Source organism: Venenivibrio stagnispumantis (assembly GCF_900182795.1).
Taxonomy (GTDB): domain Bacteria; phylum Aquificota; class Aquificia; order Aquificales; family Hydrogenothermaceae; genus Venenivibrio; species Venenivibrio stagnispumantis.
This window is the reverse complement of the sequence record NZ_FXTX01000001.1, coordinates 1-57,671: the sequence shown is the minus strand read 5'-3', so window position 1 is coordinate 57,671 and position 57,671 is coordinate 1. Positions and strand designations below refer to the sequence as shown.

Sequence of the window (57,671 nt, the reverse complement as noted above, 5' to 3'; positions counted from 1 at the left end):
CTATATAAAATTACCGGCTCACTTTTTGGAACATTGTACATTTAGATTAACCTCTTTCTCTTCTGAGTTTATGATGAGTTCATCATTTATATTTTTTATATTTATATATTTATCTGATTTAATAACGCAATTTTTTGCATTTGAAAATATAACTTCAACCGGTAAATATCCTTTTAATTTTAAATAAAATCCATCTTTATTTTTTTCAAATTTTTCTATCATTGCATTGCTTTCTTTTAAATAAATATTATTCTCCGGTTTATCTTTTAAAACCAAATAATATTTATCACCATTTGATAAATGTATATATCTTTCATTATTGTAATCATTAAAACCTATTATTCCTACGCTTTCAGTAATTGAAGGATAACCTTTTGATTTTGGTATTTTTATTGTTCTTAATTTTCCATCAGTTTTGATTAACCAATTACCTTCTAAATCCTGTGCCAATACGGTATTGTAAAAATCTAAAGCTCTTTCTATCCATTGGGAAGCAAACATAGGAGTGATTTTTTGTGATAAAACATAATCATATACTTCTTTCAATGCTTTTAATGATGATAACTTTGAACCGGAATAAAAATGATAATAAACATTAATAGGTTTAATTCTTCTTGGTTTATCTGTTAATTTAAATGTTTGAATTACATTTACAAATCCGTGAAAATTGCTTGTCCACAGATTTGTATAAACATTTTCATTTTGATTTGGTGCATATATCTGATAATAATCTCCTTTTTTGACACCTATTGGATAGTTTTGAGCTAAATAAGGTTTTAGATTTGTCATTGTAGAACCGCCACCGTTCATATTCAAAAGACCTATTTGATAAGTAAGCTTTAAAGCATTTTCTGACGGATTACAATCACCTGTCCATAGGAACACTTTAACTTTTTTATCTTCCGGAGCCAATTTATTATTTATATATTCTGTAGAACCAATTATCTCTCTTTCTAAGGAAAATTTATAACCCGGTATATTCAGGTTATAACCTTCTTTTTCTCCTTCTACCTCCAAATTTTGCCATTTAAATGGATGGGAAAAAGAATGGTTTGCAATCTCTATATTTGGCATAGCAAATATCTCTTTTGCTATTTTTTCAAGTTTTTCAGATTCTTGAGGTCTAATTCCGTAAGGTGCTATCTCTCCTTCTATGATAGATACGGTAATAGGTATATCATATTTTTCAAAGATTTCTTCTTTTATTATTTGACTTGCATATTTAGATGGATTAAATACTGCTTTTTCTATAAAACCATCTCCATCTATATGTGAAAAAAATATTCTTCTTCCATTTTCTGTCGTTATATCAGGCGCCGGAATATCTTCCAATCTTAAAGCTTCTTTTATAAAAATAAATGGGTCTATAATAAATAGTTCATTCGGAGAAGAAATTAAAAAATTTTCTGAAAGTGCATATCCACCCCATTTTGTTATGGCAACAGGAATATGGATTTGATTAATACTATTTTCAAGCTCTATAACCGGTTTTCCTTCTTTTATAGAAAATAAAGTATCCGTATAGCTTGTATCTATCGGTGCTTCAAAACCTGTATATTTTTCTGCTTTTTTTATTTTAAAATCTTTTTTATCCTGATTTTGTGATATTTCTATTCCAAGTTGTTTCATATTATCTTCTGTTATATCAAATCCAAAATAATTTAAAAATAAAACTTTATTACCTTCATCTATTCTTTTTTTTATCCATTGAAAAAAATTTTCATTTTTGAAAGAACTACTTTCAGGAATTACAATTATTCCTGCATATCTATCTAAGGTCTTTTCCGGAAGGTTCTCTTTATCAGGATTTACTCCTTCTATCATATATCCCATAAATTCAAGTGCAATAGGTATAAGTCTGTAAGCAACTGTTTTGGAAAAATCCTTAGATGCTTCATCATTATAAATTACTAAAATTTTTCTTGGTTTATATATACAATTTCCTATACCTATGGTTTCAAGATTTATATCTGCCACATACGGAATAAATCCGAGGGATTTTATTTTTTTAGCATATTCTATGGCTTTTTGTTTATTATCGGTATAATCTATAACTATAATCTTTGCATTTATTACTTGTTTTACATAATTTAATTTATCAAGTAGCCATTTTGTATCAGAAAAAGAAGCATCTTTATATTTTTGATTTTTAAAATCGTAAGAACTAAATAATCCTTCTGCAACAACAAAATCAATAATACCATTAAAAGAGTTATCTATAAATTCAAATCCTCTATTGGTAAATATTTTTATATCAGGATATTTATATTTAACTTGTTTTACAAAATTTCCAATAGAAGTTGCATAAATATTCCATTTATCTTGTTTTACAACTTGCTGATAACTATCTAAGGTATCAAAAAATATAGCTCTATATCCTTTTTGATATAAATTATCAACTAATTTCATCAGAAAAGCTATATAATCTTGATTAGATACATCTGCTATATAACTTTTCCAAACTTTATTTTCACCTATAATCCATTCTTTTTTTATATTCTTGTAATAATTTCTATAAGGCTCTATTTCTCCTACTGATAAATAAGCAACATATTTTTTTTCTGCTTTATTTACAACATCCGGATCAACTACTATATAATCAAAAAGTTTTACTGCTTCTGGAGGAGGTTTATCCTTATAATAGAATAAAACACCACAATTTAAATTTTCATTTGCAAAACTTACACCATAAATAAAAAGAAATATAAATAATAATTTACTGTAAAGAAAACGTTTCATACTCAATATCATCTATATTCCTCCTTAATATAATAAGAGATACAATAAAAGAGATAAGTAAAGATAAAGCAAATCCATAACCGTAAAACATATATCCGGCTTTAATAGAAAGATAAGAAAAAATTCCATTTAAACAAAAGAATAATAAAGTTAAAAACAAACTTTCTCTTTTTCTATCAATATAAAAAAGTATAGCAAGAATAGCCATAAATGCTAATTGCAATTGAACACCTACTAAATCAATGTAAAATAATGGTAAATATAATAAAGGAATATTAAGTACCTTGAATATATCTTTTGAGAAGATATAAATTAAAATATTAAATATTCCTTGGGTAATGATAGTTTCTTTTATTGCTATACGAATAGTTTCAATCATATCATTTTTATATGTTATAATTTGCTCAAAAGTTCCATCTGTCCTAATGGCATTAAATAAATTATCATATTTTTCCGCAAAATCTGCCTCTAATCTATAAAAGAATATAGCCATTCCAGGAACTATTGACAGATACGCTAAGAAAATCGGTAAATCATAAACAATAGAAGCATTAAGTTTGCCTATTACATTATAATTTGTTTCCGGATGTATCCAAAATATAAATTTATCAATCCAAATACCGAGATTATAAAAAAGTCCAGCACCGGCAATAGAAAAATATATTCTATGTTTTTTATTTAATAAAAAATCAAGTTCAAATAATTTATCAGATTCATAATGTTTAACAATAAGATAAACTATAGAGAAAAATATAAAGCTATTACCTAAGAAAAAAGAAAACAAATATCCATCTAATCCAAATTTTCTAATTAAATAACTCAAAATTATAACAATTAGATATCCTATTGCAAAGAAAGAAACTATTTTTTTATATTCTTTCAGCCCAAGTAATAAAGAGTTAGAAAGCCAGATACCACATAATACAAGAAAAGAAGAAATAAAAAGAATTTTAAACAAATTACTCTGCTGGGGGAAAATCCATAATGATAAAGGAATAAAAACTAAAAGACCTACTAAAAAAGTTATAAACAAAACACCAAAATAATTAGGCAAAACCCTTTTATAATCTTTTTCAAAAAGTCTATCTGCAATATATCTTGTAAAAGATAGCTGAAAAAACCCTGTAAAAATCAAACTAAAAGCAATGAGATAAGTTATAACTACCTGAAATTGAACTATATCTGTATATTTTTTTGTAATATATATATTAACAATTCCAATAAAAACAATACTTAATATAGAAATAATCCAACTACCGGAAGATAAAACAGCAGAGTATCCGTAAACTTTGAGAATAGAAAGTAAACTGTTTTCCTTTAAGATTTTTCTAAGTTCAAAGCCTATTCCTGCCATCTTAATGCCTCATCATATACTCTTCTATAATTTTGGAAAAATAGTTCTTGAGAATAATATTTTTTTACCCTTTCCAATGCAGCTTTCTGACAGGCTTTCCATAAATTTTCATCAGTTAATAATTTTATATATTTATCTGCAAGTTCTGTAGGGTTTGCTATGGATGTTACAAATCCTGCCTGTCCTATTTCCTTATCTTCTTCATCTAAGGAGCCATATATTAAATCTTTACATGAACCTACATCAGTAGCTACAACCGGTGTCCCTGTTGCAAATGCTTCCAATATTACCAGTGGCATACCTTCACTGATAGATGTCAAAGTTAATATTTTTGTTTTAGGCAGTATTTCATCTATTTTTTGAAATCCAAGAAATTTTACATTATCTTCCAAAGATAACATCTTAACCATATCTCTGCATTCTTGCGCATACTCCTTATCTTCGTCTTCAGGTCCTACTATCCATCCTTGAACATCAGGAATTTTATCTACAACTATTCTAATAGCTCTTATAAAAGTTTTAATATCTTTTATAGGCACAACTCTGCCTATAAGTGAAATTGTTTTTAAATTTTTATATTTCTCTTTTTCAGGAACGAGTTTTATATATCTTTCTATATCAACACCATTTGGTATAACTTCTGTTTTTTCGGCTTTTGCTCCATAACTGATCTGTATCTGTCTTGCCCCTTCAAATAAAGATAAGATTTTATCTGCTCCTTCATAACAAAAATAGTTTATACCTTCAAAAAACTTTACCCACATATTTTTGATATAATTTTCTTCAATAGAACCTTTTAATAAATACGGTTTATGTTCTTTTACCCACTCAGCAGTAAGTAAATCTATTTTCCTTTCCCTTGTATAAATTCCATGTTCTGTAAGTATAAAAGGTTTTTTAAAACTAAATTTTAGCAAAGACCCCAAAAATCCAGCATAACCTGTTGAAGGACTATGGTATATTTTTGCAATATTTAAATTTTCTGCAATTTTCGTAATTTTCCAAATAGGATAATGTATATTCCTGACTGTCCAGAAATAATCAATAAATGGCAAATCGGGACAATGTTTCATATATTCATTTACAATTCTTTCAAAAGAAAGTTTGCTATATAAAAATTGAGGAAAATCAACCTCTTTATTGTAAAAATCTAAATTTTTCAAATATTTCGGTAATTCTTTCTTTTCTTTAAAAAAATTATGAAGTTCTTCTACTTTCTTAAAAGATTTTTTATTCCCTTTAAGCTTTCTTATCACAGGTTTATCAAAATTATCAAATAGATAATGGACTTCTAAATGTAATAAATTATCAGGAAGCTTATAGCCTATCTCACCATAATCTTCCTTTCTACTTCCCAAAAAAACCACACCAAATGTAAAATCTTTTAAACCGGATATTAGTTGATGTATCCAAGAAGATACTCCACCTTTTATATAAGGATATGTTCCTTCTGCCAATATCAAAATATCTACATTATCAGCTTTTCTTATATAGCTCATTATTTATTCCCATACTTCTAATATCGGATATAATTTAAAATCATATTTAGCAATATCCTTAATCTCTTGTAGAATTTCTTTTAATCTTTTGTATTCTTTTTTATAGAAATAAATTTCAGCTATATAAGGATAAACTTTTTCTTTGGGATATTTATATTTAATTGCTTCCAAAAATTTATTTAAAGCCTGTTCTAAAATTATTTTTTTTAAAAACTCTTTTTCTTTGTAAATTTCGAGTAAAACTCTTCCTTCTAAAAAGAATATTTCTGCATCTTCAAGACCAAATTTTTTGCTCTCTTCTATGTAATATTTTACCTTTTCAAGTAAAAATTTTTCTATCTCTTTGTCAGCTATTTCAAGATAAACTAATTCCCAATATAATTTGGCCAAATCTTTATAAATATAAGCTTTTTCTAAATTATCTAACTTTTTTTCTAATATATCTAATTTCTCTTTAATTTCTCTATTAATCTTTGTTTCAATTTTATTTATAATACCAAAACTCATCAATCTAATTTCGTCATCTTTTTCAGAAAGTAATGTTTTTATTACTTGAATAGCTTCTTTTGATTTAAATTCAGATAAAAGAGATACTAATTTTAGTTTTGTAGCTTTTTGAGTTTTTCCTGTTAAAACTTCTATAATTGCAGACTCTCCGAATTGTCTTTTTACAGAAGGAAACTCAAAAATTTCTGAATAAGAAAATTTATCTAAAAATTTTTCTTCTGGTTTTTCCTGGTGTCTAAGTAACCACAAAACGATGAAAATAAAGAATATATATCCAACTAACAATGTAGCAATTTGAATTAATGTTACAAAAAATATAAAAAATATCTTATTGTTTCTAATCTTAAATTTTATAGGGATTAGGGGATAAAGAACCAAACTGAGTATAAAACTTGCTAAACTATGGAAAGTATAAAAAACTATTATCCCATATAAATTATTCATTAATAAAAAAGCTATTGCAGACATTTCTAATAATAAGGAAATAGATAATTTTTTATAATTCATAATTAATATTTCCATATTTTATTTATATTTTTCTCTTCTAATTTAATAATTTTGCTATAAAATAATTCTATATTCAATTCTTGATATAATTTTTCTTTCATCCTTTCTTGAAAAGCTTTTGCACCTGATAAAGGCACAAAAGGTAATAAAACAATGGCAATATCTCCTTGTTTGCAAACCATATCTACGGTCCTTATATTATTCTCTATAAATTCAAAAAATTCTTCTTTATCTATATTAAACTTTTCATAATATTTAAACATTACTAAATGGGTTTCTATACCAAAATCTTTTTGTAATTTGGTTAATCTATCAACTTCATACATAAACTCCGGCTCACATAAACTAATATCTCTATATTTTTCTACGGATTTTTTATATGTTAAGAAATCTGCAAATAAAGAAATTATTATAGATATAACCATTATATTTTCCTTATTAAAATTTAAAAAAGGCATTTCTTTTATTATGAATAATCCTGTTATTTCGTTTTCCATATTTATAGCCGGTATAACGGCAAGATATTCTTCACCAAGCTCTTCCTTATTTATATTTTCTGCAATATATACGGCTCTTTTTTCTTCTATGGCAGTTTTTATCATCTCATCATCTTGATTTATACTAAATTTTTCTCCAATATAAGCTAATATTTGATTATCTTTTAAAAATAATGCTTGTTTAACATCAAATAACTTAACAATTATTTTCATGACTTCTTCTGCAGCTTCTTTTTCATTTTGTAAAGTAAGATTTTTTATATCATATAAAATAGCCCTTAAACTAACCGGTTTTAAAATATAACTTTTTTCAAGTTGGTCGTGGGACAATTTTAAAGAATAAAAAGCATTTCTAAGTTGGTTAATTTTAGATTCTATATATTTATTTTCTTCTTTTAGTCTTTTAAAACTTTTTTTATAAAAGAAATTAAATTCACCGGCAATTAATACAACCACCAAATTTTCTAAAAAATAATATATTGGAAATGGATGATAGTAATAATACATAAAAACAGCAAATAAAAATATAATTAATAACCCTATTGCTAAACCATAAAAAAGAGTTAAAGTTAATAAAAATATAAGAAGGAAGTTTATTTCTTGCTTTATTAAAAAAGGGTCTGTCTTATTGTAAAAATATCCTATACCAAAATATATTATACTAAATAAAATTACCTCAAAAAGGATACCTATTGTAAATAAATCTGTTTCAACTCTAAAAAATCTTTTTAACATCAAAAATTCCTAAATAATTCATTTATCAATTTTTGTCCAATAGTAGTAATAGACTCATGTCCCCAGCCAGTTTTAGAACCAACAGCAGACCACACTACTTTATCTGATTTTAAATCAATAAGATTAAGAGAAATATTTACAGCCGGCTCTCCATCTATTCCTGTTTTATATCTAAACTCATTAACTTCTCCGATTAAAATATAATCACCATTACTTTTTGCTAACTCTTTATATCTGTCTATATCAATATTTTCATCATCCTTTGTTTCTATATAAACAACATCATAACCTTTTGTTTGTAAAATATTTCTAATAATACTTGATACTCTTTTACCGGCATAGATAGTTTCCGTATTATTTTTTAATGGCAAAATAACAATTTTTTTATCTTTTTCTAATTTTGTATTTTGAATATTTGTAACTGTAGAGCAAGACAATAAGAAGAATGCTGATATAATTAAGATTGCAAATTTTCTCATTTTATTAACCCCTTTTTAAATTGTTTATTAAAATCAATTATTTTCTATTCTCTCCATTTGATAGAACAACCCATAGATGGATATGGAACAGGAGAGATTGGTTTTCCTTCTGCCAAATTTGTTATTGCTTCTTTTAATTCTTCTTTTGTAACTTTTGATTCATCTTGCCAGTTGTCATCTATTCTTCCATGATATACAAGTTTATGGTCTTTATCAAAAAGATATATATCCGGTGTGCATTGTGCTTTAAATGCCTTTGCTACCTCTTGGGTTTCATCTACAAGATATGGAAAATCTATTCCCCATTCTTTAATTTTTTCTATCATTTTTTCCGGTGCATCTTCCGGATAATCAGGATGGATATTCGGATTTATAACTACGGTATTTATTCCCAGCTCTCTTGCATACCTTGCAATTTTTATAACCCTTGGCCAAACTGCTAAAGCATAAGGACAATGATTACAACTAAAAATCACAAGCAAACCTTTTTCACCATAAAGCTCATCACTAAAATATTCTTTGCCAAAAGGGTCTTTTAATCTAAATTTTGGCATTTCTGTTCCAAGTGGTATATCAATTGAATACATCAAAGCCATTTTTTTATACCTCCTATCTGAGATTGTAAAATTTCATATCTTCAATCAATTTATCTATCTGTATTTGTCCCGAAGCAAAAGCCTCACCTAAAAATGAGTATGTTATTAAACTTCCAAAAACAAAACCTGCCAATCTACTTATTTTTCCATAATCTCCCATTGCTATTGCAACTATATTTTTATCTTTATTTTGGTTTGTGATACACAATATTTTAGCCACATCTTCAAAGCTATTTGCTTTAAATGCAAATTTTATAATATCTGCACCTAAGTTATAAGCTTGATTTATTATTTGCTGTATATTATCAGGAGTTTTTTCAAAATCATGATAAGATATAAGGGCATATTTACCATTTTCTTTCGCAAGCTTTATAACTTTTTCCCTTATATCAAAAGATGTTAATTCTATATCAATTATATCGGTATATTTTACAATCTCTTTAAAAATTTCATATCTATTTTGGATAAATTTACCGCCTTCTTTTTCAGACCTTATTGTAGATATTGATTTTAAATCTTTAGCTTTTATATATTTTAATATATTGATTATCTCTTCTATATTAATTTTGTTAAACTGGTCTATCCGAAGTTCTATAATATCTGCACCTTTCTCTTTTGCTATATCTATATTTTTATAAATATTTTCATCATTTAAAGGTATTGCAATTAAAGGTTTTTGTTCAAACATAGTTTTACCTCGGTTATAAATTTTCTAATTAATATTTTAACTTAAGATTTTTAAAAAGTTATCTATCAACTCTTTTATAGATAAAGAAAATGCCGATGACGGATTTCTTTTGATTGCCGGTTCACATTTACCTTCCGATTCTGTTACTACAATATCAGAAGGTACAAAAGCTATTATCCGATTACTTGATTTATGTTTTATGGCTAAACTAAATTCTTCTGCTATTTCAGTTGCTTCTACTTTATTAACTATTACATAAAAATTTTCAAGATTATTTTCTTTTAAAAATTCTAAAAATAGATAAAAAGAAGCATAAGAAGCAGGATCCGGATTAACTACTATAAAGAAATAATCAGAATTCTTTAATAAAGCTTCATTTTGTTTAGAGATTCTTGGAGGAGTATCAAATAAAACAAAATCAAACGATAATTCTTTTATCTGATTAATAACTTCTTTAAAGCTTTCAGAATCGAAAAGTTCTTCATATTTTTCAGTATATCTTAAACTTTTTAATCCGGTTGGTATTATAAAAAAATTATTATTATCCAAATAAGGTTTGATAATAACATCTTTTAAAGCAACATCTCCAAATAATACTTCAGAAAAACCTTTGCTGAAATCTGTACATAAAAAAGATGATATACTGTTTTGAGGATCTGAATCTATAAGTAAAACTTTATATTTTGTTGATAATCCATATGCAATATTTAAAGCTACTGTAGATTTTCCTACACCTCCTTTTAAAGAAGCTACTGTTATAATCATTTTATTATTTCCTTCTCATATTTTTGTAAATCCTGTCTATTTAATCTATTTTTCTGGTCAAAATAATAATTAATTCCCATCATATAAAAAAGTTCAGAGTAAGATGCTGTTTTTCTCAAATCTAAACCTCCATATGCAGATATCCTGCTGGTTAATAGCTTTTCAATTGCAAAAAATCCATCAAATGCAAAGGTATTTTCTGTATATTTGGAAGTTTTTATACTCAATAATCCGGCCATTATTTTTGCCATTAAGCCGAAAGAGCTATCCTTAGAAAAATAGTATCCTTCATACATAGGAGCTAACATAAGATAACTTTTAGGAGAAAAATATCCTCCTTCTCCATAATAAAAAGAATCTTCATCTTTCTTATAAGACATAAATTGTGTATATAAGCCAACATAATCTTTTGTTAAAATATTTTCTCCTATATATATTTTTGGTAAAAGTATGACATCTATCTTATCATTCTTATTTGTATTTTCACCTTCCAATTTACCATATCTTAAACTAGAAAATATCAAACTATCATTTTTATCAAGCATTCTTTCATAATTTACTCCTAATCTTGTTTCTGTAACTCTACCCCAAGAATTGTTAGAATGTGGATCCTGTGCTCCTACATAAGATAAAAGTGTATTTTTTTCACTATATCTTCCAGCTTCAACAGTTATTTTATTATCATCTAATACTTTTCCTATTTCAAAATTACCAAGGAATGTTGATTTTACTGCTGTATTTCCTATAGGAGAATATGAAAGCTCTGCCCGTAAGATATAATCTCTATTATATTTAATTCCTAAGAATGGTTCTAAACCGGAGGCAGAAGTATCCGTATCTCTTATAACAGGGTTATCTACGGTTCCAAATTTTGTATAGTCTGGTTTTCCACCTGAACTTATGAATGGATAATATGCACCGTAATATAAAGCTAAATCCGGTTTTAAAAAGTATTCACCTTTTACAAATGGAGAAAAAATTAGTAATTTTCCGGTTCCTATATCACCACTTTTATATCTAAATTTTCCACCAATAGATACATTTGATATATAATTTTGCTTGCTTTCTTCTATCATTTTTTTAACTTGCTCTATTTTTTTATTTATATCAGAATTTTCTTGTTTATCAATATATGCAACATCTTTTTCCGGAATATCTGAAGAATTATAATTTATTCTTTCATTTTTTTTTAAATCAAAATCTGTATCTATCTGTTGGATAAATGGGTTTGGTATTATTGTTTTAGGTTTTTCTATTGTTTTAGGCTGGGTTTGTATAACTTTTGTTTCTTCAGATTTAGGACTAAATTCTGTAACTCTTCCCTGATTTTTTAAAATTTTAGCATTTTCTAAAGTCTTCTCTGCTTTTTTATAATCTCCTATTGAAGCATAAATATTTGCTACATCTACTAAAATTTCCGGATTTGTGCTGTTTTCTAATTTTTGAAGAAGTTGTTTTAACTGCTCTTTCTTTCCAGTATTCAGATAAACATATGCAAGTCCTATGGCAATTTTTTCATCTCCGGATAAAGTATAAGATGTTTTAAAGTTATCTTCTGCACATTGATAATCTTTTAATTGATAAAAGCTCCATCCTACCATAGCTATTAAGTCAGAATCTTCCGGAAATAACAAAATTCCTTCTCTTGCTACTCTTAGAGCCATTTCATAATCTTTATTTTCATATAAATAAGTTGCATACTTTATATATAAAGCTTTATAAAATTTTTTTAACTCCCTTTGTTGTTCTAAAGATAATTTATTTATATCAATGTCTTCTAATATGGTTTTAATTTGTGCAAAAAGATTTAAATCTAATAAAGCATATAAAAATTTAATCTTTATATCAAAATTATCTTTAGCCAAGGAATAAGCTTTTGAGTAATAATTGAATGCTTCTTTTTTGTTTCCTTTCTTTTGATATATATCTCCAATTCCAATTAGAGCTAATGTATTATCCGGCTGGGTTTTTAATATATTTTCATATATTCTTTTAGCCTCATCTAAATTGCCTTGTTTTTTTAGTTCCTCAGCTTTATTTAGATAATAAATAGCGTAAATTTTTTCTTTATCTTCTACTTTTATTCCTTTTCTTTCTAATTTCTCAATAATTTCTATAGCTTTATCATAATTTCCTTCTTTTATATAAACCAATTTTAGACCTTGTAAAGCATAAATGTTATCCGGTTCTAATATTAGAATATTTTCATAAAAATCCTTGGCTTTTAGATAATTTCCTTGCTCTGTATATAAATTTCCAAAAGCAAGCAATACATTTATATTAGAAGGATATTTATTATATAATTCTTTTAATTTGGCTTCAGCTTCATCAAATTTTCTTTCCTTTATCAATTTATTTATATTTTCAATTTCTACATAAAGATAAATATCAGATAAATTTTTTAATCTTTCTTTTGGTAATGTTGAGATAACTTGGTTCAATTCTTCTTTTTTATTTAACCTATTTAATGTTATTATATAACCTTTTAAAATATCATCATTATCCGGATACCTATCATAAAGATTTTTAAATATTAAATAAGCTTTTTCATAATCTTTTGCATTTATGTATGCATATCCTATTCCGATGTCTGCTTTAATATCATATTTATATTCTTTTGCATTTTTAAATAAAGATATAGCTACTAAAGGTCGTGTTTCTATATTTGAATATCCTTGATTTATATAATATGCAAAACATGCATCATCCCTTAAATTTTTAGCATCTTTTCTTTTATTTAATTGATAAGCTTTTTCTAAATAGCTACAAGCACTTTTAAATTCGTTCTTTTTTAAATTAATTATTCCGAGTACAAAATAAGCATCAAAAGATTTAGGATTTTTTCTTAATAAATTTTGGGCTATATCTTCTGCTTTATCTAAATTTCCACTATTTAAATTTTCATATAAAAGTTCTACAGAATTTTTTTCCGGACTTTCTATTGATTTTTCTTTTTTTGATGTATTTGTTTGAATATTATCTATATTTTCTTTTGTTTCTTCTTTTTTGATAGGATATATTTTACTTTCCATAAATTCTAATATATCATCTTTCTGTTTTGGTTGAGTAATTTCTTTCTTATCAGAAGATGTAGATATTTGGTAATCTTGATTTTTAGGATAAACAATCCTTGATTTATCTATATTACATTCTCTTATAAAAGCATCTTTAAAACTGCTTTTCAACTCTTTCAATAAACTTGATGCTTCATTTCTATTTTTAAATGCTCCTATTAAAAGCTTAAAATATCCATCTATTTTTTCTATTCTTGCAAAAGGATAATTTTTTATATTTTCATATTTTGATAATAAATCTTTGCTAAGATTTGTTGAAGCACCAAGTTGTATACAAAATAAATTTTTTCCGGCTAAATCCTCTTCTACCTTTTTATCAGCTTTATAAACAGTTTTATCTTTTTGTTCTTTTTTTTCTGCTTTTGTTTTATCAATTCTTTCCTTTGCAAATGCTTTATCCTCTCTTTCTTTTTTTAATATTGGTTCAGATTTTTCTTCTTTTGTAATTTCTTTATAAAACTGTTCCTTTTTTGGTTCTTCTTTATTTTGTGCTGATTTTTCTACTGGTTTTTCTTCTTTTTTGGTTTGTTCTGATTTTTCAATAAATGAAGGTTTATCTTCCACTATATAAGAAATAATATTATATCTTCTAAGATAATCTCTTGCTCTTAAAAATTCATATATATCATCTTTTCCATCACATATAATAGCATCTTTTAATATAATGCAGTTATTAAAACCTATTCCTTGGAGTATTTTTAATTTTTCATTTATTTCTTTTTCAGATTTAACCGGTATCTTTAAATAAAAAGCAAAACTAAAATTAAACAGAAGCAATATCAACATTAAAAATTTAACAGCCATCATTTACCTCTTTTAAGCCCTTTTTCAATAAGATCAAGAGCTTCACAAAAATAATTGTTTTTATCTATCTCTTTATTCTTTTCGTAAATTTCTAAAAGTTTTTTATCATTATAAATAAAATAAAACCATCTGTATACACAATAAGGTGAATTTTCTTTTGTTTGAGGAGTTCCATCAAGGAAAAATTTAATTGGTATATAACCTTCTTTTTTATAAAATTCAATAACTTTCTGGAAAGTACCTGAGCTTCTTATTATATCCACATTTTCGTCAAGATATGCATATAATATTATTCTATAAGTATCAATATCTACATAATTTGTTACTTTGCAAATATTTTTACTAAATAAGGAGTAATCAACCGAGAAAGGAATATCTCTTATTGAGTAAATCCGGTTTAATGTATAGTTATATAACTTTTCCCATATCTCATCAGCTGTATAATTATAAAATTCATTAAAGATAAAAGGTATATAATAACTTGGTATTAATGTAATTGTTCCTTCATTTTCATGAATAAAACCATATTTTGCCGGTATTAATAAAATATTTTCATTATTATCCCACAAAATTGGCAAAATAAGCTGTTTTATTGCCGGCAAAATTTGATTAAATAAATTAATATATTTTTCATCTTTCCAAGTTTTATAAGCCATTAATAAAGAATATGCTATAAATAAATCTCCATCCAAGGCATTATTTTTATCTATAACTTTACCACCATTCCAATGCCAATTAAAAAGTTTATCTTCTCTTTGTAAATTATTTATACTCCAATTTAACATCTTGTCAAAAGTATATTTATCATTATTTAAAACTGCTATTAGCATTCCATATCCCTGAGCTTCTGAAGTAACCCTATAATTATTGTAAGGGTCAACTATATATTCATTATTTTTCATAAATTTAGCTTTAAAACTCTCCCAATCTGCCGATAATACAGGTTTAACTAAAAAGATAGCAATTATGCTAAATATTAGATACCTAAACTTCACCTTCTAATCTCCTTTTTTCCCTTATATCCAATATCTTCTTAAGGATTATTGCTATTAGTATAATAATTGCTACTGCTATTATGAAAAATACAACAGGAGAAGTGTATCCTATTCTATAAATTATATATTTAATAAAAGGTAAATTCCCTACAAAATATTTATCTCCTAAGGAACCACTATATATATCAAATTTTTCCCAATCTACAACAGATATATCCCCTTTTATTTTAGCTGAATATTTAGGCTCATATAATAATTGAATAGAGTTAAATAATGCATTATTGTCCCTTGAAATTATTAAAAATACTGTTTTATTTTCTGAAAAAGGAGATTTACCCATCGTAAATATAACTTCATTCTGCAGGCTATTTTTTTCTGATAAAACTGCCCTTAAATTTTCTAATTCTTCTAATTCCTCTTTACTCAAAAGTTTCCCTTCTATCTTTTCTCTTATCAACTCAAAAATTCTATATTTTAAGGTAATATTGTTTGAAGATACTTTTATCGGTGTATTTTCAAAAAATACAGGGTCAAAATTGTTTCCTATTAGAATTAAATTTTTATTTTTATTAACCCTTTGTATATCTGATGTTACAGATATATTATAAGGAGATACTGCAGTTTTCTCTCCTATATAAGCCATCAATGTAAACATTGCAGATAATGTTTCATCTTCAACATTTGATAAATATATCTGCGTATCTGATAAATCCGGATATATGCTAAATGGGAAAGCTTGCATTGTAAAATATTCCATATAAGGCATTTCTACCCAATGTGGTAAATCCGGTAGTTCTATATATGTTTCTCTTGAAAATACAGTTCCTTTTAATGCTTCTATATTTGGAGCTACACAAAATCCTTGATTTCTTGGCATTAATGCATACTGCACTGTTATTTTATTTTTTCCTGGTTTTAGCATATATACCGGAATGGATAGCTTTAAATCTTCCATTATAGTTCCATAATCTTTTTTTACTTTTATCTGTCTTAAAAATTTATCATTAACAAAAATATTTATTACCGAGTCATCTCTAACTCCAGGGCCATAATTGTAAAACAAATGGAATGTAAATTTTTCTTTTCCTGAAATAAATAAATCTACCGGAATTTCAAAATTTATATCTAAAGTTGGTGGGAAAAATCCATAAAATACTGTATCCTGATATCCTAAGCTTTTTAAATGAATTTTTTTATCTAAAGGAATTAAGTTAGGAGATTGATAAGGTTTGATATTGAAATTTTTAAACTCTTTTATGCTTATATTTTCTCCTATAAATGCTTCTGCATTTAAAGATATGAAAGTATTTATAACATTCTCAAGTTCATCTATAGATGGAGCATTTATAACTACAACTGCTTTTGAACTATCATACGGATTAGGAACTAAAAATATATTCGGGATAATATCATTGTTTATATTAAGTATCTGCTTAACATAATCTGTAGTTCCTATTATAAATGTATCTCTATCTTCCGGTATTTTAGATGTATAATTTATATTGATTTTTCTATATTTAATATACCTTCCTATATATCCTGCAACCTTAGCTCCAAAAGTTATCATTTTATCTGATTTATTTTGTGTCATTATTGCAAATTTTAAAGGATTATACTGTTTAATATCTAAAACATAATCTCTCAAAAAGATTATATTATTTTTTAATGGTTTTTCTTGATAATCTAATCTTAAATAGCTATAATCCCAATAAATTTTTGTCCAGAGCTCAGGACTTGCCTCATATTCACAACAGTTAACACAATAATGCTGTGAAGTTTTAATTTCCAATTGATTATAATCTTTTATTAATGAGATAGGAATCTTTATATCTTCAACCAATGTATCAATTCTCGGATCATATCTTTTTTGAAATACCAAAACTCCGTTAAAAAACACAGATATAAAACTTCTTTCAGGTACAAGAGCCTGAGACTTGCTCAACTCTAAATGTAATGTGGCTTCATTTATTATATATCTATCAGGAACCGGTATAGTTAGAGAGGCATATCCAGACATTCCTCTTAAAATATCAACATTAGGCAAAAAAGTATCTAAATAAACTATGTCGGTTTTTGCATAGCCATAACTAAATATTAGAAGGTTTAAAAATACAATAATCCTCTTTATTATAAGCTGCACAATTATCCTCCATTATTTTTATAGGTCTATCAAATATTAAGGAAAAAGTTTTAGAATAGAATTCAGAGAAGAAAAAACATACATTCTGTTTAGATTTTTCTTTTAGCATTAAAGCAAAAGGAGAATTATAATGTATAATATAAAAACTACTTTCTTTTTCTTTTATGGCTATTTTTACGGCTCCCAATTTATGATAATCCAAGAATTGATTTAATGTTATAACCATATTTTTTAAACTATCAATAGAAATAGAATAAGATTTCATACTCATAAATAAAGATTTATTTTTTTCAAAAAATAACTCTGCAGATTTTTCTGTTAAAACTCTAAAATCATCCATATCTCCTACTTTTAGAATGATTTCAAAAAAACTTCCTATCAATGAATTTTTATAAATTTCCTCATAAACAGAACCTTTTGGAATAAAGATTTCTTCTACCATGGAAGGTTTTTCAAATATTGATTTTTCTAAATTTTCTTCAAATTTCTTGCTAAATATGCCCATACCTTATCTCCTTGAGATTTTAAATTAATAAGAATATTGTAAAACAGTTTCTTTATTTCATTTATAAATTCTTTTGTTGCTAAAATATAAGCTCTTCTAAAATTTATTATCGCTATTTTAGTTAAAAATTTTAATGAATAAATAGGAGATGCTTCCTTATCAGGATCCCAGAATTGCCATATTGTACTATCCGAGTAAACAATTTCTACTAATTTTCTAAACGATTTTAAATCTTTTTCAACATTGAAGAAAGTAGCTCTTATATTTTTAGAATTGGCATTTACTACTTTCCCTTCTATTGTAAATAATATACCTCTTATATCTTTTATGGCAAATTTTATATAATTATCTCTTATTTCTGATAAATAATTTGTTAAATCTTGGTCTGCTTCAATCCATATGCCGGTTAAAGAGATATCTTTAATTTTTCCGGAAAAAGTTTTGTTATTTACATAAACAAAAGCAAAATCATCTGAAGGTATCCTATATGCCCTTCTTCTCTCAGGTTTTTCTAACATAGATATAATACCCAATGCAAGTATAAGAAAATTAAATGTTTGCCAGAATAATGTTATTAGGATAGTTCCTCTTTCATCCGGATATTCTATCCATCTATAAACGGCAAAAAAGAATGATAATACAGTAAGATTAAATAAAATATAAATAGGTTTATAAAAAGGATTTAAAAATTCCTCTTCTATGTTTTCACCTTTTGGAGTTACCTTAAAAGTAGGTTTTCTTGGATTGATAAAGACACTTAAAATTGCAGGTAAAATAAATAAGCTTTGCAATGCTTCATATAATTCTGAAAAGAAATTCCACCTTACCCGTGCATATAGATAATTTGATAATAATACAGATCCTATAAAATGAGGAATTGCATAAGCAAGAGATTCCTCCAAAGTTGCATCATATATTCTGGCTCCAAAAAACAGGTAAAAGGTTGGTGCGATTAAAAATATTGCCCTTGCAATTCCGAAAAACCAGAAAAAACTGGAATTTAAATATCCTATCTTTTGATACCATTTTAATCCTTTTTTTAATAATGGATTTTTTAATAAAAATATCTGCACCATTCCCTGTGCCCATCTTGACCTTTGAACAATAAATGATGAAAATGTTTCAGGCTGAAGACCATAAACCATCTTCTTTCCAAAATAAGCACTATCTAATCCTCTAGAATGAAGCTCAAGGGCTGTTTCTGCATCTTCAGTGATTGTTGTTCCTTGAACTCCACCAACCTCATTTAAATATTTCCTTCTGAGAATCGCTGCTGAGCCACAGAAAAATGAACATGACCAAAAATCAAGACCTTTTTGAATAAATTTATAAAACATATCATTTTCTGAAGGTACTTTTCTAAATAATTCTAAATTTTTTTCTATCGGGTCAGGATTTTGAAAGCTGTGCGGTGTTTGAACTAAAAACAGTTTTGGATATTTTAAGAAGAAACCTACCGTATTCCTTAAAAAATCTTGAGTAGGGATATGGTCACAATCTAATATAAGAATTAAATCTCCATCTGTTTTTTTTAAAGCTTCATTTATATTTCCGGCTTTTGCATGTAGATTTTTTTCTCTTGTAAGATAATAAATATTAGTATTAGCATTTTTAACAAATTCTTTTAAAGCATTTGCCCTTTCTATATTTTCTTTCCTTTTTTCCGGATCAGGGTCATTTAGCTTTTGAGTTGTACCACCATCATCTAATATATATACTTTAAATTTATCTTTTGGATAATCTAAAGATGATGCAGCAAGTGCCGTTATTTTTACAACATCCACAGGTTCATTATAAGTTGGAATAAATATATCTACAGTTGGGAGTTCTTCCGGTTTATACGAACGAATATCAATTCTATTTCTTTCTAAAAGCCTTAATGCTATAAATGCTCCCAAAACGGCTATTATTATAGAGTAAAACTCTGCAAAATATAAAAGCATAGAAAGGATAAAATTTAAAATATTATCTGTGTTTATAGTATTGAATGTTCTCCAATAAAAATACCTTAAAGTTATAAATAAAGTAGAAAAAATTACTATCAATTTTATATATTCGGTTCTATGTCTGAAAATAACAATTAAAACTCCAAAAAATAGAAGTGAAATGATAAGCTGGTTTAAAGTTTGCGTTGGAAGCGTAATAAAAAATCCATATATGAGAAGTAAAATAACTAAAGCTATTTTAGCAATTTTTTCATTATTTATTAAATTAACAACTAAATTATATATTACTTTCATTTTTTCTAAGCAAACTCAAAAATTTTGATATAGGATAGTCATCTTTACTTAATGATAAATCCTCAAGATTCCTTAAAAAATTTTGATTAACTCCTTCTTTTTCTAAAAATTCTATTATTTTCCATTTTTGTTTCAACTTTTCAAATTCTGCATCTATATAAAAAACCGGTGCTTCGGATATATTTTCCATAATTTCTCCTTTAAAAATTGATGTTAATATACTTATCGGCTTTTCAGTTAATACTCTTTAATAATATAAAACTTTTTTGCAAACTTTTTATGAATATATTATAATGTTTTTTAATTAAATTTTGGAGGAGATTAATGAAATTACCGGCAAAGTTGGTAGAAAGAATAGCCGGTTCCATAGCAGATGAATTACTTAAAAAGCATATAGTGGAAGCTGATGATGAAAAGAAATTCAGGGAAGATATTTACAATATAATTTCCCAAGCAATAGAAGAAGAAAAACAGCTTGAAGAGGAGGCTGAAAGATTAGTTCAGGAGCATATGGAGATATTAGAATCGGAAGAAATCAGATACAGAACAGCTGTAATGAAAGTTAAAGAAAAACTTGCAGAAGAAAGAAATATCCATTTAGAACCGGAAGAAAGATTAAACCAAATAGCCCACAGAATAAAAAGATATTTAGAAACAGAACCATCTGTTGAGATATTTGAAGAACCAAACAAGATAAGAAGAATGGTGCATGAAAGATTAAAAGAGATAGTAAAACAAGAAAAAGAGATAGATAAGGAAGTAAGAAGTAGAATAAAATCTTATTCAAGGAAAATCTTAGAAGGAACTCCTGAATGGAAGATTTTATATAGCAGAATATATGAAGATGCTTTAAGAAGGAGAGGTTTATTATAGAAACTCCTTTTTAAAAAGAGGTGATTTTTGAAGGATTTGCCTTATTCTAAGAAAGGTTATGAGATATTTTTTAAGTTAAAACCTTTTATAAAAAAATTACTCAGAATAAAGGTAGAAGGTGCTGAAAATATACCGGTTGAAGGGGGATGTATTATTGCTTCAAATCATAGAAGCCATTTAGACCCACCGGTTTTAAATACAATTTCTCCAAGACCTATTTTATTTTTGGCTAAAAAAGAACTATTTGAAATTCCTGTTTTATCATGGTTTATAAAAAAAGCAGGGGCAATACCTGTTAAAAGAGATAACAGAGATTTAAATACATTAAAAACAGCTATAAAACTTTTAAAAGAGGGACATTGCATAGGAATTTTCCCTGAAGGAAGCAGAGCAAAACCGGGAGAGTTTAGAAAACCAAAATCAGGGATAGGATTTTTAATAGAAAAAGCAAAAGTTCCGGTTATACCTGTGCTAATAGAAGGCACAGATAAAGTACTACCTGTAAAGTCAAAATTTCCTAAATTATTTAAATATGATATTCATGTAAAAGTCGGAAAGAGAATTCATTTTGAAGGAATATCAAGTTATGAACATATTGCAGAAAAAGTTATGGATGAAATTAAAAATCTAAAAAGAGGTATCAACAATGGCTAATATAATAGTTGCAAAAACAGCAGGATTTTGCTTTGGAGTAAAAATAGCAGTAGATATGGCAAAAGAAGCCGGAGAAAAACTTGGCTCTGCTTATACAAATGGCCCGATTATTCATAATAAACAGGTTGTAGAGTTTTTGGAAAAATTAAATGTAAAAGAACTACCGGATAAATCTGTTTTAAAAGAAGGAGATACGGTAATTATCCGTTCCCATGGAGTCCCACCGAAAACAGAAAGAGAGCTAAAAAGCATAGGTGTAAATTTGCTTGATGCAACCTGTCCATTCGTTAAAAAAGTGCATGATAAAGTTAGACAACTTGCAGAAGAAGGCTATTTTGTGGTTATTATTGGAGAGGAAGGACATCCGGAAGTAATCGGAACTCTTGGACATCTTGAAGAAGTCGGAGGACAAGGAGTAGTAGTAGAAAATTTTGAAGATTTAGTAAAAAAACTCCCAAGAAGAAACAAAATAGGAGTAGTTGCCCAAACTACACAAAATGAAGATTTTTTCAGAGAAGCAGTAGGTTATATAGCAGAAAATAGCGATGAAGTAAAAATATTTAATACAATATGTGATGCAACATCTGTAAGACAAGAAGAAGTTAAACAAATTGCCCCAAATGTTGATATAATGATAATAATAGGAGGAAAACATAGCGGAAATACCCAGCGTTTAGCACAAATATCTAAAGCATTAAACCCAAATACTTACCATATAGAAAAAGCCGACGAATTACAAGAAGAATGGTTTGAAGGAAAAGAAAAAATAGGAATATCAGCCGGTGCATCTACACCGGATTGGATAATAAATGAAGTTGTAGAAAAAATAAAACAGATAAAAGGAGTTTAAAAATGGAAGAGTTTGAAAAATTAATTCAGCAATATGAAGCAGAAAGCTTTTATCAAAAAGGAGAAAAAATAAAAGGAAAGATTATTAAAATCCAAGATGATAAAGCTTATATAGATATAGGACAAAAGATAGAAGCAGTTATACCGGTAAATCAGATAGAAGGATATAAAGAAGGCGATGAGATAATAGCTATTTTTACAGGGAAAAAAGATAAAGATGGATACTTTATTCTTTCAAGAAAAGGCATAGATATACAAGAAAAAATAAAGTTCTTAAAAGAAGCTTTTGAGAAAAAATATAAATTAAGAGGAGAAATAGAAAAAGTATTAGAAAAAGGATATATTGTTGATATAAAAGGCTTAAAAGCATTTATGCCAAAATCAGAAAGCTCTTTAAATAAAGAAGAACAACTTTTTGAAAATATGCCGGTTGAATTTTATATAATAAATCTAAATACATCTAAAAAATATCCAAAAATAATCGTATCAAGAAAAAAAGTTTTAGAAGAAGAAAGAAAAGCAGAAAAAGAAAAATTATTATCTTTAATAAAAGAAGGACAGATAATAAAAGGAAAAGTTGTAAAAATAACAGATAAAGGTGCAGTTATAAATATAGATAATATCATTTATGCATTTTTACCAAAGCATTTAATCTCATGGGATAAAAATAAAACCTTAGAGCCAAATCAAGAGATAGAAGCCATTGTAAAAGAAAAAAAAGAAGATAAAATCATTGTTTCAATGAAAGATTTAGAGCCAAATCCGTATGAGAAATTTAGCATAGGAGATATAGTAGAAGCTCAGATAAAAGAAATAAATAAATATGGTTTAGTAGTAGTGGTAGATAATGCAGAAGGATTTATTCCTGCATCTCATACAAGCCATTTTGGTTATAATATGAAAAAATTCCAAATAGGACAAAAAATAAAGGCAAAAATAATAGAAATTGATAAAGAAAAAGGTCAATTAAAATTAAGCATAAAAGAGATAGAAGAAAATCCGGTAGAAAAATTTTTAAAAGAAAATCCCATAGGAAATATAATCAAAGCAAAAGTAAAATCTGTAAAAAATAAAATAGCATTTATAGATTTAGGTGAGATAGAAGGTATTTTAAGATTAGAAGATGCAATCTTTGGAAAAGAAGTTAAAGATTTAAACTCTATTTTAAAACCAAATCAAATTTATAAATTTAAAATCATTGGAACGCAAAAAGATAAGATAATAGTTGGATTAAAGCAGGTAAAAGAAGAAGCTTGGAATGAGTTTATAAAAAATCATAAAATAGGAGATGTAATAGAAGCAGAAGTTAAAAAATTAATAGATAAGGGAGCTTTTGTAGATATAAATGAAGATATAGAAGGATTCATCCCTGTCTCTGAAATTGCAATAGAAAGGATAAATATACCAAGTGATAAATTATCTTTACATCAAAAAGTAAAAGCAAAGATAATAGATATAGACGAAAAAAATAAAAAAATAAAATTAAGCATAAAAGCATTACTCTTGGAAGAAAAGAGAAAGGAAGAAGAGAAGAAAAAACAGGAAGAAGTAAAAGAAAAACAGGAAGAAACTAAAAAAGTAGAAGGACTTGGAACACTTGGGGATATATTAAAGCAAAAACTTGGAGATAAAAAATGATAGCATTTGAAGAAGCTTTAAAAATAATTCTTGAAAATACAAAAGAGATAGGAATAGAAAAAGTTGCTATAACAGATGCTCTTGGAAGAGTTTTGGCAGAGGATATTTTTGCAGATAGGGATATTTAATGAAAAAAGAAAATAAATCACCATTAGTAACGGCTGTTATGCCTGTTTATAATCATGAGAAATATGTAGCAGAGGCAATAAAAAGCGTTATTAATCAAGATTATGAAAACATAGAATTTATAATAATAAATGATGGTTCTACGGATAATACTCATGATGTTATTATGAGCTTTATAAATGAATGTAAAAATAGATTTGTAAGATTTGAATACAGGAATAGAGAAAATAGAGGGACTGCTGCAACTCTAAACGAAATGCTTGACTGGGCTAAGAGTAAATATTTTACACAGATAGATGCAGATGATATTATGCTTCCTGATAAAGTTTCTTTATTAGTTAATGAATTAGAAAATTTAGATGATAGTTATGCTGTTGCTTTTGGAGATAATAGCTTTATAGATGAAAATTCTAATAAAATTTATTTGGAATTTGGAACATGGAGAACTATATCGGCAGAAAAAAGAACTAATTCATTTTTAGAATTTCATACTTATGGAAGAAATATAAATTATAGAGATAAAGAAGTATTTGGAAGTTATAAAACATTATTAGCAGGTAATTATTTACCTGCTAATGGTTATTTGGCAAAAACTGAAAAAATAAAGGAAGTAGGTGGATGGTCTGATTGGAATACAATAGAAGATTGGGAGCTGTGGTTAAGGTTAGCGAAAAAATACAAATTTGCTTATGTTGATAAAGTTGTTGCTCTTTATAGGATGCATACAAATAAGAAAAGTATAGAAAAAAGAAAAAGAATCCTTTATGATATCCTAAAAATTTTGAATAAAGAGAAAGAATATGCATTTTCTAATGGTTTTGGAGATATTTGGCAATTTCATTATAGATTAATAAAAAAAATTTTGGTAATGGAAGGACATATATGAAAATCTCTGTGCTTATACCTACTTACAATAGACCACATTATCTTATTGAAGCGTTGGAAAGTATTTTAAATCAAACATTACAACCGGATGAAATTATTATTGCTGATGATAATGTGGATGATAGAGAAACTAATTTTAAAGCATTACTGCCATACTTAGAGAAATATCCACATATAAAATATGTTCAAAATATACATAGATTAGGTGGAGCCGGAAACTATAAAAATCTTTTTTATCTTGCAAGAGGTGAATATATAAAATATCTTGCTGAAGATGATATTTTATATCCGGAAAATTTGGAAAAGTTATCAAAAATATTAGATAGTGATGAAAATATAACCGTAGCCACTTCTGTAAGAGATGTTATAAATGAAGTTACCAAAGAAAAAATAGAAATCCCTGCAGCAACTCAAATCTTTCCGGAAGATACTATAATTGATGGAAAAATAGTTATAAAAAAATCCATAATAGATTCACAAAATTATATAGGTGAGTTTTCAACATATATGTTTAGGAAAAAAGATGTAGATTTTGAACTTTTTAAATGTTGTGATTTTGAATTTAAAGCAAATGCCGATTGGTTTTTATGGATGTCTTTGGCTAAAAAAGGAAAAGTTGCATATCTAACACAACCTTTATCAATGTTTAGATTTGGACATACTAATGAGCAATTATCAGAAGAACAAATGATAAATGGATTAAATGAACTACTTTTCTTTGTAAGCAATCAATTTCTAAACTATCTTGACATAGATATAGATATAAAAGATAAATTCAATGTATATGATAAACTTATAGGAAATTTACACTTTACATCTTTATCTCTGGCACAAAAGAATGAAGCAAATCAAAAGTTAATGAATATAAAAAATAAACTTTTATCAAAAATAAAAGAGGATATAAATAAATGCCAATATGAAGATAAAATAGAGCAAAATGTTTCAATTATTATAGTTACATACAACAATGAAGATACAATTTATCAATGTTTAGACTCTGTATCAAGGAATATGAGAAAAGATGATGAAGTTATTATTGTTGATAACAATTCAAGGGATAACACATTAAATATTGTAAAAAGTTTTAATGATAAAAGAATAAAAATTTTATCATTAAATGAAAATATAGGTTATTCAGCCGGTATAAATAGGGGTATTGAATATGCAAAGTATGATTTTTATATATTTTTAAATCCGGATACAATAGTAACAAAAAATTTTGTCCAAAAATTATTAGACCCACTTATAAATCATGGATATGCAGCATCTTCTCCTTTGAGCTCTTATGTAATTCCAAATCAGCATTTAAGATATTATTCTAAAATATCTATACTTTTTGAGGATTTATCTTATGATGAAATTTCGGATTATCTTGGATGTTTATATAAAGATGAGCCATATAAAGAGAGTAAATTATTAGTTGGTTTTTGTTTAGCAACAAAAAAAGAAATTGTAGATAAAATAGGTGGTTTAGATGAAGATTTATTTCTTGGAAATGATGATTTAGAGTTTTCTTGGAGATTACAGTTAAATGGATATAAACAGGCTATTGTTAAAAATTGCTTTATATATCATAAAGGACATGAATCTTTTAGAAAATCAGGTTCAATAGCAGAAAAACTTGTCGAAGAAAGCACAAATATTCTTGCACAAAAATTAGTTGATTATTACGGATATGGTAATGTTCCTACTCCGGAAAAATTATGGGGAATAAGCTGGTTTTGCCCTACAGATAAAAAATATGCTTTTATGTTTAAATATAGTGATAAAGATATAGATTTTAAAAAAGTAGAAGAAGAAATAAAGAATAACAAATATTCGGTAGCCATAATTTTGGTAAATTATAAAAACTGGAAAGATACAAAAGAGTGTGTTAATTCTTTAAAAAATTTAGATTATAAAAATTTTGCAATTTTTATTGTTGATAACAGCGAAGAAGATAAAGAAATTATTAAAAATTATTATAAAGATGAATATCAAATAATAGAAGAAAATGAAGAGATAAAAGATTTTTCTAAGCCGGTTGTTATCCTAACAGAAAATAAAGGATTTTCTCATGCCAATAATGTTGCTATAAAAAAGATAAAAGATAAATTTGATTATATATGGGTTCTCAATAATGATACTGTAGTAAATCCGGATACATTGAGCCATTTATTAGAAACTTCATTAAAAACAGATAATCCGGTAGTAACTTGCAAAATAAAAGATTTTCACCAAAAAGATAAAGTCCAATATAACGGAGTTATGGCTTCTTATATACCCATTGATGATACACCGGATAGAATTAAAGAAGCTAAATTTTTATCCGGTGCAAATCTACTTATGAAATCCAAAATATATGATGAGATAGGCTTATGGGAAGAATGCTACTTTTTATATTACGAAGATAACGATATTCATCAAAGATTATTAAAAAAAGGTTATAAATTGATATATACTCCATATACCGAAATCTATCACAAAGGTGGCTCTACAATAGGAAAATGGAAACAAAATGAGCTTTCCCTCTATTATGCTATGCGAAATAGAGCTTTATTCATGAAAAAACATTACGGGGATATTGATGACAGTTATTTTATAGAGTTAGTTAAAGACTATTTTAATAATTATGTAGAAAATATTGGTAATCTAAGAACAATCTTTACGGTAGTAATAGATATTTTTACAGGCAAAACCGGAAAATCATTTAATCCGGATTTAATAATAAACTACAAAAGAAAAGATGAAGATAAATTAAGAGAAATTTATAAAGATGCACCCAAAGAATTGCTTGAATTATATGTAAAATGTATGAACAAACCAAGAGATAAAGAGCAGTTTACAGAATTAATAAAATTTGCAAGGAAAGGATATGGACAATAAAAGCAGAAAAGTAGTTATTACTTATGGTACATTTGATTTATTTCACATAGGACATTTAAATTTGCTAAAAAGGGCTAAAGAACTTGGAGATTATTTAATTGTTGGAGTATCTACGGATGAGTTTAATGAAATAAAAGGAAAAAAAACAATAATTCCTTATTCTCATAGAGCAGAAATTGTTGCCAACATAAAATGCGTTGATTTAGTAATTCCAGAATATTGCTGGGAACAGAAAATTAACGATATAAAAAAATATAATGTTGATGTATTTGTGATGGGTAATGATTGGAAGGGTAAGTTTGATTTTTTGAAAGAATACTGTGAGGTTGTTTACTTAGATAGAACGAAAGATATTTCTACTACTCAATTGAAACAAACATTAAAATCTCTTTCAGTTTCAAAATTCGAAATTATTAAAGCAATAGAAATTTTAGAGCAATTAAAAAGGGACTTAGATTAATACAAATTTAAGATAAAAGAACCACAAGTTTGGAAATTAAAAATTATGTTTAATATTAAACTTTGTTAATTGATTAAAATCAATAACTTTTCTATTTTCGAACTGATATTAGATAATATTAAAATCCTTTTTTATAGATTCAATTATTCTTTGAGAAGGAGTTTTATCTTTAAAAAATGGATAAATGTTTTCTTCTAAAAATTTTTCTCTAACTGTTTTTTTAACATCTTTTTTACCTTCAATTAAACTCTTTATAAAATTGTCAATATCTTCTTCCTTATAGGCATGATAACAAGCTTCAAAAGCTTTCAATCCAAAAGAGTTAAAATATTCCTTTATATTACTATTTGCTACTAAATATAAAACCGGCTTATTTACATATAGGTATTCTGCTAAGAAAGAACCGCAATCATGAATCATTGCATCTGAAGTTAGAAATAAGTCTATATATTCTCCACCTTCACTTATCTGACAATTTGGATGTTCTTCCCAAAACTCCCAATATTTTTTTGTTTTATATTCTCCCCAATCCTTGTATTTTATCAATTTTTCTTTGAGAAGAGGGTGAGGTCTAAATACCCACTGTACTTCATCTTTATATTTTTCAACTAAATTTTTCATAAACTCTGAGTATCTTAAAAATGTAGATAAAGGAAGTTCTTGATAATTAAAGGTATGATGTGGAGCATAAATAATTCTAATTTTTTTCTTTTTTTGAGGTTTCCATACATCCACTGGTACATAATTTTTATCAATTAATTTTTCTGTTGCAGGATAACCTGTCACTTCTACATTTATACCCTTATTATCGGAATATTTTTGATGAATTATTAAATCATCTTTGTGAGGAGTAAAAATTTTAAATACGGCATTATGAAATAATTGATTGTATTGTGGATAATAATTTCCATAATTTGATATTTGGTGTGAATATGGAACATAATAAGAAATATAATTTATAAACAATTCTTCATAATATTCATAATAAGTTAGTTTATGAGGATTTGTAAAAAATACAATATCCGGATTTATTTCTTCCTTTATATTAACCCAAGAATCACTTTCTTTTTTATATGAACTTATTATTTGTACAGGTAAATTCATGTTTTTTATATGTTCAAATTCTTCCTCTATTTGTTCTATCATAGATTCTTTATCTTTAAGTGTATAAGGATTGACCATTATTATAGGCTCAAAAGTTTTATCATTTATCATTTCTCTCAAAACATTTAAAGATTTAAACCCACTACTATGCATAACTATAAATAATACTTTTAATGGTAATTTCTTATTTGAATGATATTTTTTTATTCTTGATAAATTTTGAAATCTGATTTTTTTTATTAAAATATTTTTTATATTTTGAGAACCTGTTAACCAATAAGCCTCTATTAATTTTTTCAAGGCATCCATCATAAACCTCTATTTATACTTTACATAACTTCAAATAAATAAATTTTATCCTATTAATCTTTTTACTAATTTTTTAACTTTTTCCTCATTACCGGTTAATTTTGCTAAATCTACTAAATTTCTAAGTATATCTTCATCTATAGGATTCATTGTAAAAGCTTTATGGAAAAATCTATAAGAATTTATTAAATCTTGTTTATAATAAAAAATCACACCGAGAATATTATAAATCATAGCACCTTTATAATACTGTATAACCTCATTTATCATTGATAGAACATCATCAAGTTTATTTTCAAGGACTGATTTTTCAAGAAGATTTATTATCTGCTCTGCTTGTGATATTTCTTGGGTTATCGCTTTTATCTCATCTTGATTTAAACCTTGTTCCTGCGATACCAACTCTTTTGCTTTATCAAATAATCCCATATAAACATAAGCTTTTATTAATTGTTTTAATGTATGTTTATTATGAAAAGATAATAAAGCTTTTCTGTAAAATTCCGTTGCATTGAAGAAATCATAATAATTTGATAATCTATCTCCTATTATGGTATATGCAGTAGCCAATGCAGAGTTCTCATCTTCCCAATTGATATTTTTAAATATCTCTTTTAAATCATAAATTTCTAATAAATCTCTAATAGCTTTTGCTCTATAAGATGTATCTATAAAACTATCTTTCTCATTTATAGTTATAAAGCTAATATCAGAACATTTTAGTTTTAAATTATTCAGATTTTTATATATCTTTTCATAAAATTCAAAATCATCAAAATCTTCATTAAAATCTTTTACAGTCTGATTTTTTGTCAAAACTCCAAACTCCGGCAAAAAATTTTCAATACTTAATGTTTGTAAAATATCTTTTTCTCTACCGTAAAAATCCGGATACATATTTATAGATTTATCACCTTGAAGATTTTTATAAACAGAGTTAGGATATATTATATCAGCATCTTTATATTCATTTGCTACTTCCACAAGCTCATCTATAGTAAAATCATCAAGTTCTGAAAAATCAGAAAGCCATAAAGTATATTCAGAATCTATCTTTTCTAAGGCTTTATTTCTCAAAAATGCTTTATTATCAGAGTTTATCTCCAAATATTCCACATCAAGTTCTGTGTTAATATCTTCCGGTTTTTTTCCAACAATCACTATCTTATCAAGATTATCTATTTCCATACTTTCTTGAATAATGTCTAAATTTTTTTGCAGTTTTTGGTTATCATTATACAAATTTAAAATAGCCACAGAAAACATATAAAAATCCTCCTTTTAGCTTATTTGCATATTGTTTATATACTTTTGCTCTAATTTTTTTCCTTCTATAGATTTTATCATCTCTTTTTGTTTTTCAGCAAGGAGATTTAATAGATTATTTATTTTATCTAATAATAATTTTTTATCTTCTTCCGGTAGAGAGTTTATGTCTATATTAAAAACAACCGATGATAATCTCTCAATGTTTTCTTTAAAATTATTAAAATCAAAATTTTTTTGAGCTAAAATTACAAGTACATCATCAAATAATTTATCTAATTCATCTTTCAATATTAACCCCTTATATTTTATCTTTTATTCCTATCCAACCTTCATTTAGATTTTTTAATACCTTTATACTTTCATCTATTTTTTCTACGCTGTTTTCAGCATTGGCTATAGTTATATGTTTCATCAAGAAGGTATATATATCCCTTAAATTTTGAGCTATTTCTTCTCCTTTCTCCATATCAAGAATAGCATTCAGATAGTTTATAATATCTAATGCTTTGTTAATATTGTTTATTTTAGATTTAATATCATTATTTTTTATATCCTCTTTTGCTCTTTCCAATGAGATAATTGCTTTATCATATAACATAATTATCTGGTCTAATTTTGAAGCAGTTGATATATTACTTTCTAAATATGCTTCATAAGGATTTATCATATTATCTCCTTTTAACCGTTATTACTTTTATTTAAAAATGTAGCCGAGATAGTTGTTCCCAAACTTTGATATTGTTGCATTATATTTTGCATATATATAAATTGCTGTTTTAAATTATCCATTTCGGAATTAAGTCTATCTTGCAAAGACTGGATAGTTTCATTTATACTGTTTATTTGGTTATCATAAGATACAGATTTTTGCTGAATAATTCCATCAATTCCGGTTATATACAACATATAATTGAAAAGATTATTTTTAACTTGAGATATATTAGTTTTTAATGTATCAAGGTTGGTAGATATTTCTGCATCTAATTTTGTATTATCTACAGATAAATGTCCGGTATGATAATCAAAATTTAAAATTCCTTCTGTTAAAAGTGGTTGTAAACCGTTAAATATTTGGTCAGTTATACTGTTTAAAGAATATTCACCGGATAAAACACCATCTTTACCTGTATTCGTAGATATAAAATCAACTATTTTATTATATTTATCTACTAAATTTGATATGGTTTGTTTTAAACTACTATAATCATTAGAAACAGATATATTTGAACTACCGGTAGATAATGCAGTTATAGATAATCCGGGTATTAAGTTGTTAAATGTGTTATTACTACTTGTTATTGTGTTACCGTATAATGTTATTTGAGAGTCTTGTGCTTGTTGCTTTTGATATATACCACCTATTGCTGCTGCCAAGGAAGAAGAATCAGATAAAGAATCTACCATACCGGTTATATCATTATTTGCTCCGGTATCTTTACTTGTTACCATTAATCTATATTTTGAGCCATCATAAACAATAGAACCTATAATTTCTCCGTTTGATGCAGAAGTTATAGCATTTGCTATATCGTTTAGAGATTTTGTGTTATCATAATTTATATTTATACTTTTGGTACCATTCGCATAATTGATTGTAAGGGTTCCATTTCCAAGAGTAGTGATAGGAGCATTTGCATCTGATACTCCGCTATTACTCAGCCAAACAGCATTTTTAGCAAGCTGATTTACTGTTAAATCTATATTTGTAAGATTTAATTTAGTAGTATCTGTTACCACTGCAGATACAACATTCTGATTTGAAACAGAAACATTTTTATTGTTAAATATCGTAGAGTCTGTTAAGGTATTAAAAGCATTTTTAAAATCATTTACAAGAGAACCAAGCTGATTTATAGCAGATTTTTTATTACTTATATCTGATTGTTGGGATTGATAATACAAAATTTGCTGACTTTTTATCGTTTGCATCATCTGAAGTATCTGATTTATATCTATATTTCCTACCAAATTTCCAACAGTTATTTCTCCAGCCATGATATATTACCTCATTTATTTTAGATTTCTTTTTTAAATAAAACACCAATCATTTCTTCTATTTTTTTCATTATTTTTAATATTTCTTCCGGTGGTATCTGTTTTATTACTTCATTTGTTTTTTGGTCTATTATTTTTACAATTGGCTGATGTAAATCTTTATCAATTTCTATTTTTAGATATTTTGAGTAATACTCAAATTTTTGTTTTAAATTATCCATTAATTCTTTTAATTGTTTTTCATCAAGATTTTTTATTTCTTCTTTTTGATTTAATTGTTCTTGATTATTATCTATTTGAGCTTGAGGTTGCTGGAGTTTTAAGTTTTCTTTTGAGTTATTGCTACCTTGGACAAGGTTAGTATCTGTTAGATTTGTTATAGCCTTTATTTCCATGGCTTATACTCCATTTGTTTTAAAATTACCGGTAGGGGAAAAACCTACCGGTATACATAATTATATTATCTAAGTAATTGTAAAACAAGTTGATTAGATTGGTTAGCCTGAGCAAGCATAGCAATACCGGACTGCATAAGTATTTGATATTTAGTAAAGTTAGACATTTCTTCAGCCATATTAGCATTTCTGACTCTGTCATAAGCTGCATTTGTATTAATTCTTTGTGAATCGTTATTATTTATTATCTTTTGAAGTTCAATTTGGTAAGAACCAAATTGGGCTGCCATATCATCTACTGCTTTAATTAAAGCATCAACAGTAGAAACTGTAGCATTTGCCTGTGCTTGAGTTGTTACGTCTATTGTAAATCCAGTAGTTCCTATTGTAACCAAGCTTGCATTAATAGCAGATCCTCCAACAGTAATTGTACCTGCTGCAGTTATAGTATTAGATGCTGCTCCGGCAGTTGCAGTTGTTAATACAATTTCCTGATCCGTTCTTCCACCATAATGAATTGTAAATGTTTTTTGTCCAGAACTTGAAAATATATTTAACCCGTTAAATTCTGTATCCTTGAATATTTTAGCAATAGAATCAACAAGGCTATTTATATCCTGCTGGATTTGACCTCTTGAAGTATCGTCAGAAGTATTGGAAGCTTGGATAGCTTTTTGTTTAATGTCGTTTAAGATGTTATATACTTCTTTTAAAGCACCTTGTGCTATTTGAGCAATTGAGATACCATCATTTGCATTTCTTGTTCCTTGATCCAATGAAATTGAATAAGTTTTTAATTGGTCTGAAATGAAGTATCCGGCTGCATCATCTGCTGCAGTGTTAATTCTCATACCGGATTGAAGTCTTTGCATTGCTGTGTTCATGCTTTGCTCAGTTCTTGCCAAGTTTACCAAACCAAAATCTGTTTGGTAGTTGTAATTAATTTTTAATGCCATAGCACATACCTCCTTTTTGGAATTAAAATTTGATTTTATTATCGGAGATTTTTAAAAATTTTTTAGTTTTTCTGTCAGATTTTTTGAAAGTTCTGAAAATCCAAGTTTTTCAATGCTTTCTTTTAAAAGAGGTATTACAGAGCTATCTTTTGAAACTTCAAGATAATTTTTCAGATTGTAAAAAGCTTTTTCATAATCTTCTTTTTTAAAATATAATTTACCAAGATTTAGATTTATATCCGGATTATCCGGATTTATAATTTTTGCTTCTTCCAATATCTTTATCTGTTCTTCTATATCTTCTTTATTTTTTGCCAGTTCTATGAAAAATCTGTCATCATCTTGATATAGTTTTATAAATTTATCTAATAATTTTTCTGCCTTTTCTTTATCTATCTCTTTTTGAATTAAATAATAAACAAGGGCTGTATTTTTTCCTTTTGTTTCTTTCCAATATCTTTCTGCCATTTCAAGAAGCTCTTTTTTAGAACTGTATTTATCTATTTTTTCATAAATAACATAATTTATATTTATTATGTAATCGGAAATAACATTTTCCAATATACCAAGTTGCTTTATTTTATCCGATAAATAAACAAAATATAAAAATGTTTCTATGCTATCTTCTATTTTGTTTTCCTTTTCTTCTATCATTGCTTTTAGATAGATTATATCCGGATAATCTCCGAGTTCTTCCAAAAATTTATTAAGATATTTTTTTGCATTTTCTAAATCATCAAGCTCAAAATATGCTTTTATGGTATATACGAATATATGTTTGTAAAAAATTGTATTTTTATAATCCTGTGGATTTATTTCTTCAAAAAATTGCTGGGCATATTTTATTACCTCTTTTAGATAAAATTTGTCAAAAGCCGATAAAGTAGTATAACTTTGGACTATATAAAATAGATTTATAAAATAATCATAACTGTTTTTCTCTGTTTCTTTTAGCTCTTCAAATAATAGATTTAGATTTCTTTTTGCTTTTTCCTTTTGGGTAGATGCATCGCTATAACCATAATGCCTTACAAATATCTGGTATTGTGGAACCACTATCGTATTTGTGTTTATATTTACAACCCTTTCATGGATTTTTCCTACCCATTTTAAATAAGGTTTATTTCTATGAATATGAACTGTTGTGCTGATTGATTGAATTTTTCCATAAGGAGTCATATTTTTGTAATAAACCCTGAGACCTTCTATATTTTCATCTTTATGAATTTGGTTTATTATTAGTTGGAATTTTTTATATTCTTCTTCTTCCAGCTCCATATCGGCATCAAAAAACCATATCCAATCTGATGTTGCTTTATCTACTGCAAACTGTCTTGCATCTCCAAAACCTTTCCATTCTTTTTGATAAACTTTTGCACCATAGCTTTTTGCTATTTCTATTGTTTTATCTGTTGAACCGGTATCTACTAATACTATCTCGTCAAATTTTCCTTTTAGGCTTTCTAAAAGTCTTGGAAGATTTTTTTCTTCATTTTTTGCTATTATGCAGGCAGAAACTGTGGGGAATAGTTTTTCTTTCATTCTTCTTTCTTCAGCTGAGAAAGTTTAAAGCTAACAAGCTGTGGTGTTTCACAACAGCTTTTGATATTAACATTTGTTCTATTGACAATTTCATTATAAGCATCTACAAAGTTTAAAACTTTTCCACCAAATCCTTTTTGAAATTTTTCTGCATCTTCTTTATTTACAAATGGTATAACACTTGGGCTACAACAAGGTACAGCAGAACTACCTACTACATAATATGCATCAAGGGCAGATACCGGTTTCTCTGTTATAAAATCAAAGGTTAAAGCCGATACATCTTTATCTGCATATCTTTGGTGAAGCATCAAACCACAATGCTCACAGCAAGCTTCTACAACCTTCGTATTTTCTACTATTATTCTATAAGGGTGGGAACGGGTAATAGGCTTATTACATACCGGACAGGCTTTTAGATTTAAATTGGCTATATTTTCTTCTGTATTAAGAACCAAAGAAACGTGTTTTCTGATTATTTCTCCTTCTTTTTCTAACTGTCTTACATCTCTATATATGGTCATTTCTGAAACTTTGAATATATGGGCAAGCTCTTTGACGGTTACTTCCTTTTTTTCTCTAATTATTTCTAAAATCTGTTGTTTTCTATCCATATTTTTTCACCTCTCTTATAAACTTCCTTTTGTTGAAGGTATTCCTTTTCTTCTTTCATCTACGGATATAGCCTCTTTTAAAGATATTGCAAAAGCTTTTACGAAGCATTCTGCTATATGGTGGAGATTATGTCCTGCAAGCATTTTAAGATGCACCGTTGCATTTAGCGATAAAACTAATCCTTTAAAGAACTCTCCCATTAATTCAAAATCAAAATTTGTTATTTTCCCTCTTAATTTATTATCATCATAAAATAAAAGTGGTCTTCCGGATAAATCTATTGATGATAAAACAAGGGCTTCATCCATAGGGATTATTGCATATCCAAATCTTTTTATTCCTTTTTTGTCTCCAAGGGCTTCTTTTATAGCACTGCCTAAGACTATTCCAACATCTTCAACAAGATGATGATGGCTAACATGTATATCACCGGTTGCCATTATTTCTAAATCTATCATAGAATGATAAGAAAAACTTTCAAGCATATGGGATAAAAATCCTATTTGGGTATCAATTAAATGTTTTCCTGTTCCATCTAAATTTAATGATAACTCTATCTGGGTTTCTTTTGTTTCTCTTTTTATTGTTGCTTTTCTTTCCATTAGTTTTTCACCTCTTTTAATCTTTGGCTTTACCTAACATTCTATAATCTTCACCTGCTACCTCTATAAATTCGCACATATGTAAAAGCCTTGAAGTTATTGATTCTCCTATTCTTTCTCTTAATTGTTCTGGATTTTCTTTGGCTTCTATCTGTATATTTGATGTTATTATTATAGGCAATTCTTCATTATATCTGCTTGCAATTATATAATTTATAATATCCCTTGCCCAATCGGTAAGTCTTTCTGAACCAAAATCATCAAGAACAAGAATAGGTGTTTTTATTACCCTTTGCAGTAAGTCTTTATTTGAGGAGCTTACATCAAAAGCAGATTTTAAATCATTCATTAAGATTCTTGCATCGTAAAAAAATCCAATAATATTTCTTGTTTTATAAAACTCTTTTAAAATTGCAACAGCAAGATGGGTTTTCCCTACCCCCGGCTTTCCGTAAAAAAACAATCCTTTACCTTTTTTATAATCATTTTCATAAACATACTCTTGGGATATATTTTTCGCCTTTTTTTGCTCTTCTGATATAGGTCTAAAATTTTCAAAAGTTGCATCTGCATATCTTTTTGGTATATTCATTAATATATTAGCTTTTTTTTGGTATTCCTTTTCTTTACAATCGCACCTTACTACGCCTTCATCTGTTTTTATCCAGCCGGTATCATAACATTTATTGCATTTTATCTCTTCTATATCTTTTTTTAAAATCATTTTTCACCTTTTCTGATAGATAAATCTCCGGAATATATATATTTTATTCCTTTTTTTGTTAAAATAGTAGCAAATCCATCTTGATTTATATTAAGCAAAATTCCTTCTTCAATTATTTTATCATTTTCTATTATAACTATTTTTTCTCCTTTCCATAAAAGATTTTCAGATACAATCTGATGCAATCTATCCTTGTATTTATCAAAATCAAGATAAAGCTCTTCTATTTTTTGTAAAATATCATTTAAAATTTCTTTCCGGTCAAACTCTTTATTTTGCAGTATTTTTAAAGATGTGGCTATATCTTGCACATCTTTTAAATCATCTTTTGAATGGTTTATATTTATTCCTATTCCGGCTATTATTCTTGATATTTTATTATTTTCAATATCTGTTTCAAATAAAAATCCGGATATTTTTTTATTGTTAATATATATATCATTAGGCCATTTTATAAATACTTGTAAAGATATATATTTTTGAAGTGTATCTCTAACGGCTATCGGGAATATTAAGGATAATTTTGATAAATCTTTATTTTCAATATCTGGCTTTAAAACTATTGAGAAATATAAACCTTTATTTTTAGGAGAAATCCATTTTCTATTATTTCTTCCTCTTCCAGATGTTTGGCTTTCTGCTAATATAACAGTTCCATCTTCTAAATCTTTTGTTCTTTTTGCAAATAGATTTGTGCTATCTATCTCATCAAAATATATATAATTTTTGCCTATAAATTTTGTGTTAAATATTAAATTTTTCATCTATTTTCACTTTTTAAAAATTTTGCATATATTATATAATAATAGAGCCATAGCTTCCAGGCAGTCGCGGAAAGCTTTTTAGCTTTCTGAGGAAAGTCCGGACTCCGAAGGACAGGGAGCTGTCTAAAAGGCAGGTGGGGGCAACCTCACAGATAGGGCCACAGAGAATAGACAGCCAATCCGCCTACCTTATAAGTAGGGTCATGGAGGCAATGGTGAAACGGTGGGGTAAGAGCCCACCAGCAGTAGCGGTGACGCTACTGGCTCGGCAACCCTCTCCCGGAGCAATTCCAAGTAGGAGGGTGGGTGTGTCCGCCTATACCCTCGGGTAGGAAGCTTAGAGAAATGACTGCTAAAACAGAATCCGGCTTACTCGGAAGCTATGGCTTTATTTTGTTTTGAGGTGGCCTTGGATTGATTAAATTTTATATTATCTCAATTTTTCCTGAATTTTTTGAATGTTTTAAAAATGTTGGCATTGTTTCCCGTGCTATTAAATCCAACAAAGTCAGTATAGAGATAATAAATCCGAGAGATTTTGCTACCGATAAGCATAAAACGGTAGATGATGTTGTTTATGGTGGTGGCCCCGGTATGCTACTAAAACCGGAACCGATATTTAAAGCATTTGATTATATAAAAGAAAAAGGAGCTTTGCCTTATACATTAATCACAGAACCTTGGGGAAAAAGATTTAATCAAGATTATGCAAAATTTTTATCAGAAAAAAAAGAAATAGCAATAATCTGTGGCAGATATGAAGGAGTTGATGAAAGAGTAAAAACCCTTGTAGATGATGAAATCTCCATAGGAGATTTTATATTATCAGGAGGGGAACCGGCAGCAATCGTTATAATGGATGCAGTTATAAGATTAATTCCGGGAGCTTTGTCTGAAGAAGAAAGTTTAAAGGTAGATTCTTTTTCTGATGGTCTTCTTGGTTATCCAAACTATACAAGACCGGCAGAATTTAGAGGTATGAAAGTTCCACAAATTCTTTTATCCGGAAATCATAAATTAATCTCTTTATGGAGAAGATGGCAACAACTTAAAAGAACAAAAGAAAAAAGACCGGATTTATTACAAAAAGCAAATTTATCAGATTTAGATAAAAAAATGCTTGAATATGATAATTTTGAAGATTTTATAGAAAAAGTTAGGGTATAATTTTTTTATTAAAAAATTTTTGAGGTTAAAGATGAAAATTGCAATAGGAAGTGACCACGGCGGATTTTTTTACAAAGAGAAAATTAAAGAATATCTTAAATCTCAAAAGTATGAAATTATAGATAAAGGAACATATTCACCTGAGCCGGTTGATTATCCTTATTTTGGAGAAGAAGTTGCAAAATCTGTAGCAGAAAAAGAAGCAGAATTTGGAATTATAATATGTGGAACCGGTATAGGAATATCAATTGCTGCAAATAAAGTAAAAGGAATAAGGGCTGCATTATGCACTAATGAATTTATGGCAAGAATGGCTCGCTCTCATAACGATGCCAACATACTTGCCCTTGGTCAAAGGGTTATTGGCTTAGACCATGCATTTGCCATAATAGATGTATTTTTAAATACACCTTTTGAAGGTGGAAGACACGAAAGAAGGGTAAAACTTATATTAGATATAGAAAATCAAAATCTTTAACCATAGGAGGAAAAAAATTGCTGAAGCATTTAAAAGCAGTAGATGAAGAAGTATTTAAAGCTATTTCCAATGAATTTAAAAGACAACAAGAACATCTTGAAATGATAGCTTCCGAAAATTACACTTCCTATGCAGTAATGGAAGCCCAAGGTAGTGTTTTAACAAACAAATATGCAGAAGGATTACCTTTTAAAAGATATTATGGTGGCTGTGAGTATGTTGATATTGTAGAAGATTTAGCAATCCAAAGATTAAAAAAACTTTTTAATGCAGAACATGCAAATGTCCAGCCCCATTCTGGCTCACAGGCTAATCAGGCAGTTTTTTTCTCCCAATTACAACCGGGAGATACAATTCTTGGAATGAGACTTGACCACGGCGGACACCTTACCCATGGAGCAAAAGTTAATGTTTCCGGTATAGTTTTTAATTCAGTCCAATACGGCTTACATCCGGAAACAGAATTAATAGATTATGATGAGGTTTATAGATTTGCAAAAGAACATAAACCTAAGATGATTATAGCCGGTGCATCTGCTTATTCAAGGGTTATAGATTGGGCAAAATTTAAAGAGATAGCAGATGAAGTTGGAGCATTATTATTGGTAGATATGGCACATTATGCAGGACTTGTAGCCGGTGGTGCTTATCCTTCACCTGTTCCTTATGCAGATTTTGTTACTTCTACAACCCATAAAACTTTAAGAGGCCCAAGAGGTGGAATAATCCTTTGTAAAGAAAAATATGCAAAAGATATAGATAAATGGGTATTCCCGAGATTACAAGGTGGCCCTTTAATGCATGTTATAGCCGGTAAAGCCGTTGCATTTAAAGAAGCATTATCGGAAGAGTTTAAACAATATGCCCACCAAGTAGTTAAAAATGCTCAGGCTCTTGCAGAAGAGTTAAAAGCCCTTGGCCTTAGAATAGTTTCCGGTGGAACAGATTCCCACATGATGCTTGTAGATTTAAGACCATTAAATGTAAAAGGAAATCAGGCAGAAGAAGCTCTTGGAAAAGCCAATATTACCGTAAATAAAAATGCTATACCTTATGACCCGGAAAAACCTACAATAACATCTGGAATAAGACTTGGAACTGCTGCACTTACCACAAGAGGAATGAAAGAAAACGATATGAGAAGAATTGCCCAAAACATAGTAAAAGTATTAAAAAATCTTGATAATGAAAAAGTAATACAAGAAGTCAAAGAAGATGTTTTATCTTTATGCAGTAGTTATCCATTATATCCAGATTGGACAAAGGATTACCTACAGTAAAAATGGAAGAGAAAATTTTACCGTTTTATAAAAAAATAAATATTTTTACAAAAGCAAGTAAAGAAGCAAAGGATTTTGCCGTAAAAATAAAAAATTGGTTAAATCTACACGGCATAGAATCCAATATAACAGATAATCTTGCTGATTTAGAACATGAAGAATTTTTAAAAGATATAGATTTTCTTATTGTGGTAGGGGGAGATGGCTCTTTACTTATCTCTGCAAGAAGAGTAGCAAAATATGAAATACCTATAATAGGTATAAATCTTGGAAGACTTGGATTTTTAACAGAGATAAATGAAGATGAAGCCTTTGATAAATTAAAGCAGATATTATCAAAACCGCTGTGTATCTCTAAAAGAATGATGCTAAGGGCTACATTATACAGAGAAGGGAAAAAGATTTTAGAAGCAGATGTTTTAAATGATGTGGTTGTAAATAAAGCCATTCTTGCAAGAATAGTAGATGTGGCAGTATATGTGGGAGATAGATATATAACAACATATAACGGCGATGGGATAATAATATCAACTCCTAATGGTTCAACCGGATATGCATTATCTGCCGGAGGGCCTATTGTTTATCCTATGATGGAAGTGCTTCTTGTGGTTCCAATCTGCCCCCATACATTAACAGATAGACCTATTGTCCTTCCTACCTTAGAACCTATAACTATAAAGCTTGTTGCAAAAGAAAAAGATGCTTGGCTTACCCTTGATGGACAGGAAGGAACACAGCTAATGTATAATGATGAAATTGTAGTAAAAAAATCTCCATACTATGCCCATCTAATAAGAACACCTTATAAAAACTATTTTGATATTTTACGAGAAAAGTTAAATTGGAAATAGTAAGGCTAAAAGATATAAAAAAGATTTATAAATCAAAAAATGAAGAAGTAGAAGCATTAAAAAGTATATCTTTAACAATAAATGAAGGTGAAATGGTTGCAGTTATGGGCCCTTCCGGTTCAGGAAAAAGCACACTACTTCATATTATCGGTTTAATAGATACTCCAACAGAAGGCAGTATAGAAATAGATAATAAAGATGTTTCAAAACTGAATTTATCAAAATTTAGAAATGAATATATAGGGTTTGTTTTTCAGCTTTCTTATCTTTTACCGGAATTTACAGCTTTGGAAAATGTTATGATGCCACTTTTAATATCAAAAAAAGAAAAACCAAAAGAAAAAGCTATAAATATTTTAAAAAAACTTGGTTTGGAGCATAGGGTTAATCATAAACCTTCCCAGTTATCCGGTGGAGAGCAACAGAGGGTAGCTATTGCAAGGGCTATTGTAAATAATCCTAAGATATTGGTTGCTGACGAGCCAACCGGAAATCTTGATTCAGAAAATACAAAAATAGTTATGGAAATTTTTAAAAATCTAAACAAAGAAAAAAACACAACAATAATAATAGCCACCCACGATATAGAAGTAGCAAAAAATTGCGACAGAATAATCTATATAAAAGATGGAAAAATCCTTAAAGAAGAGAAAGCATTTGAAAGAGTATGATAAAATAGAAATAAAAAGAGGGGATAGATATGATAAAAATAGATTATACAGATGTTATGGCAGATAGAATAGGAGAAAGAGATGGTATTTTAAGGGAAGAGCTTTTATCATTTAGATATTTTACCGTAGAAACCCATTCTTTAATTCAAAGAGAAAAAGATAACAGTTTTTATTTTGCTAAACTTCCTTATCAAGATATAACGGATATATTGGAAACTGCTAAACAAATAAGGGAAAATTTTGATTATTTTATTGTTATAGGAATAGGTGGTTCTTCCCTTGGAAATATAATGCTTCACGAGGCTTTAAATGATTTTAACTATAATGAAAACCATTTTCCTAAGTTTTATGTTCTTGATAATGTTGACCCGGAAAAATTTGGAGCAGTTATTGATAGAATTGATATAAAAAGAAGTTGCTTTAATGTTATAACAAAATCCGGTTCAACTGTTGAAACAATAGCCAATTTTTTAATAATACTTGATATTTTAAAAGAAGAGCTTGGAGAAAAATATAAAGAACATCTAATAATTACTACAGACCCTGAAAAAGGATTTTTAAGAAAATTTGCCAATGAAAATAATATAAAAAGTTTTTCAATTCCCGAAAATGTAGGTGGAAGATTTTCAGTTTTATCATCGGTAGGACTTTTATCTGCGGCTGTTTGTGGAATAGATATAGAGCAGATTTTAGAAGGAGCAAGAAAAATGGATTTAATCTGCTCTGTAGAAGAGCATATAGAACATAATCCGGCATATCTTATAGCCATTTTACATTATCTTGCAAATATTAGAAGAGGAAAATCTATATCAGTAATGATGCCTTATTCTGAAAGATTATCTTCTTTTGTTGATTGGTATAAACAACTTTGGGCAGAAAGCCTTGGGAAAGAAGGATTTGGACAAACACCGATAAAAGCAATCGGTGCAATAGACCAGCACTCTCAAATCCAATTATTTAGAGAAGGCCCAAGAGATAAAATCGTTACATTTATTCAGGTTGAAAAATTTAAAAGAGATTTTAAAATTCCTACCGATATACCGGAAGATTTGAATTATCTTGCAGGACATAGCTTATCAGAAATATTAAATAAAGAATTACTTGGAACAAAAGTAGCATTAACAAAAAGTAAAGTGCCTAACCTAACTATTGTTTTAGATGAGATAAATCCATATAATATTGGTATGCTTATATATCTTTATGAGATGGCAACGGCATTTTCCGGTTATCTATACAAAATAAACCCATTTGACCAGCCGGCAGTAGAAGAAGGAAAAAATTTCACTTATGCATTAATGGGTAGAAAAGGCTACGAGCAAAAATTAGAAGAGTTTAAATCAATTTATAAAGAAAAATATAAATTAGAGATTTCTTAATGGTGCTTATTTTCGGAAAAGGAAAAACCGGATTATCGGTAAAAGATTTTTTAGACAATAAAAATATACAGAATATCTTAATTGATGATAATGACAGCTATAACTTAAATAATATAGATTATATAGTAATCTCTCCCGGAGTTCCTTTTTCTCATAAAATTTATAAAGAAGCAAAAAAAAGAAAAATACCGGTATTTACAGATATAGAGCTTGGATATAAATATTTCAAAGGAGAAATAGTAGCAATAACCGGAACAGATGGAAAAACAACAACTACCACAATTATCTATAATATCTTAAAATCCCATTTTGAAAAAACATATATTGGCGGAAATTATGGTATTCCTTTTACTGATATTTTAAAAGAAACAGAAGACGGGATTGCAGTTTTAGAGCTATCTTCTTTTCAAATCTACTCAATAAAAGATTTTAGACCCAACATTGCCGTATTTTTAAATATATCAACAGACCATCTTGATTGGCATAAAAAATATAAACATTATCTATTATCAAAACTTAAAATATTCAAAAATCAACAAGAAAATGATTATGCAGTCCTAAATTTTAGTTATCAATTTTTAAGAGATTTAAATATTAAATCAAAAAAATTATTCTTTTCTTTAACACCATTACCAGAGGAATATAAAGGAATATATATAAAAGATAACTATTTTTGGATAAGAGCAGAAGATGAAATAAAATTATTCCCGATAGAAAAAGTTAAATTAAAGGGAAAACATAACTTAGAAAATGTAATGGCAGGATTGATAGTTGGATATATAAAAGGTGTGCCGATTGAAAAGATGGAAGAGGTTATACAAAATTTTAAACCCCTTGAGCATAGAATTGAGTATGTAGATACAATAAATGGAGTAGATTTTTACAATGATTCAAAGGCTACAACAGTTCAGGCAGTTTATAGAGCAGTAGAAAGCTTTAATAATAAAATAATCCTTATACTCGGTGGTATAAACAAAGGCGGAGATTTCTCTGCTTTGAAAAATTTTAAAGATAAAATAAAAAAAGTATTCATAATAGGAAAAAGCAAAGAAGAAATTAAAGATATGATAAAAGATTTTGCAGATTATTCATTGGAAGAAAGCCTGCAAGATGCAGTTTTAAAAGCTATGGAAATAGCAGAAAAAGGAGATACGATACTATTTTCTCCCGGATGTGCAAGTTTTGATATGTTTAAAAATTATGCAGATAGAGGAAACAAATTTAAAGATATAGTAAAAAGAGTAAAAGAAGAAAAAAATGAAACTTTATGAATTATTTAAGAAAAAAGTTTTTGATATAAATCCTACTCTTGATAGAATAAAAAACGCTTTATCTGAGCTAAATAATCCGGAAAAAAGTTATCAATCTATTATAATAACCGGAACAAATGGGAAAGGTTCTGTATCTAACTATTTAGAAGCCCTTTTTAGAAATTATGGCAAAAAAACCGGATTATTCACATCTCCCCATCTTGTAGAAGAAAATGAAAGATGGAAGATAAACGGCATTAATATAAAACAATATATTTTAGAAAATTATATAAATCAGATAAAACCATTAATTGAAAAATATAATCTTACATATTTTGAAGCCTGCACTCTGATTGCTTTTAAATATTTTCAAGATGAAAAAATAGATATAGCAATACTTGAAGTAGGTCTTGGTGGAAGATGGGATAGCACAAATGTTGTTTATCCGGAAGTTTCAGTAATAACAAATGTATCTTACGACCATACACATCTTTTAGGAGATACCCTTGAAAAAATAGCTTATGAAAAGCTCGGCATAGCAAGAAAAGATAGACCACTTATAATAGGAAGTGACCAAAAAGAAATTATAAATCAGGCTTATGAACTTGGAATAAAAAAGATATATCATCTAAAAAAAGATTTTGATTTTTCGGTAAAAGAAGAAGGTTTAATAGATTATTGGTTTAAAGATATTACAATAAAAGATATAAAAACAAAAATGCTTGGGAAAAGACAGGCAAATAATATATCTACTGCAATTACTGCATTTTTAACATATCTGAAAAAAGAAAATATATCTATCAATGAAGAAATTATTAAAAAAGCAATTTTTGATACTACTATACCGGCAAGAATGCAGATTTTAAAACAAAATCCATTAATAATATTAGATGGCGGACATAATCCGGATGGAATAGAAAAAACATTAAGCGAAATAAAAGAGATTTATCCTGAAAAAAATATATATGTTATTTTTTCTGCAATGAAAGATAAAGATTGGCAAAAAGAGATAGATATAATAAAAAGATATTCAAAAAATATAATCTTTTATCAAGCCAATATGGATAGAAGCCTGAAAATAGAAGATATAAAAGATAAAGTATATATCGCTTTTGAAGATTTAAAAGATATTGATAAATTTATAAAAGAAAATAATCAAGATAATAATCTTTTCCTCTTTATTGGCTCATTATATACTGCCGGAGAAGTTCTTAAATTTTATAGCTAAATTTTTAAAACTGGATATTTTTTATCTTTATCTACTATATGAATATCTTCAACTGCAAATTTATTTTCTTTTAGTAGATTATAGATATTTATTGCATCTTCTTTATTTAAAAATCCAAATACAAGCCCACAATGTGGATATATCTCTTTTGGAACCGGAAGAAGTATATATTTATTATTAACATTTTTTTCTTCTTTTAACCATTTATCTGCCCTTAATCCTTCTGCTACTGAAACAAATGTTAATAAATATTTTGGTTTCTTAGGTGGAAATAAATCTAAAAGATGTTTTATAAAATGTAATTTAACACCAAGAGATATGAATTTTATTTTATCTATAATATTTTCTCCTTTAAATCCTTTTCCTCTTTCTATAATAGCTACATAATATCCATTTTCTTCTTTAAATTCTAATAATTTATTTCCGGTTTCATACGCCCAAATCTCTATATCTTTTTTAAATGCTTTATCATCTGCCAAAATTTTTAATCTTTCACCAACCGGTATCTCTTTTAAATTTTTTGAAACAATGGTAAGCGGAAGAGGACAAAATAAACCTCTTGTATCAACTTCTTTCATATTTGCTCCAACTTAGTTTTAATATTAATTAAATATTATATCACCTGCTGTTTTTATAAATGAGAATTTTGACAGATTAATATTTAATCTTTACGGTTTTTAATTTAAAAAACTAAGATTTTTTAAATAACTAATCAAAATTTATAGACCTTATAGGTTCTGGTTGAGGTTTGGCAAAATAATACCCTTGAGCCAAATCAACACCTATCTCTCTTATCGTTGCAAATTCATTTGCAGTTTCTACTCCTTCTGCTAAAACCAAAATATCATGTTCTTTTGCAAGATTATACAGAGCTTTATATGTAGATTGTTTTAGTTTATTTGAGTCTATGTTTTGTATTATTTTTCTATCAACTTTTATAATGTCTGGTTTAATTTCTATAAGCATTATTAGACCAGAATAACCCTCTCCAACATCATCGAGGGCAACCATAAAACCTTCTTTTTTGTAATATTCAAGTATATATAAAAGATGTTTTTTATCTTCAACAGATTCAGTTTCAACAACTTCAAATACAATATTTTTAGGGTCAAATTCTAACTGATGTGCCCATTCAATTGTTGTTTTTAAACAAAATGCTGGGTCATATATGGCTGTTGGTAAAAAATTTATAAAAACTTTTTGTTTTATATTTTTAGCTGCAGTAGCTTTTAAAGCATTTTCTCTACATAATTTATCAAGCAAAAAATCTGAATCATTGCGTTTTGATTTTTTAAATAACTCATCTGGAAACATTATGGAACCATCTGATTTAATACCTCTAACAAGTGCCTCATATCCATATATACTTTTATCATTTACGTTAACAATTGGTTGAAAATAAAATGTAAATGAAGCATTTTCTAAAATATAAAAAAATTCCCTATCTTCAAAAGAATTAATATAATATTGTAAGCTTTTATCACATAAAAGAGATTTAAAATTAAATTTTTCGTTGTTATAGTAAATAACTACATGGATTGCATCGGCTAAAAGCTCTGGAAAATTTTCTTTAAATTTATCAAGATGCTGTTCAAAAAAATTAAATGCATTTTCTACATCAATAAAATATGCTCCATTATCCTCTTTTAAATAAATACCTAAATTTAAGAAAAACTGTTTTAGTTTAGCTTCAAGTTCATCAACTTCACCTACAAAATATATTCTTGCTGGCTTTGATTCAATTTTAGGAATATTACTACATTTAACACAACTCATATATCTTACCCCTAATCTTATTCTTTCAATCTATTTTAAATATAATTCTTGGAAAAAGTTTGTCAATAAGTAGTATAGTTCTCATACTATGGCTCCCATATAGGTAGGTTTTCATCATTTCCCCACTCATACCATCCACCGGTATATATTTTTAGATTATTAAAACCGATAGATTTTAAAGCTAAAAATACAAAAGAAGAGCGAACGCCTATGCTGCAAGAAATTATTATTTTTTTATCTTTTGTTATCTTTAATTCATCTAAGGTTTTGAATATTTTTTCTTTTGGTTTGAAAAAACTATCTTTTCCTTGGAAAAATTTCCAGTATATAAATTTTGCCCCAGGAATATGTCCTACTCTTTTAATTTCTTGAATAGGTTGTTTTCCTACATGTTCAAGAAAACTTCTAACATCTAATAAAACAGTATCTTCTGGTCTTTCTTTTACATATTTCAAAACTTCTTCTTTTGTAGCAACAACATTATATCTTGGATTTGGTTTAAAATCTGCTTTTTTAGGATTATAAAAAGTGGATGTAGTTTCATAACCGGCATTTTTCCATGCATTTAATCCACCATCAAGGATTTTTAAATTTGTTTCAGGCATACCCATTGAATATAAAACGAACCATACATAAGTAGCTGTGTAAGGTTTATCCGGATTTGTATAATAAATAATTACTTTGCTTTTATTTGATATTCCATTTTCTGAAAATAATTTTTTGGCTGTCTGTGGACATAAAGGAAGATATTTACATCTTTCTTTTTCTTTATTTTGTATTGCTATATCTTGAAGATAAAATGCATCAATATTTATAGAGTTTGGTATATGTTCTTTCTGATAATTTTCCTTTGAATCTGCAAAAATAAATATATAATCTTTAAAATTTTCCTTTGCTTCTTTTGCAGAAATTAAATAAGGATTTTCATCGGCAAAAGCATATAAAAATGCCAACAGAATAAAAATTATAAACTTAACCATAATTTAAATATAATCTACAATAAATTTTTTTAGATGATGTAAATCATTTATGGGTAAAGTTGTTCACCGGTTTCTGCATCATAAATAAAAATAGCTTTTACCGGACAAACCTCTGCTGCCCTAAATATATCCTCTTCTTCATCAACAGTTAGCTCTAAAACAACTTCCTGTCTTTTTTTATCAGCTACTTCTTCAAATAATTTATCTTTATCTTTATTTGGCTCTAAAATTACAGCTTTATGCCTTTTATCTAAAACAAGATATTTTGGAGCTTCTGGAACACATACTCCTATTCCTTCACATAAAGTTCTATCTACAACAACTTTTAATCTGCCCATCTTTATACCTCTTTGAATTTCATAATGATATAATTTTATCACCAAAAATAATTAGAGGTATGACGAAAATTAGGAATAAACTTTTTTTAGCATTAATAACTTTCGGATTTGCATTTGCCGGTGAAACTGATATAATTCAATCTAACTATCCTTTGCCTTATAATAACATATATGATATTTATGAAAAACATAAAGATATTCAGGAAATTAAGAAATTTTTAGATTACACAAATGATTTTTTAGATATTAAGATACAAAATAATAAAATCATAGCCACAAAAAAACCTATAATAAAAAAAATAGAAATATATGGAAATAAAGCTTTTTGGGATAATGAAATTCTTGCAGTATCCGGTATAAGGGAAAATCAATCAATAGACCCACAAATCTTGGAAAATTTACCCCAGAGAATAAAACAGTTTTATGCCGATAATGGATATCTTAAAGCAGATGTCCAGATACAAAAAGAAATAACAAGTGATGGGTATATATATATCAAAATAGTTATTGATGAAGGAAATCAAATAAAGATAAATGATTTTATAATAATTTCCGATATATCTTTATCCGATGAACAGATAAGCAAATATAAAAACAGATTGAAAAATCTATTTAAAGAAGAAAAAACTCTATTTTTCTTTTTACCGAAAAAAATAGCAAGATTACAGGAAATACAGGATAAAATAGATGATTTTTGCGATGAGATAAAAAAAGAAGGATATTATGAAGCATATTGCTTGCTTGATGGATTTGATATAAAGAAAGACAAAGCAGATATTAAAGTTGCAATAAATTTTGGGACTAAATATATAGTTAGATTTTATGGGAATCAAAATTTCAGCAAAGAACAGCTTGAAAAATTTATAAATTTTCAGGATACAGGAATTACATATTACTGGCTTAGAGATTTTGCAAACAGGATTGAAAATTTTTATAAAGAGAATGGATATATAGATGCAAATATAAAACTTGAAACAGAGGAAGAAAATGGAACTACTTATCTTAATTACTACATAATAGAAGGTGAAAAATATCAAATAGATAAGGTTAATGTATATTCAGATAAAGAAGCAACAAAAAATTATATTATTGAAAAAATCAAAGATAAAAATCTTGGAGAAATTTATAGATTCTTAGAAAATTTAAAAGAAAAATATATTAAAAATGGTTATCTAAATGCAGATTTTAACTTACAACAAAAAATATCTGATTTAGAAAAAAAGATAGATTTAGATATATCTTTCAATGTAGGTAAACAGTATATTTTAGGAGAGGTTAAGTTTGAAGGATATCCTTACAAACAAAAGATGAAATTACCTGCTGTTTATAATCCGGAATATATTTTATCAATTCAAGATAATTTTAAAAGATTTATGAAAGACAAAGGATATTTAGATGCAGATGTTTTACTTGATGTCCAGTTTGAAGAAAAAGAAGATAAAATGTATGCAAAAGCTATAATGAATGCGATACCCGGAAATATTTATGAGAACGGAGATGTTTTTGTTTATGGAAGTTATTATATGAAGCCATCTCCAATTTTATGGCAAGTTTCAAAAGAAAAATATTTTAATAAAGAAGATTTTGATACAGAAGTAGAGCAGATTTATAACTCAAGATTGTTTGATTTTGTTAATCCGGTTTTAGATACAGAAGATAAAAAAATAAACAAAATATATATAATACATGATGATAAAAGGGGATATTTTCAAGGTAGTGTTGGATATAATACAGACCAGCAGTTTAAAGCTTCAATTTCAACAACTTTGAAAAATTTATTTAATTATGGTTTTATTTCTTCCCTTTATTTAGAAAGGTCAAATTTTCAAACAAATTACAGATTAGCTTTTGGTAATACACTTTTACCTTATAAATTAACCGGCTTTGTATCCGGATTTAAATCAACTCAAACCCATAGGTATTACGATATAGATTTCAAAGGATATGATTTAACATTAACCAGAAGAGTAAATAAATGGGTTACAAACATTTTATTCTTAGAGTATAAAAATAATGATTTATCGGATAAAGCTACAACAAAAAGTTCTTTTAATACATTAAAAGCATCTCTCACAATTATAGATGACCATAGGGATAATAAATTTGATGCTAAATCCGGATATTATATTTCAGGAAAATTGGAAAAAGAGTTTAAAGATATTGATTTTTATAAAATAGAATTATCCGGAAGATATTATATTTCCTTTCTTGATGATTATATAACCTTTTCCCAAAGATTTCAAACCGGCTATATATATAAAAGTATAGAAAAATTACCATTATCAGAAAGATATTATCTTGGTGGTATCTCTTCTATGAGAGGATTTGCTTTTGAAGAACTTGCCGGTAAAGAAAAGATAGGCGGTAAATCATTTAATCTAATAAACAATGATTTAAGATTCCTTATTTATCCAAAATATAATCTTTATGGTTTGGTTTTTGCTGATTTTGGACAGGTTTATTCAAAAAAATATGAATTTTCTTTTAGAAAAACAGCAGGAGTAGGTGTTTATATACCTACACCGGTAGGTGCCTTAATTTTTGATATTGCCAAAAAACTTGATAAAAAACCAGATGAAAGTAATTACAGAATAGAATTTAGCATAGGAACATCTTTTTAAGTGTTAAATATAAATGTTATAATAATTCAAAATCAAATTTGGAGGTTTTGTTTAATTGATTTGGTTTACAGAATATCAAACAAAAAATACAGGTCTTACAGTAAGAGTGAAAGAAGCAAAAAGATTTAATTCCCAGTATCAAGAGATTTTACTACTTGATACTTATGAATACGGTAAAATGCTTGTTTTAGATGGTGCAGTCCAGACAACAGAAAGAGATGAATTTATTTACCATGAAATGCTTGCACATCCGGCATTAATAAAACATCCAAATCCTGAAAGAATTTTAGTAATAGGTGGCGGAGATGGTGGAACTGTTAGAGAAGTTTTAAAACATCAATCTGTAAAAGAAGTTCATCTTTGTGAAATTGATGGTGAAGTTATAAAAGTATCTAAGGAATATCTACCAACAATATCAAATATGCTTGATAATGAAAAAGTAAAAATATTTGTAGAAGATGGAAACAAATTTTTAGATGAGAGAAAAGGATATTATGATGTAATATTACTTGATTTATCTGACCCTGTCGGACCGGCAGAAGCCTTATTTAGAAGAGCTTTTTATCAAAAAGTAAAAAATGCTTTAAAAGAAGGTGGAATTTTAACAGCCCAAACCGAATCTCCATTCTTACAAACAGAATATTTTAAATCGGCAGTATTAGAGATAAAAGAAGTGTTTAAAAATGTAGGAACATATCTTGCATTTATACCTACTTATCCTGCCGGAATGTGGAGCTTTACAATGGCAAGTGATGATATTGATATTTTTGAAAATTCTAATATGGAAAGAATAGATAAATTGAATACAAAATATTTTTGTGATAAAATATATATTTCCTTGTTTAGTTTACCAAAATTTGTGTCTGAATTAATAACTTAAAGGAGAGGTGATAAATTGGCAAGAGAAGTGTTAAACAATATTGCCCAAAGAGCTTCAGAGAAAACCGGTATTAAACTTTACGGAAGAAGTGTAGAAAGGGTTATTGCTGGCCTTTTAACAACTACTGATTTTTGGAAAGTGGTAGATTTAGCAGACCAACCTGTTCCGGCAACTGCTGAAATAGTTAGACAACTTGTGGCAGAGAGCCTTGCAAAAATAGAAAATGATGAAATTTATCTTACAGAAAAAGGATTACAACTTGTTAAAGATTTAAAAATACCACCGGCAGTAGATTATAGCTGTAAAGCCTGCGAAGGAAGAGGTATTCCTTTTTATGCAAATCTTGATTGGTATCATACATTTTTACAGGTTACAAAAGATAGACCAAAAGCAATTCAAGAATATGACCAAGGAAGTGTAACACCGGAAACTACTGTATCAAGAGTTTTATTCCTTGATTCCAGAGAAGATTTAAGAGATAGAGATATTTTGGTTATGGGTGCAGAAGATGATTTGACCGGTTTAGCAGTAGCTTTAACAAGATTACCAAGAAGAGTTTTAGTTTTAGATATAGATGAGCGTTCAATAGATTTTGATAATAGAATATTTAAAGAGCTTGGAATAGATAACGCAGAAGCTATAAGATTTGATTTGAGAAATCCTTTCCCTGAAGAATGGCTTAAATCTTTTGATGTATTTATAACAGATCCACCTGAAACTTTAAAAGCATTTAAAGCCTTTATAGCAAGAGGAATAGCTTCTTTAAAATCAGAAGGAAGCGTTGGATATTTCGGCTTAACACTTAGAGATTCTTCTATAACAAGATGGCATCAATTCCAAAAAGCTTTAATCAATGATTATGGAATGGTTATAACTGATATAATTCAAGATTTTAATGCTTATATGAACTGGGATTATCACGCAGAAACTAAAGCACAGGAAGTAGCTCCGGTAAATAAAGTGCCTACCGATATATGGTATAGGTCTGCATGGGTAAGAATGGAAGCTTTACCGGGATTTAAAGGTGAAAATGTCCAGATAACAGATGAAGTATTTAGAGAATTATACTTAGACGAAGAAGGCTCAACAACATAAAATCAATAAAAAGGGGTAATCCCCCCTTTCCACTTAAACTTATCTTAATTTGTCTTATTTTTCATAGAGATTTAAACCTTTATTCATATCAACAGATATTCCAAGAGCTTTTATCAAAAAACAACTATTATATGTTAAGCAATACCAAAACCGAACTTATAGAGAAATGATAAACTGGGGAATTAAAACATTCTCTTCAAAAGGATAAACTATTATTAATTTTCGGTATTGTTATAAATTAATGTTTCTATTGATACAGCAATTATTATAGAAGCTAAAAATCTTAAAAGATAAAAATTGCACATAAAATATGCACATAATAATTGGAATATCACAAAATCAGTGCAATCTTTTTTTATCCATCAAACATAATTTAAGCTAAGTATATAATAAAATTAGATTTTTAACATCCGGCATAATTCTTGCTTTATAGTAAAAGAATAGTTTTAATAGGAGGAAAGAATGAAAAAGTTATTTTATACTACATTTACAATGCTCTTTCCTATTTTGGCTTTTGCAGAAGAAGCTCCAAAAATTGATACAGGTAATACTGCATGGATGATTGTAGCAACAACATTAGTTATGCTTATGACACCTGCCGGATTGGCTTTATTTTATGGAGGTATGACCAGAAGTAAAAACATTCTTAATACAATTGGAATGAGTTTTCTTGCTTACTGTATAACATCTGTTGTTTGGGTTTTATGGGGTTATACATTGGCTTTTGGAACAGATATATCCGGTTTAATAGGTAGTTTAGAACATATATTTTTAGTTGGAATATCTCTTAAAGATGTATGGTCTACCGGAAATATTCCTACCTTGTTGTTTGTTATGTTTCAGCTTACATTTGCAGCTATAACTGTAGCTCTTATAAGTGGTTCTGTTATAGAAAGAATGAAATTTTCAACATGGTTAATAATTGTTATATTATGGATAACCTTAGTATATGCTCCAATAGCTCACTGGATATGGGGAGGAGGATTTTTATCTAAACTTGGTGTGCTTGATTTTGCCGGTGGAACAGTTATAGAAACTAATTCAGGTATTGCAGGATTAGTAATGGCTTTACTCCTTGGTAAAAGGTTAGATTATGGCAAAAAGGCTATACTTCCTTCATCTGTAGTTTTAACAACTGTTGGAGCTATTTTATTATGGTTTGGATGGTTTGGATTTAATGCAGGGAGTGAATTATCTGCTGATGGTATAGCTGTTTCTGCATTCTTAGTAACAAATACAGCTGCTGCCTTTGGTGCTATTTCATGGATGTTAACTGAGTGGATTATATTTAAAAAACCAACTATGCTTGGTGCTGCTTCTGGAGTTGTTGCAGGTTTAGTTGCTATAACACCGGCTGCAGGCTTTATTGATTTAGCAGGTAGTATTATAATTGGAATCGTTGCAGGTTTAATTGGATTTGTTGGTATATATTGGGTTAAAAAACGTTTTGGATATGATGATTCTTTAGATGTTTTTGGAGTTCATGGTCTAAATGGAATATGGGGAACTATTGCTACCGGAATCTTTGCAAATCCTTTAATAAATCCTGCAGGAACAGGGCTATTGTATGGAAATCCAAAACAAATTTTAATACAACTATTAGCAGTATTAGTTACTATCGTATATACTGCATTTATGACATTTATAGTTTATTTTATTGCTTCATTCTTAACTAAAGGTGCAAGGGTAGATAAAGAATCTGAAATAAAAGGATTAGATGAAGCAATCCATGGAGAAAGAGGATTTGAATTATAATATTTTTAAGGAGGTAAAAAGCTATGAAAAAATTATTATTTTCAACAATCTTTTTAATAGGTGTTGCAAATGCAGGAACAATTAATGTAGCAAATTCAGATTTAAATTTTGCAGGGGCAGTAACTACCGGTTATTTTGCTTCCACTAATACCGGTAGTAATAATCACGACTCGTTTAAAGTATCAAATTTCCTATTAAATCTATCTTCTGATGCAAAAGAGGGAAGCATCGGATTTAATGCAGCTTTTGGAACAATACTTCTTCCTACTATATTAGATGGTGGACTTGTTGATAATAAAGCTATTTTAAACAAAGATTTTGGAATAATTTATGGTTATGCATCATATATTCCTATAAAGGATTTAGAAATAGATGCCGGTGGTGTCAACAGTTGCCAAAAAACATAGTTAAACATTGACAACCGCTGACTTTCGGGAACTCCCCTTAGATTTTGTCCTTCTTTTTGAAGAACCTTTCAGAGAAATCCCCAACGGCACCACTGAGCCGTCTTCCCTACCTGCTTTTAGCAAGTAGGACAGGTAAATGAAAAACTGATTAAATACTGCATTTACATCTGCATTTACTTTATACCCACAACATTGACACCCAAATAATGCAGTAGAACCATTCGGCGAAAACCTTTCACCGATAGCCCCACATTTACTGCATCTTTGTGATGTGTATTGTGGATATATATCATCTACTACATATCCTTTCTCTAATCCTTTTTCTTTTACTTTATCTATTATTCTGCTTTTTAACCAATAGTTTAGTTTTCTGTTTAACTTCTTGCTTTTATCTTTATTTGCCCTTAATCCTTTTAATTTCTCAAATACTACTATTTTTTCACTATCCACTTTCCACTCTTCACTATTCACTATCTTGTCTATCTCTTTTGCCACTTTCAATGCTATTTCTCTGTTTAAGTTGTTTATTTTTCTCCATAAGTATTTGTTATCTTCTTTGTTTGGTTTCCTACCGGTTAATCTTTGTTTTATTCTTATTAAATGCAGTAGATAATCCCTTTTGTATGTTAATCTCGTTATCTCTCCATTTATAAATGTTATTTCCTTTAACTTGCTTTGTTTATTCTTCCAATCTATCTCATTTACTGATATTGTTGCTAAATTTCTTTGTATGTTTAAATCTACATTAACTATATATTTTGGTTTCTTT

The 57,671-nt window shown here is 27.7% G+C and carries 54 protein-coding genes and 1 other RNA gene (1 of these 55 running past the window's edge); 22 read left to right on the top strand and 33 right to left on the bottom strand.

Annotated features, from left to right (window positions below; genetic code table 11):
- The 16 genes in view from QOR43_RS00275 to QOR43_RS00200 are tightly spaced (at most 44 nt apart) and all read right to left on the bottom strand, a layout consistent with a single transcriptional unit that may run on beyond the window.
- Positions 1-41, bottom strand: the start of a protein-coding gene (locus QOR43_RS00275; protein ID WP_265133746.1) for a tetratricopeptide repeat protein. It extends 919 nt beyond the left edge of the window; 41 of the gene's 960 nt are visible here — the first part of the coding sequence; its start codon is at positions 39-41; its stop codon lies off the left edge, out of view.
- The gene (locus QOR43_RS00270; protein WP_265133745.1) at positions 19-2,751 is read right to left on the bottom strand and encodes an endo alpha-1,4 polygalactosaminidase; all 2,733 of its coding nucleotides are present in this window, start codon (positions 2,749-2,751) and stop codon (positions 19-21) included. Before QOR43_RS00270 ends, QOR43_RS00275 begins: the two co-directional genes overlap by 23 nt.
- Positions 2,717-4,093 carry an exopolysaccharide Pel transporter PelG gene (gene pelG, locus QOR43_RS00265; protein WP_265133744.1) on the bottom strand — a complete coding sequence of 459 codons (1,377 nt, stop codon included), beginning with the start codon at positions 4,091-4,093 and terminating at the stop codon, positions 2,717-2,719. The genes QOR43_RS00270 and pelG overlap by 35 nt, the downstream gene beginning before the upstream one ends.
- The gene (gene pelF, locus QOR43_RS00260; RefSeq protein WP_265133743.1) at positions 4,081-5,592 is read right to left on the bottom strand and encodes a GT4 family glycosyltransferase PelF; all 1,512 of its coding nucleotides are present in this window, start codon (positions 5,590-5,592) and stop codon (positions 4,081-4,083) included. Before pelF ends, pelG begins: the two co-directional genes overlap by 13 nt.
- A gap of 3 nt (positions 5,593-5,595) precedes the next feature.
- Positions 5,596-6,621, bottom strand: coding sequence for a hypothetical protein (locus QOR43_RS00255; protein WP_265133742.1), 1,026 nt, complete (start codon positions 6,619-6,621; stop codon positions 5,596-5,598).
- Positions 6,609-7,838, bottom strand: a complete 1,230-nt coding sequence (locus QOR43_RS00250) for a hypothetical protein (protein ID WP_265133741.1) — start codon at positions 7,836-7,838, stop codon at positions 6,609-6,611. Before QOR43_RS00250 ends, QOR43_RS00255 begins: the two co-directional genes overlap by 13 nt.
- A complete protein-coding gene (locus QOR43_RS00245) occupies positions 7,838-8,317 on the bottom strand; it encodes a DUF4136 domain-containing protein (protein ID WP_265133740.1) in 480 nt (159 codons plus the stop codon). Before QOR43_RS00245 ends, QOR43_RS00250 begins: the two co-directional genes overlap by 1 nt.
- A gap of 44 nt (positions 8,318-8,361) precedes the next feature.
- Positions 8,362-8,913: a thioredoxin family protein gene (locus QOR43_RS00240; protein ID WP_265133739.1), complete on the bottom strand. Its 552-nt coding sequence runs from the start codon at positions 8,911-8,913 to the stop codon at positions 8,362-8,364.
- Positions 8,914-8,926: 13 nt separating this feature from the next.
- Positions 8,927-9,601 carry a type I 3-dehydroquinate dehydratase gene (aroD, locus tag QOR43_RS00235; RefSeq protein ID WP_265133738.1) on the bottom strand — a complete coding sequence of 225 codons (675 nt, stop codon included), beginning with the start codon at positions 9,599-9,601 and terminating at the stop codon, positions 8,927-8,929.
- Positions 9,602-9,637: 36 nt separating this feature from the next.
- A complete protein-coding gene (locus tag QOR43_RS00230) occupies positions 9,638-10,366 on the bottom strand; it encodes a ParA family protein (RefSeq protein ID WP_265133737.1) in 729 nt (242 codons plus the stop codon).
- Positions 10,363-14,244 (bottom strand): tetratricopeptide repeat protein, encoded by a 3,882-nt coding sequence (locus QOR43_RS00225; protein WP_265133736.1) that lies wholly within the window; start codon positions 14,242-14,244, stop codon positions 10,363-10,365. Before QOR43_RS00225 ends, QOR43_RS00230 begins: the two co-directional genes overlap by 4 nt.
- Positions 14,244-15,239, bottom strand: coding sequence for a glycosyl hydrolase family 8 (locus QOR43_RS00220; protein ID WP_265133735.1), 996 nt, complete (start codon positions 15,237-15,239; stop codon positions 14,244-14,246). Before QOR43_RS00220 ends, QOR43_RS00225 begins: the two co-directional genes overlap by 1 nt.
- Positions 15,229-17,379: a cellulose biosynthesis cyclic di-GMP-binding regulatory protein BcsB gene (locus tag QOR43_RS00215; RefSeq protein ID WP_265133734.1), complete on the bottom strand. Its 2,151-nt coding sequence runs from the start codon at positions 17,377-17,379 to the stop codon at positions 15,229-15,231. Before QOR43_RS00215 ends, QOR43_RS00220 begins: the two co-directional genes overlap by 11 nt.
- On the bottom strand, positions 17,327-17,884 hold the full coding sequence (locus tag QOR43_RS00210; RefSeq protein ID WP_265133733.1) for a hypothetical protein: 558 nt from the start codon (positions 17,882-17,884) through the stop codon (positions 17,327-17,329). Before QOR43_RS00210 ends, QOR43_RS00215 begins: the two co-directional genes overlap by 53 nt.
- Positions 17,848-20,124 (bottom strand): UDP-forming cellulose synthase catalytic subunit, encoded by a 2,277-nt coding sequence (gene bcsA / locus QOR43_RS00205; RefSeq protein WP_265133732.1) that lies wholly within the window; start codon positions 20,122-20,124, stop codon positions 17,848-17,850. Before bcsA ends, QOR43_RS00210 begins: the two co-directional genes overlap by 37 nt.
- Entirely contained in the window at positions 20,108-20,314 is a 207-nt protein-coding gene (locus QOR43_RS00200; RefSeq protein ID WP_265133731.1) for a hypothetical protein, read from the bottom strand. The genes bcsA and QOR43_RS00200 overlap by 17 nt, the downstream gene beginning before the upstream one ends.
- A 134-nt stretch (positions 20,315-20,448) precedes the next feature.
- On the opposite strand from QOR43_RS00200, the gene QOR43_RS00195 reads away from it, so the two are divergent.
- From QOR43_RS00195 to tagD, 8 genes are read left to right on the top strand one after another with little or no spacing between them, the layout of a single operon-like run.
- Positions 20,449-20,997 carry a DUF507 family protein gene (locus tag QOR43_RS00195; protein WP_265133730.1) on the top strand — a complete coding sequence of 183 codons (549 nt, stop codon included), beginning with the start codon at positions 20,449-20,451 and terminating at the stop codon, positions 20,995-20,997.
- A gap of 27 nt (positions 20,998-21,024) precedes the next feature.
- A complete protein-coding gene (locus tag QOR43_RS00190) occupies positions 21,025-21,651 on the top strand; it encodes a lysophospholipid acyltransferase family protein (RefSeq protein WP_265133729.1) in 627 nt (208 codons plus the stop codon).
- The gene (gene ispH, locus QOR43_RS00185; RefSeq protein WP_265133728.1) at positions 21,644-22,501 is read left to right on the top strand and encodes a 4-hydroxy-3-methylbut-2-enyl diphosphate reductase; all 858 of its coding nucleotides are present in this window, start codon (positions 21,644-21,646) and stop codon (positions 22,499-22,501) included. The genes QOR43_RS00190 and ispH overlap by 8 nt, the downstream gene beginning before the upstream one ends.
- A 2-nt stretch (positions 22,502-22,503) precedes the next feature.
- Complete coding sequence (locus QOR43_RS00180) at positions 22,504-24,138, top strand: S1 RNA-binding domain-containing protein (RefSeq protein ID WP_265133727.1); 1,635 nt, start codon at positions 22,504-22,506, stop codon at positions 24,136-24,138.
- Positions 24,135-24,266, top strand: a complete 132-nt coding sequence (locus QOR43_RS00175) for a hypothetical protein (RefSeq protein ID WP_265133726.1) — start codon at positions 24,135-24,137, stop codon at positions 24,264-24,266. Before QOR43_RS00180 ends, QOR43_RS00175 begins: the two co-directional genes overlap by 4 nt.
- Positions 24,266-25,150, top strand: coding sequence for a glycosyltransferase family 2 protein (locus QOR43_RS00170; RefSeq protein WP_265133725.1), 885 nt, complete (start codon positions 24,266-24,268; stop codon positions 25,148-25,150). The genes QOR43_RS00175 and QOR43_RS00170 overlap by 1 nt, the downstream gene beginning before the upstream one ends.
- Positions 25,147-28,014 carry a glycosyltransferase gene (locus QOR43_RS00165; RefSeq protein WP_265133724.1) on the top strand — a complete coding sequence of 956 codons (2,868 nt, stop codon included), beginning with the start codon at positions 25,147-25,149 and terminating at the stop codon, positions 28,012-28,014. The genes QOR43_RS00170 and QOR43_RS00165 overlap by 4 nt, the downstream gene beginning before the upstream one ends.
- Complete coding sequence (tagD, locus tag QOR43_RS00160) at positions 27,989-28,474, top strand: glycerol-3-phosphate cytidylyltransferase (protein WP_460173984.1); 486 nt, start codon at positions 27,989-27,991, stop codon at positions 28,472-28,474. Before QOR43_RS00165 ends, tagD begins: the two co-directional genes overlap by 26 nt.
- A 108-nt stretch (positions 28,475-28,582) precedes the next feature.
- Here tagD and QOR43_RS00155 read toward each other — a convergent pair whose 3' ends face one another.
- From QOR43_RS00155 to QOR43_RS00100, 12 genes are all read right to left on the bottom strand, one after another.
- On the bottom strand, positions 28,583-29,887 hold the full coding sequence (locus QOR43_RS00155; RefSeq protein WP_265133723.1) for a CDP-glycerol glycerophosphotransferase family protein: 1,305 nt from the start codon (positions 29,885-29,887) through the stop codon (positions 28,583-28,585).
- Between the two features lie 45 nt (positions 29,888-29,932).
- Positions 29,933-31,153 carry a tetratricopeptide repeat protein gene (locus tag QOR43_RS00150; RefSeq protein WP_265133722.1) on the bottom strand — a complete coding sequence of 407 codons (1,221 nt, stop codon included), beginning with the start codon at positions 31,151-31,153 and terminating at the stop codon, positions 29,933-29,935.
- A 15-nt stretch (positions 31,154-31,168) separates the two neighbouring features.
- A complete protein-coding gene (locus tag QOR43_RS00145; RefSeq protein WP_265133720.1) occupies positions 31,169-31,444 on the bottom strand; it encodes a hypothetical protein in 276 nt (91 codons plus the stop codon).
- 10 nt (positions 31,445-31,454) lie between these two features.
- Complete coding sequence (fliS, locus tag QOR43_RS00140; RefSeq protein ID WP_265133719.1) at positions 31,455-31,823, bottom strand: flagellar export chaperone FliS; 369 nt, start codon at positions 31,821-31,823, stop codon at positions 31,455-31,457.
- 11 nt (positions 31,824-31,834) lie between these two features.
- Positions 31,835-33,151: a flagellar filament capping protein FliD gene (gene fliD / locus QOR43_RS00135; RefSeq protein ID WP_265133717.1), complete on the bottom strand. Its 1,317-nt coding sequence runs from the start codon at positions 33,149-33,151 to the stop codon at positions 31,835-31,837.
- A gap of 20 nt (positions 33,152-33,171) precedes the next feature.
- Positions 33,172-33,546 (bottom strand): flagellar protein FlaG, encoded by a 375-nt coding sequence (locus QOR43_RS00130; RefSeq protein WP_265133715.1) that lies wholly within the window; start codon positions 33,544-33,546, stop codon positions 33,172-33,174.
- Between the two features lie 65 nt (positions 33,547-33,611).
- Entirely contained in the window at positions 33,612-34,430 is an 819-nt protein-coding gene (locus QOR43_RS00125) for a flagellin N-terminal helical domain-containing protein (RefSeq protein ID WP_460173983.1), read from the bottom strand.
- A 123-nt stretch (positions 34,431-34,553) separates the two neighbouring features.
- A complete protein-coding gene (locus tag QOR43_RS00120) occupies positions 34,554-36,044 on the bottom strand; it encodes a tetratricopeptide repeat-containing glycosyltransferase family 2 protein (protein WP_265133711.1) in 1,491 nt (496 codons plus the stop codon).
- The gene (locus QOR43_RS00115; RefSeq protein ID WP_265133709.1) at positions 36,041-36,658 is read right to left on the bottom strand and encodes a DeoR family transcriptional regulator; all 618 of its coding nucleotides are present in this window, start codon (positions 36,656-36,658) and stop codon (positions 36,041-36,043) included. The genes QOR43_RS00120 and QOR43_RS00115 overlap by 4 nt, the downstream gene beginning before the upstream one ends.
- Before the next feature lie 15 nt (positions 36,659-36,673).
- Positions 36,674-37,261 carry an imidazoleglycerol-phosphate dehydratase HisB gene (gene hisB, locus QOR43_RS00110; RefSeq protein ID WP_265133708.1) on the bottom strand — a complete coding sequence of 196 codons (588 nt, stop codon included), beginning with the start codon at positions 37,259-37,261 and terminating at the stop codon, positions 36,674-36,676.
- A 16-nt stretch (positions 37,262-37,277) separates the two neighbouring features.
- The gene (locus tag QOR43_RS00105; protein ID WP_265133707.1) at positions 37,278-37,985 is read right to left on the bottom strand and encodes an ATP-binding protein; all 708 of its coding nucleotides are present in this window, start codon (positions 37,983-37,985) and stop codon (positions 37,278-37,280) included.
- Positions 37,982-38,749 carry a biotin--[acetyl-CoA-carboxylase] ligase gene (locus tag QOR43_RS00100; RefSeq protein WP_265133706.1) on the bottom strand — a complete coding sequence of 256 codons (768 nt, stop codon included), beginning with the start codon at positions 38,747-38,749 and terminating at the stop codon, positions 37,982-37,984. The genes QOR43_RS00105 and QOR43_RS00100 overlap by 4 nt, the downstream gene beginning before the upstream one ends.
- 49 nt (positions 38,750-38,798) lie before the next feature.
- Between QOR43_RS00100 and rnpB the strand changes: the two genes are divergently transcribed.
- The 9 genes from rnpB to QOR43_RS00055 all read left to right on the top strand — a co-directional run bounded on the left by rnpB (position 38,799) and on the right by QOR43_RS00055 (position 47,050).
- Positions 38,799-39,137: RNase P RNA component class A (gene rnpB, locus QOR43_RS00095), an RNA gene on the top strand.
- 29 nt (positions 39,138-39,166) lie between these two features.
- Complete coding sequence (gene trmD, locus QOR43_RS00090) at positions 39,167-39,916, top strand: tRNA (guanosine(37)-N1)-methyltransferase TrmD (protein WP_265133763.1); 750 nt, start codon at positions 39,167-39,169, stop codon at positions 39,914-39,916.
- 31 nt (positions 39,917-39,947) lie between these two features.
- Positions 39,948-40,394, top strand: coding sequence for a ribose 5-phosphate isomerase B (gene rpiB, locus QOR43_RS00085; protein ID WP_265133705.1), 447 nt, complete (start codon positions 39,948-39,950; stop codon positions 40,392-40,394).
- A 17-nt stretch (positions 40,395-40,411) separates the two neighbouring features.
- Positions 40,412-41,674 carry a serine hydroxymethyltransferase gene (glyA, locus tag QOR43_RS00080; RefSeq protein WP_283571390.1) on the top strand — a complete coding sequence of 421 codons (1,263 nt, stop codon included), beginning with the start codon at positions 40,412-40,414 and terminating at the stop codon, positions 41,672-41,674.
- 2 nt (positions 41,675-41,676) lie between these two features.
- Positions 41,677-42,525 (top strand): NAD(+)/NADH kinase, encoded by an 849-nt coding sequence (locus QOR43_RS00075; protein ID WP_265133704.1) that lies wholly within the window; start codon positions 41,677-41,679, stop codon positions 42,523-42,525.
- Positions 42,516-43,196 (top strand): ABC transporter ATP-binding protein, encoded by a 681-nt coding sequence (locus tag QOR43_RS00070; protein WP_265133703.1) that lies wholly within the window; start codon positions 42,516-42,518, stop codon positions 43,194-43,196. Before QOR43_RS00075 ends, QOR43_RS00070 begins: the two co-directional genes overlap by 10 nt.
- Before the next feature lie 29 nt (positions 43,197-43,225).
- Positions 43,226-44,572, top strand: a complete 1,347-nt coding sequence (locus QOR43_RS00065) for a glucose-6-phosphate isomerase (RefSeq protein WP_265133702.1) — start codon at positions 43,226-43,228, stop codon at positions 44,570-44,572.
- A complete protein-coding gene (murD, locus tag QOR43_RS00060) occupies positions 44,572-45,843 on the top strand; it encodes a UDP-N-acetylmuramoyl-L-alanine--D-glutamate ligase (protein WP_265133701.1) in 1,272 nt (423 codons plus the stop codon). Before QOR43_RS00065 ends, murD begins: the two co-directional genes overlap by 1 nt.
- Positions 45,830-47,050: a bifunctional folylpolyglutamate synthase/dihydrofolate synthase gene (locus QOR43_RS00055; protein WP_265133699.1), complete on the top strand. Its 1,221-nt coding sequence runs from the start codon at positions 45,830-45,832 to the stop codon at positions 47,048-47,050. Before murD ends, QOR43_RS00055 begins: the two co-directional genes overlap by 14 nt.
- Here the strand turns inward: QOR43_RS00055 and QOR43_RS00050 are convergent.
- From QOR43_RS00050 to QOR43_RS00035, 4 genes are all read right to left on the bottom strand, one after another.
- Positions 47,047-47,628, bottom strand: coding sequence for a sulfurtransferase TusA family protein (locus QOR43_RS00050; RefSeq protein WP_265133698.1), 582 nt, complete (start codon positions 47,626-47,628; stop codon positions 47,047-47,049). The two genes, QOR43_RS00055 and QOR43_RS00050, sit on opposite strands and share 4 nt — an antisense overlap.
- A 130-nt stretch (positions 47,629-47,758) precedes the next feature.
- Complete coding sequence (locus tag QOR43_RS00045) at positions 47,759-48,826, bottom strand: EAL domain-containing protein (RefSeq protein ID WP_265133697.1); 1,068 nt, start codon at positions 48,824-48,826, stop codon at positions 47,759-47,761.
- An 86-nt stretch (positions 48,827-48,912) separates the two neighbouring features.
- The gene (locus QOR43_RS00040; protein ID WP_265133696.1) at positions 48,913-49,806 is read right to left on the bottom strand and encodes a sulfurtransferase; all 894 of its coding nucleotides are present in this window, start codon (positions 49,804-49,806) and stop codon (positions 48,913-48,915) included.
- A 47-nt stretch (positions 49,807-49,853) separates the two neighbouring features.
- Positions 49,854-50,144 (bottom strand): ferredoxin, encoded by a 291-nt coding sequence (locus tag QOR43_RS00035; protein WP_265133695.1) that lies wholly within the window; start codon positions 50,142-50,144, stop codon positions 49,854-49,856.
- Positions 50,145-50,203: 59 nt separating this feature from the next.
- On the opposite strand from QOR43_RS00035, the gene QOR43_RS00030 reads away from it, so the two are divergent.
- The 5 genes from QOR43_RS00030 (at position 50,204) to QOR43_RS00010 (ending at position 56,902) form a co-directional block, all read left to right on the top strand.
- Positions 50,204-52,765 (top strand): BamA/TamA family outer membrane protein, encoded by a 2,562-nt coding sequence (locus QOR43_RS00030; RefSeq protein WP_265133694.1) that lies wholly within the window; start codon positions 50,204-50,206, stop codon positions 52,763-52,765.
- Positions 52,766-52,820: 55 nt separating this feature from the next.
- Complete coding sequence (gene speE / locus QOR43_RS00025) at positions 52,821-53,645, top strand: polyamine aminopropyltransferase (protein ID WP_265133693.1); 825 nt, start codon at positions 52,821-52,823, stop codon at positions 53,643-53,645.
- 15 nt (positions 53,646-53,660) lie between these two features.
- The gene (locus QOR43_RS00020; RefSeq protein WP_265133692.1) at positions 53,661-54,740 is read left to right on the top strand and encodes a bis-aminopropyl spermidine synthase family protein; all 1,080 of its coding nucleotides are present in this window, start codon (positions 53,661-53,663) and stop codon (positions 54,738-54,740) included.
- Between the two features lie 462 nt (positions 54,741-55,202).
- Positions 55,203-56,495, top strand: coding sequence for an ammonium transporter (locus QOR43_RS00015; protein WP_265133691.1), 1,293 nt, complete (start codon positions 55,203-55,205; stop codon positions 56,493-56,495).
- A gap of 23 nt (positions 56,496-56,518) precedes the next feature.
- Positions 56,519-56,902 carry a hypothetical protein gene (locus QOR43_RS00010; protein ID WP_265133690.1) on the top strand — a complete coding sequence of 128 codons (384 nt, stop codon included), beginning with the start codon at positions 56,519-56,521 and terminating at the stop codon, positions 56,900-56,902.
- Here the strand turns inward: QOR43_RS00010 and QOR43_RS00005 are convergent.
- On the bottom strand, positions 56,903-57,671 hold a 769-nt coding region (locus QOR43_RS00005; RefSeq protein ID WP_283571389.1), incomplete at its 5' end, for a zinc ribbon domain-containing protein.

Coding starts and splice junctions, on each gene's coding strand:
- fliD (WP_265133717.1), bottom strand. CDS start 33,151: ATGGCTGGAGAAATAACTGTTGGAAATTTGGTAGGAAATATAGATATA.
- pelF (WP_265133743.1), bottom strand. CDS start 5,592: ATGAGCTATATAAGAAAAGCTGATAATGTAGATATTTTGATATTGGCA.
- fliS (WP_265133719.1), bottom strand. CDS start 31,823: ATGATAAATCCTTATGAAGCATATTTAGAAAGTAATATATCAACTGCT.
- QOR43_RS00165 (WP_265133724.1), top strand. CDS start 25,147: ATGAAAATCTCTGTGCTTATACCTACTTACAATAGACCACATTATCTT.
- QOR43_RS00150 (WP_265133722.1), bottom strand. CDS start 31,153: ATGTTTTCTGTGGCTATTTTAAATTTGTATAATGATAACCAAAAACTG.
- QOR43_RS00050 (WP_265133698.1), bottom strand. CDS start 47,628: ATGAAAGAAGTTGATACAAGAGGTTTATTTTGTCCTCTTCCGCTTACC.
- murD (WP_265133701.1), top strand. CDS start 44,572: ATGGTGCTTATTTTCGGAAAAGGAAAAACCGGATTATCGGTAAAAGAT.
- QOR43_RS00115 (WP_265133709.1), bottom strand. CDS start 36,658: ATGGATAGAAAACAACAGATTTTAGAAATAATTAGAGAAAAAAAGGAA.
- QOR43_RS00130 (WP_265133715.1), bottom strand. CDS start 33,546: ATGGAAATAAAGGCTATAACAAATCTAACAGATACTAACCTTGTCCAA.
- bcsA (WP_265133732.1), bottom strand. CDS start 20,124: ATGAAAGTAATATATAATTTAGTTGTTAATTTAATAAATAATGAAAAA.
- QOR43_RS00170 (WP_265133725.1), top strand. CDS start 24,266: ATGAAAAAAGAAAATAAATCACCATTAGTAACGGCTGTTATGCCTGTT.
- rpiB (WP_265133705.1), top strand. CDS start 39,948: ATGAAAATTGCAATAGGAAGTGACCACGGCGGATTTTTTTACAAAGAG.
- QOR43_RS00010 (WP_265133690.1), top strand. CDS start 56,519: ATGAAAAAATTATTATTTTCAACAATCTTTTTAATAGGTGTTGCAAAT.
- QOR43_RS00055 (WP_265133699.1), top strand. CDS start 45,830: ATGAAACTTTATGAATTATTTAAGAAAAAAGTTTTTGATATAAATCCT.
- QOR43_RS00255 (WP_265133742.1), bottom strand. CDS start 6,621: ATGGAAATATTAATTATGAATTATAAAAAATTATCTATTTCCTTATTA.
- QOR43_RS00035 (WP_265133695.1), bottom strand. CDS start 50,144: ATGGGCAGATTAAAAGTTGTTGTAGATAGAACTTTATGTGAAGGAATA.
- QOR43_RS00240 (WP_265133739.1), bottom strand. CDS start 8,913: ATGGCTTTGATGTATTCAATTGATATACCACTTGGAACAGAAATGCCA.
- QOR43_RS00200 (WP_265133731.1), bottom strand. CDS start 20,314: ATGGAAAATATATCCGAAGCACCGGTTTTTTATATAGATGCAGAATTT.
- hisB (WP_265133708.1), bottom strand. CDS start 37,261: ATGGAAAGAAAAGCAACAATAAAAAGAGAAACAAAAGAAACCCAGATA.
- QOR43_RS00065 (WP_265133702.1), top strand. CDS start 43,226: ATGATAAAAATAGATTATACAGATGTTATGGCAGATAGAATAGGAGAA.
- QOR43_RS00230 (WP_265133737.1), bottom strand. CDS start 10,366: ATGATTATAACAGTAGCTTCTTTAAAAGGAGGTGTAGGAAAATCTACA.
- pelG (WP_265133744.1), bottom strand. CDS start 4,093: ATGGCAGGAATAGGCTTTGAACTTAGAAAAATCTTAAAGGAAAACAGT.
- QOR43_RS00175 (WP_265133726.1), top strand. CDS start 24,135: ATGATAGCATTTGAAGAAGCTTTAAAAATAATTCTTGAAAATACAAAA.
- aroD (WP_265133738.1), bottom strand. CDS start 9,601: ATGTTTGAACAAAAACCTTTAATTGCAATACCTTTAAATGATGAAAAT.
- QOR43_RS00125 (WP_460173983.1), bottom strand. CDS start 34,430: ATGAACACAGCAATGCAAAGACTTCAATCCGGTATGAGAATTAACACT.
- QOR43_RS00195 (WP_265133730.1), top strand. CDS start 20,449: ATGAAATTACCGGCAAAGTTGGTAGAAAGAATAGCCGGTTCCATAGCA.
- QOR43_RS00155 (WP_265133723.1), bottom strand. CDS start 29,887: ATGGATGCCTTGAAAAAATTAATAGAGGCTTATTGGTTAACAGGTTCT.
- QOR43_RS00040 (WP_265133696.1), bottom strand. CDS start 49,806: ATGGTTAAGTTTATAATTTTTATTCTGTTGGCATTTTTATATGCTTTT.
- QOR43_RS00075 (WP_265133704.1), top strand. CDS start 41,677: ATGGAAGAGAAAATTTTACCGTTTTATAAAAAAATAAATATTTTTACA.
- QOR43_RS00105 (WP_265133707.1), bottom strand. CDS start 37,985: ATGATTTTAAAAAAAGATATAGAAGAGATAAAATGCAATAAATGTTAT.
- QOR43_RS00045 (WP_265133697.1), bottom strand. CDS start 48,826: ATGAGTTGTGTTAAATGTAGTAATATTCCTAAAATTGAATCAAAGCCA.
- QOR43_RS00015 (WP_265133691.1), top strand. CDS start 55,203: ATGAAAAAGTTATTTTATACTACATTTACAATGCTCTTTCCTATTTTG.
- QOR43_RS00245 (WP_265133740.1), bottom strand. CDS start 8,317: ATGAGAAAATTTGCAATCTTAATTATATCAGCATTCTTCTTATTGTCT.
- QOR43_RS00120 (WP_265133711.1), bottom strand. CDS start 36,044: ATGAAAGAAAAACTATTCCCCACAGTTTCTGCCTGCATAATAGCAAAA.
- QOR43_RS00270 (WP_265133745.1), bottom strand. CDS start 2,751: ATGATATTGAGTATGAAACGTTTTCTTTACAGTAAATTATTATTTATA.
- QOR43_RS00250 (WP_265133741.1), bottom strand. CDS start 7,838: ATGTTAAAAAGATTTTTTAGAGTTGAAACAGATTTATTTACAATAGGT.
- QOR43_RS00100 (WP_265133706.1), bottom strand. CDS start 38,749: ATGAAAAATTTAATATTTAACACAAAATTTATAGGCAAAAATTATATA.
- QOR43_RS00225 (WP_265133736.1), bottom strand. CDS start 14,244: ATGGCTGTTAAATTTTTAATGTTGATATTGCTTCTGTTTAATTTTAGT.
- QOR43_RS00030 (WP_265133694.1), top strand. CDS start 50,204: ATGACGAAAATTAGGAATAAACTTTTTTTAGCATTAATAACTTTCGGA.
- QOR43_RS00180 (WP_265133727.1), top strand. CDS start 22,504: ATGGAAGAGTTTGAAAAATTAATTCAGCAATATGAAGCAGAAAGCTTT.
- ispH (WP_265133728.1), top strand. CDS start 21,644: ATGGCTAATATAATAGTTGCAAAAACAGCAGGATTTTGCTTTGGAGTA.
- QOR43_RS00210 (WP_265133733.1), bottom strand. CDS start 17,884: ATGGGCATATTTAGCAAGAAATTTGAAGAAAATTTAGAAAAATCAATA.